Source organism: Nocardiopsis sp. NPDC058631 (assembly GCF_042716955.1).
Lineage (GTDB): Bacteria > Actinomycetota > Actinomycetes > Streptosporangiales > Streptosporangiaceae > Nocardiopsis.
Map to the genome: position 1 here is coordinate 17,107 of NZ_JBHXQY010000015.1, position 57,310 is coordinate 74,416.

The window sequence follows — 57,310 nt, forward strand, 5'->3', positions numbered from 1 at the left end:
GAGCACACAGGGAGGGCCCGTCGGAGAGATCCGGCGGGCCCTCCCTCGTGGGCCCCTCCCACGGGAGGGGACCTCTTCGTGTCCTGTCCGGATCGCACCTTCGGGACCGCCGCGACTGCGGTCCCCGGCCCTGGCCGCGCGGTGTCGGGGTCGACCAAACACACGGGTCCGTCGTCGGGCTTGAGCGCGTCCCGCCTCTGTGGGCGGAGCGGCCCCCTCCCGCTGCCGGGCCGTCGGCTCCAACGCGGGACAGGGGAACGGTGGTGGTCAGATCCTGCCGACGCCGCCGATGAGGAGCCTTCGGTTGCGCTGCGGCATCTGGTAGCAGCCCGCGACCGGCGGTGCCACGGGGAGCGTGCGCCACCGCTGCACCTCGATGAGGCCCGGTTCGGGGATCTCCCAGCCCTGGAAGAAGTCCTCGATGGTCTGGCGTGAGCGCCAGCGGCCGGATCCGAGCCGGTCCACGAACACCCGCTCCAGCTGCTCGGCCCGCGAGGCGTCCTTGGGGAAGGACGACCGGTCCGGACGGCAGTAGTGGCTGAGGACCATGTGGCTGCCGGGTGCGAGGGCGTCCCGCAGGGTCGCGATGTGCCGGGCCGGTGTGTCGGCGTCGGACGTGTGCGCGACCACCCCGGTGAGCAGCAGCCCCACGGGCCGTTCCAGGTCGATGAAGGCCCGGGTCTCGGGGTCGTCCAGGAGACGGCGGGGGTGGGCGAGACCGGCCTGGACAGCGGTGGTGGTGTGCCCGTCGCGGAGCAGCGCCAGGTGGTGGGTCAGCACCACGGGGTCGTCGGTGGCGTACAGGACACGCGCCCCGGGGGCGTGCTCCTGTGCGATCTGGTGGGGGTCGCCGGGCGCCGGCAGGCCCGCGCCGAACTGGATGAACTGCCGGATGCCGTGGCTCTCGGCCAGGTGGCGGACGGCCCGTTGGAGGAAGGCCCGTTCGCCCAGGACGATGTCCTGGAAGCCGGGGGCCGCACGCTCGGCCCTGCCGGCCAGGTCCCGGTCGACCTCGAAGTGGTCCTTGCCCTTGAGGTGGAACGAGCGGAGCCGTGCCAGGCTCGGCTGCGTCAGGTCGACAGCGGGTGGGGGGTTGGCCCGGACGTTTTTGCCCCCCGCCTGCCTCAGGAAATCGGGGGAAGTGAATCGAGACATCGCCGTCCTCTTGTCTGAGGTGGGGAAGTTTGGTCGACCCCTGGATTCTATTCCTGCCTGACGGGGTTGTTAACCGAGTCACGGACACAGGTGACAAAAATCGTGGGAACCCGCTCCTGGGGCCGTCTCACCGCGGACGCCGGGGCGCACGTGATTTGACTAGGGCATATATGCCTAATGTCCATTATGCGAGGAATTAAGGCCGGTGCTCTGGCTCCACAAGCCCGTGCCTGTCCGGCTTTCCGTGGGAAAGCTGAGCGCCCATGGTGCTCCAGGGGTGTGTGAGGCGGGCCGGGGAGAGGTTCCGGTGCAGGTCACCCCGGTCCTATTAGGTCCGGGCCGGGATAAGTGATTAGTGATACTAATCGACCGTCAATTTACCGTGCGCGCCCACTGCCTGCGAAAATCAACGACCAGGGTTGATAATACGGCGCGGGAGGCAACGTATTGCGCGGCCGAAAAGCGTAGACCTCGGGGCGGGAGCCGCTTCCCCCGGTCGGCGGATCGACACCACGGGCCGTCGCACGAGGTTCCCGGCAGTCAGGTCCTCCGCGCCCCGGGCCGGCCCGCGGCCTCACCCCGGCCGCGGTGCCCGTGCTCCGGCGCGTCGCTAGCCTGGGTGCATGGACCGTCCCTACACCATCCTGAGCTGCGCCATGTCGGTCGACGGGCGCATCGACGACACCGGCCCGGACCGGCTCCGCCTCTCCAACGAAGCCGACTTCGCGGAGGTGGACGAGCTCCGCGCGGAATGCGACGCCATCCTCGTCGGAGCGGGCACCCTGAGGGCGGACGACCCCCGGCTCCTCGTGCGCTCGGCGGAGCTGCGCGCACGCAGACGCGCCCGGGGACGCACCGAGAACCTGCTCAAGGCCCTGGTCACCCGTAGCGGGGAGTTCGACCCCGAGTCCCGGTTCTTCACCACCGGGGACGCCGGGGCGGTCGTCTACACCGGCGGCCCCGGGACGGACGCCGCCAGGCGCGGCCTGTCGGGCAGATCCTCCGCCGAGCCCTCGGCGGAGGTCGTCGACGCCGGAGACCCTCCCACCGCCGAAGCGGTTCTGGCGGACCTCGCGCGACGCGGGGTGCGCCGGCTGCTGGTGGAGGGAGGCGGCCACATCCACACCATGTTCCTCACGTCGGGCCTGGTGGACGAACTCAGGCTCGCGGTCGCCCCGTTCTTCGTGGGGGAGGAGGACGCACCCCGCTTCGTCATGCCGGGCACCTTTCCCCACAGTCCCGCCGCACCGATGCGGCTGGTGGAGGCCAGGGCGCTCGGGGAGGTCGCCGTCCTCCGCTACCGCCTCGACGGCCGGTGCCCGGGAGCGACGGCCAGCACGGGGGAGAGCGGGGGCAGGGGGGCGTCCGCGACGGAGGGACCCGTCCTGGACACGGCTACCCGCGGAACCGAGGGAGAGCGCCGATGACCATCGGTCCGCCCCCGGCCGAAGGCGCCGCCGACGCGTACTGGCTCCGCCGGACCGTCGAGCTGTCCCGCTCCTGCCCGCCCTCCACCACCGCGTTCTCGGTCGGCTGCGTCGTGGTCGCCGCGGACGGTGCGGTCCTGGGCGAGGGCTACTCGCGCCGGGACGACCCCCACGACCACGCCGAGGAGGTCGCACTGCGCGGGATCGACCCCGGCGACCCCCGGTCGCGCGGCGCCACCCTCTACTCGTCGCTGGAACCGTGCAGCTCGCGGGCCTCCCGCCCCCTGGCGTGCAGCGCGCTGATCATCAGCACGCCGGTCCCGCGCGTGGTGTTCGCCTGGCGCGAACCCGCCGTCTTCGTGGACTGCGACGGAGCCGAGCGCCTCCGTTCGGCGGGGCGGACCGTCATCGAACGCCCCGACCTGGCCGAGGGGGTCCGCGGGGTCAACGCCCACCTCCTGGGCTGACCGCGGTTCGTCCACAGGCGGGGCACGGGTATGGTGCGGAGGGGGGCGGTGCGGTTCCCTGGAACAAGGGGGCCCACCGGTTCGGCCGACCTCCGCGTGCCCGCGGTCCGACGCGGCCCCGCAGCGCCGTCCACCCGGCTACAGCCCGGCTACAGCCGGTCGACGTCCACGACGTGCACGACGGCGTAGCCCTCCGCGTCGGACGAGGCCAGGTCGACCTCCGCGCTGATACCCCAGTCGTGGTCACCGGCGGGGTCGGCGAAGATCTGGCGGACCCGCCACAGCTCCGCCTCCTCCTCGATGAGCAGCATCTTCGGCCCGCGCGCGTCCGGGCCGGTGCCGATCGCGTCGTGCTCCGCGAAGTACTCCTCCACGGCCTCGGCCCACTCCTCGCCGCTCCACTCGCCGTCCTGGGACAGTTTGCCCAGGTCCCCGTAGCGGCGGCGGGAGGCCAGTTCGACGCGGCGGAACATCTCGTTGCGCACCAGCACCCGGAAGGCCCGCGCGTTGGCCGTGACCGGCCGCACCTTCTCCTCGGCGGGCTCCTGGCCGGCCGGTCCCTCCTCCGCGGGGTTGGTCAGCTGCTCCCACTCGTCCAGCAGACTGGAGTCGACCTGCCGGACCAGCTCGCCCAGCCACTCGATGAGGTCGCGCAGCTCCTCGGTCTTGGCGTCGTCTGGCACCGTCTGGTTGAGCGCCTTGTACGCACTGGCCAGGTAGCGCAGCACCAGGCCCTCCGAGCGCGCCAGCTCGTAGTGGCCGACGTACTCGACGAAGTTCATCGCCCGCTCGTACATGTCGCGGGCCACGGTCTTGGGCTGGAGCGGATGGTCGCCCACCCACGGGTGGCCGCGCTGGTAGACGTCGTAGGCGTGGAGGAGGAGTTCCTCCAGGGGCTTGGGGTAGTCGACCTCCTCCAGCAGCTCCATGCGCTCGTCGTACTCGATGCCGTCCATCTTCATCTGCTGGACGGCTTCGCCACGGGCCTTGTTGAGCTGCGCGCCGAGGATCTGCCGGGGGTCGTCCAGGGTCGACTCCACGATGGTGAGCACGTCGAGCGGGTAGGTCGGCGACTCCTTGTCCAGCAGGTCCAGCGAGGCCAGCGCGAACGTGGACAGCGGCTGGTTGAGCGCGAAGTCCGCCTGGAGGTCCACGGTGAGCCGTGCGGTGCGCCCCTGCGGGTCGGGCGCGGGCAGGGCCTCCACGATGCCGCCGTCCAGCAGCGACCGGTAGATGGCGATCGCCTCGTGGATGTGGCGGCGCTGCGCGGGCCGGTCGTCGTGGTTCTCGGTGAGCAGGTGGCGCATCGCGGTGAAGCAGTTGCCCGGACGGGCGATCACGCTCAGCAGCATGGCGTTGCTCACCCGGAACCGCGAGGTCAGCGGCTCGGGGTCGGCTTCGATGAGCTTGTTGAAGGTCGCCTCGTCCCAGGAGACGAACCCCTCGGGCGCCTTCTTGCGCACCACCTTGCGGCGCTTCTTGGTGTCGTCCCCGACCTTGGCCAGGGCCTTCTCGTTCTCGACGACGTGCTCGGGCGCCTGCGCCACCACGTTGCCGACCGTGTCGAACCCCGCACGGCCGGCCCGCCCGGCGATCTGGTGGAACTCGCGGGCGCGCAGGCGGCGCACGCGCACCCCGTCGTACTTGCTGAGCGCGGTGAACAGCACCGTGCGGATGGGCACGTTCACCCCGACGCCCAGGGTGTCGGTGCCGCAGATGACCTTGAGCAGGCCCGCCTGGGCGAGCCGCTCGACCAGGCGCCGGTACTTGGGCAGCATGCCCGCGTGGTGCACGCCGATGCCGTGCCGTACGTACCGCGACAGGTTGCGGCCGAACTTGGTCGTGAAGCGGAAGTTGCCGATCTCCGCCGCGATCGCCGCCTTCTCCTCCTTGGTGGACATGTTGATGCTGGTCAGCGACTGCGCGCGTTCGACCGCCTGCGCCTGCGTGAAGTGCACGATGTACACGGGGGCGTTGCCGTCGCGGAGCAGCTCCTCCAGCGTCTCGTGCAGCGGGGTGACCCGGTAGTCGTAGTAGAGGGGGACGGGGCGCTCGGCGGAGGCCACCACGGCGGTGGTGCGTCCGGTGCGCTTCTCCAGGTCCTCCTCGAAGCGGCTGACGTCGCCCAGGGTGGCGGACATCAGCAGGAACTGCGCCTGCGGCATCTCCAGCAGGGGCACCTGCCAGGCCCACCCCCGGTCGGGCTCGGCGTAGAAGTGGAACTCGTCCATGACGACGGTGTTGATGTCCGCGTTCGCACCCTCCGCGAGCGCGATCTGGGCGAGGACCTCGGCGGTGCAGCACACGATGGGGGCGTCGGCGTTGACGCTGGCGTCGCCGGTCATCATGCCGACGTTCTCGGTGCCGAAGATCTTGCACAGGTCGAAGAACTTCTCCGACACCAGTGCCTTGATGGGCGCGGTGTAGAACGCGCACTCGTTACGGGCCAGGGCGGCGAAGAGGGCACCCGTGGCGACCATGCTCTTGCCGGAGCCGGTGGGGGTGTTGAGAATGACGTTCGACCCGGAGACGACCTCGATGAGGGCCTCCTCCTGGTGCGGGTAGAGGGTGAGGCCCCGCTCCTCGGCCCACAAAGCGAACGCCTCGAAGAGGGAGTCGGGTTCTGGTTCGGCCGGAAGCACATCGATGAGACTCACGGTCTCTATACTGCCTGCTCCCGAACCCCCTTCGGGACGGAGCCGGGCGCGGACCGCCCCGCCGCGGTGCTCCCGGGCCGGTGCGCGGGGTCGGCCCGGACGCGACGACGGGCACGCCCCCCGGGGGGACGTGCCCGTCAGCGGCCGGATGGGCCGTGTGCCCGGTCCTACACGAGGCCGAGCTGCTTGACGGTGTCGCGCTCCTCGACGAGCTCGTTGACCGAGGCGTCGATGCGGGAGCGGGAGAAGTCGTCGATCTCCAGGCCCTGGACGATCTCCCACTTGCCGTCGCGGGAGACGACCGGGAAGGAGGAGATGAGGCCCTCGGGCACGCCGTAGGAGCCGTCGGACGGGATGGCGGCGGAGGTCCAGTCGCCCTCCGGGGTGCCGTTGACCCAGTCGTGGACGTGGTCGATCGCGGCGTTGGCCGCGGAGGCGGCCGAGGAGGCGCCGCGGGCCTCGATGATCGCGGCACCGCGCTTGGCGACGGTCGGGATGAAGTCGTTCTCCAGCCAGGCCTGGTCGCCGACGGCCTTGGCGGCGTTGCCGCCGTTGACCTCGGCGTTGAACAGGTCCGGGTACTGGGTGGCGGAGTGGTTGCCCCAGATGGTGAGCTTCTTGATGTCGTTGATCGACACGCCGAGCTTCTTGGCGAGCTGGGTGAGCGCGCGGTTGTGGTCGAGGCGGGTCATCGCCGTGAAGCGCTCGGCCGGGACGTCCGGCGCGTGGCTCTGGGCGATGAGGGCGTTGGTGTTGGCCGGGTTGCCGACCACGAGTACGCGGATGTCGTCGGCGGCGCCCGCGTTGATCGCCTCGCCCTGGGGCTTGAAGATGCCGCCGTTGGCCTGGAGCAGGTCACCGCGCTCCATACCCTTGCCGCGCGGGCGGGCGCCGACCAGCAGGCCGACGTTGGCACCCTCGAAGGCCTTGGTGGCGTCATCGAAGATGTCGATGCCCTGGAGCAGGGGGAAGGCGCAGTCGTCGAGCTCCATCGCGGTGCCCTCGGCGGCCTTGACCGCCTGGGGGATCTCCAGCAGACGCAGCTTCACCGGGGTGTCGGCGCCGAGCAGCTGGCCGGACGCGATCCGGAACAGGAGGGCGTAGCCGATCTGGCCGGCTGCGCCGGTGACGGTGACGTTGACGGGTGCTTTGGACATGGCGTGAACTCTCCTGACGACGATGTGCGACCCGCGATGTTACCAACGGGTCATACGCGGCGTCGGTGCCGGGCGCTGGGGTCCGTCCAGTCGCGCGCCGCACTCCACCACCCTAGACCGAGCGCCCGCGCGGCCCGCGACCCAGGTGCGGTGTACACGCCGCCGGTCCGCACCCGCTCCCAACAGGGCCTGTGCGGTAACGGATTTACGGCGCGGAAACGTCGGACACACCCTGTTAGGATGACGTTTGCCGACGACGGCGGGCCGGTAGCTCAGTTGGTTAGAGCAGGGGACTCATAATCCCTGGGTCGCGGGTTCGAGTCCTGCCCGGCCTACCCCTTCCTGGTATGAAAAAAGCGCCGCCAACCTGCGGAAACAGGTCAGCGGCGCTTTCTTTGCTATCCGGCTGTGTACGGCCGGACACGGCCCCGTCCGGGGAGCTGCGGGGAATACACGTTGAAGTTCCGGGCCTCAGAAGTCAGCGAACCCGGCCTCCGCCCGTCGTCGGGATTCCGCTTCGCCGCCGTTCAGGCACCTCGCGTAAATCCGGAGTAGGACATCAAGGCCGTGTTCGGCCCATTCCGCCACTTGTGGGGGGTTAACTCCCTGATTCAGCCAGGTGGACACACAAGCGCTCCGAAGGCCATAGGGGCGTGTTCGTGACGCGGGCGTACAGGGAGCCCTGATCGCCGCGCGGAGCGGATCATCCCCGCGTGCGCGGGGAGCAGGCTGGTGAACCCAGGGAAGCGTGTTGCGCGACGGGACCATCCCCGCGTGCGCGGGGAGCAGTCCTCCACCCGGTTCACCGCCACGCTGTCGCGGGGACCATCCCCGCGTGCGCGGGGAGCAGTCTCGTTGACCTGCGGCTTTATCCGCCGAGACCCGTCGAATCTGCAAGTTGTTGAGAAACGGACAAACATCCCCATTTTGAAGCTGGCTTCACGGTGCCTTCCTACCGTATCGAGTTCTTCCTCCCCAGATGGCTCCGTCAGGAGAGGTAGCCATTGGGGGTGGAGGCTAGCCCGGAGGCTGCGGGGGCCGTCTCTTCTTCCTCTCTAGAAAGGTGAGAGGTACAGGAGGGGGAGCCCCCACTGGCTAGCCGGTCGGGTGGCGCGCTCCGGCCTGAAGCCGGCGGCCGGCCCCCGCCACGGGCCCGGCGAGGTGCCTCGCGGCGACGCCCCACGGGGAATACACGTTGAAGATCCCGGTATCCTCGGTGCTGACGTCGCTGAGGCGCAGGTCATGGCGGTCGTCGGTGTTGTATGGCCCGTGGACTCGTAACCCCTGGGTCGCGGGTTCGAGTCCTGCCCGGCCTACCCCCTCACCTGGTGGAACACCCTTTGTTCGCGGGTGATCAGGCGTACTTCCATGCCCGTATTCGTCCACTTCGTGGGCTTTTGGTGCGTACTTCGTACCCACGGGGGCTTCTCCGCGTGGCCTCCAGGGAATGGTCGTTCACGCGTTTCTTCGTCCGGACGTCGGATGAATCCGGGGGGTGACTTCTCCCCATCCGGGAGACGCCCGCGGTGTCTTCCGGCTCCGGGCCGACCGGAGCTGCCACCGGGTACAGGCCGGAACTGACTTCGCGCGACCGTGGGAACAGGGGCGGCCCATCCGGACTGGTGGCCGGTCGGGGCGGCGTGGTGTCCCACGTCTCACAACCACCGAGCGCCCGGCGGCGTCCGAATACGTCAGTGGAACTTCATCGGGAAAGGCCAGTGTTGGGCGCTGATGAGAACCGGGGGCGCGGCGCGCACCGTCGCGGACGCGACGACCTCTCCCCGCACCTGCTCCGCGGCGCGGCCGCGGCCCTCGTGGCGACGGTCCTGGTGATCGCCTTCTACGCAGTGGTCTCGCGCGAGGGGGAAGCCGGATCCTCGGAGCGGCAGGAGCAGATGGCGCCGCGGGCGGTCGGCACCCCCTTCGCCAGCCTCATGGACGAGATCGGCATCTCCCGGGACAACTCCGCGGCCAACGTCGACCTCGACGGGGCGGGCAACAGCCTGTCGTCACAGGCACTGGCCGCCGCCGGGTGGACCCCCGGCCGCGAGGTGGTCCTCCTCGGCACCGCACTCGAACTCCCCGACTACGCCCCCGGGCGCCCGGACCACGTGGTCGCGGACGGCCAGCTGCTCCGTCTTGAGGGGGACCGCTACGGTTCCCTCACCTTCCTGGCCACCGCCACGGGGACAGACGGGACCGGGGCCGACCCAGCCGTGCACGGGGCGGGCAGGGTGGTCTACGCGGACGGCGGGGAGCAGGAGTTCACCCTCTCCGTCCCCGACTGGGTCGAGGGGCCTGCGGGGGACGCGGCGCTCTCGCTGCCCTACGCCAACTCCGGCGCCGTCGGCGGGCCCAGCCCCACCCTCGGCTCCGTGCGCATGTACGCGCGCAGCGTGCCCGTGGACCCCGCCCGCGAGATCTCCCACGTGGTCCTGCCGCAGACCGCCGGGGACGGCGGCCGCCTGCACCTGTTCTCGGTGGACGGCCGTGACGCCTCCGGATGGACCGGGACCTGGGCACGGGCCACCTCCGGTTACCTTGAGGTCGGCCCCTGGCAGGACCAGACCCTGCGCCTGTCGGTACGCACCACCACCGGCGGCCACGTCGCCAGGATCCGCCTCGACAACACCTTCGCCACGGAACCCGTCACGGTGGGCGCGGCCTCGCTGGCACTGCGCGAGGACGCGGCGGGCACGCGCGGGTCCGCGCTCCCGCTCACCTTCGACGGGCGCGCCGACACCGTCATCCCGGCGGGTGGGCAGGTGTTCAGCGATCCGGTGGAGATGCTCCTGCCCCCGCACACCGACGTACTGGTGAGCTTCCACCTCCCCGAGCTGGTGACCGCGGCCCCGGTGCACTACGCCGCGGTGGACACCAACTACAGCAGCGAGCCCGGAAGCGGCGACCGGACACTCGACACCACCGGGGCCCCGTTCACCGGGCGCGTCGAGCAGTGGCCGTTCCTCACCGGTATCGAGGTGGCCGACGGGCCCGGCGCGATCGTCACCTTCGGGGACTCCCTCACCGACGGGGCGCGGTCCACACCCGACGCCCACACCCGTTGGCCCGACGTGCTGAGCACACGCCTCGCCGCGCAGCCCGGTGTGCTCAACCCCGGTGTGCTCAACGCCGGCGTGGCGGGCAACCACGTGGTCACCGACAGCTACCCGGGGGAGGGCGTCTCCACCAACCCCAGCGGGGTCGCCCTGGTCCACCGGGTCCAGCGGGACGTGTTCGCCCAGAGCGGGGTGGAGTCCGTGGTCGTCTTCGCGGGGATCAACGACCTGCGCTGGAGCACCTCGCCGGACGCTGTGATCAGCGGACTCGGGCAGATCGCCGGCCTGGCCGAGGAGCACGGTGCACGGGTGTTCGTGGCCACGATCGGGCCCTGTGCGGGTGAGCGGCGCTGCACCCCCGAGGTCGAGCAGGCGCGGCAGCAGGTCAACACCTACCTGCGCTCGCAGAGCGCCGACCCGGCATCGCCGTTCGACGGCGTGTGGGACTTCGACGCGGTCCTGCGCGACCCGGCCGACCCCAGCCGCCTTCTGCCCGCCTACGACTCCGGGGACCACATCCACCCCGGTGACGCCGGGCTCCGTGCGCTGGCCGAGTCCGTGGACCTCCAGCAGCTCGTCGGCGGATGACCGCGGGCGCCGCCCGTCAGCGCGGGCAGCCCAGGTGGTGGTGGACGACCAGGTCCACGTAGACGGCACCGAGGTCGTCCAGGCTCAGGCCCGCCTCCGGGTCGTACCAGTGCAGGAGGGAGTCGAAGGTCTCCAGCACGTCGTCGGTGGCCCGGTCGGGTTCGCTGACGGCGAAGACGCCCGCGGCCGCACCGTCCGCGATGATCCCGCGGATGTGCTCCCTGTAGACGCGGGTGAGGGAGCTGAGGTCCCGGTGGCGCGCGGGGTGGACGGCACGCAGGGCCGGCAGCAGTTCGTGCGCGAGAGCGGCCGCGGTCCGGTGCCGCCACCCCGTCTCCACATGGCGTCTGACCAGGGCTGCCATGCGATCGAGTGCGGGCAGGTGCGGTAGGTCCGCGGCCAGTTGCCCGTTGACCCGTTCGCGCGTGGCCCGGAGCACGACGGCGTAGGCCAGGTCGAGGCGGGTGGGGAAGGCCTCACGGAGGGAAGCCGCGTCCGTCCCGGTCCCGGCGGCGATGTGGCGGGTCAGCTCGGACATGGGCAGCCCGTGCGAGCCGTGCCGCGCGAAGAGGCGCGCGGCGCAGTCCAGGACGGGGGCGGTGGCGCGGAGCGCGCGAGGAGAATGAAAGGCCGTCATGTCGTGGTGTCTCATCGTTGGGAGTGCGCAGGAGAAAAAGGGGTGTGCGGTCTTCACCCGATGTCTCGTCGTTGTCGAGGGTGGCCGCGAAGTGGAGGGAAAGGCGTGGAACGGTGGAATCCGGGAAGGGGCGGGCGGTAGGGGGCCCAGGCGGGGGCGGTCCCGGATACGGGGACCGGCCCCCACACGCCTGCCCACGTGCCCCGACGCCCGGTGCTCAGGCCGGGTGGGCCGCCGCCGCCCCGCTCCGCGCCCGGCCGCTCGTCAACGACACGAGGTCGTGGATGCGTTCCGTGGCGAGGGCGTCGACGCCCATTCCGATCAGGCGGGCCATGTGCGGGAAATCGTTCACGGTCCAGGCGGTGACGAGATATCCGGACCGGTGCATTTCGCTGACCAGTTCGCGGGTCAAAAGCGCGTGGTGGTGGCAGAGGAACTCCGGTCCGAGCACGCGCGCGATCTCGTCGGGGGGCATGCCCGGCTCTTCCCAGGCCATCAGGATCCGCGTGCCGGGGCTGTGGGCGCGCAGCGCGCCGAGGATGTCGGCCGAACCGGTGAAGAGCACCCGGTCGCCGAACCCGCGTTCGTCCAGAAGGGCGTGAGCGGCCAGTGCGGCCTGCGCGGTGTCCGCCGAGACGAGCAGGGGCGGAGGCCCGTGGCCGCCGAACTCGGCCAGGACCTCCATCAGGGTGGGTATGCGCCGTTCCACGTCGTCGCGTGCGGCGGCCAGGTCGGCCAGGGTGAGACCGCCCACCGCCCTGGGCGGGGAACCGGGAGGGGCCACGAGTCGTTCGTCGACCAGGACCGGGTATCCGTCCGAGGTCAGGTGGACGTCGACCTTGACCAGGTCGGCCCCGGCGCGCAAGGCTGAACGCAGGGCCGGGAGCGTGTTGCCCGGGAAGTGTGCGGTGTCTCCGCGTAATGCGATGGACAGCGTCATGCGGTCAAGGGTGGCAAAGTCCACCGTCCCACGTGGTGCAAACAGGAAAAACGTCCACCCAGACGGCTCGCCGCGGCGGTCCGGGCCCGTACGGGCCGGAGTAGCCGGGCCCCGGCGCCGCGATTGCGAGCGGTCTCACGTCCAGAGAGCACCGAACCCGGTGCGATGAACTGGGAAACTTTGTTACATGGCGTCGTGAACGCACGGTGTCCCCACGGCCGGCCCCCGAGTGTGAGGCAAACGATGATCCCGGACCAGCGACGAGAGCACATCCTGAAGCTCCTCCAAGAGCGTCACGTGCTGAGTATCAACGAGCTCACGTCGATGTTGTCCGTGTCCCACATGACGGTTCGGCGCGACATCCAGGCGCTGGAGAACGACGGCAAGGTCCTGTCTGTCACCGGTGGGGTACGGCTCGCGGCACGACTCAAGAGCGAACCCTCCTACCTGGCCAAGGCCCAGCTGGAGGTCCCCGCCAAGCGCGCCATCGCGCGCGCCGCCGCGGAGCTGGTGAGGGAGAACTTCACCATCTACCTGGACGCGGGGACGACCACGCTCCAGATGGTGCCGCTGCTCACCGACAAGGTCGGTCTGACCGTCATCACCAGCGACTTCAACGTGGTCGGGCACCTGATGGAGTACCCGGGGATCGAGCTGATCCACACCGGGGGCGTGGTCTCGCACTCCGACCACTCCTCGGTCGGCCGGTTCACCGCGGACTTCCTGCGGCAGGTCAACGTCGATCTGGCCTTCATCGCCAGCAGCTCGTGGGACGTGGAGCGCGGCTCGACCACCCCCTCGGAGGCCAAGGTGGTCGCCAAGCAGGCACTCCTGCGGATCGCCTCCAAGAGCGTGCTCACCGTCGACAGCACCAAGTACGGCAAGTTCGGCACCTTCAGGGTGGCCAGCCTGGAGGAGTTCGACCTGATCATCACCGACGACCGGCTCGCGCGCTCGGCCGTGGACGAACTGGCCGAGCACGACGTGCGCCTCAAGCTCGTCGAGAGCGACTGACGGAGTCTCCCGGGCCCGGGCGTGACCCAGCGGGGGCGTCAGTCCTCGCCGGCGTCCAGCTCGGCGGGGCAGAACAGCCCCAGTTCGGTGCCGTCCGGGTCGTAGAACAGCAGGGTGGAGCCCTCCTCGCGGTGCATGACCGGGGAGTGCTCCACGTCCATGTCCGAGAACCGCTCCTCCCACGCCTCCAGTTCGCCGAGGTTCTCGACGCCCAGGGTGAGCCGGTCCAGGCCGCAGTGCCTGCGGTCGAACCGGTTCTTGAAGTTGTCGCGGTGTTGGATGAGGGCGATCATCAGGCCCGATGACGGATGCTGGCACTCGCTGCGACGGGTTCCGTCGTGGTCACGCCGTCCGAGGACCTTGAAGCCCAGGACGGAGCGGTAGAAGCGCACGCTCTCGTCCCGGTCGCGGACGGACAGGGTGACGCGGGCGAGCCCGTTGAGCTGGGGCACGGTCACCTCCCTGCGACGGGGATTGATGCTGGTCAGTAGTTCGAGCACGATCCACAAGCCTAGGTGCGTGTGTAGGGATTTTGGTGCCCCTTTAACGCGGGCTTAACGCCCGATGTTCCCGGGATCACTCGGTTCGTCAAGGGGCGCCGTCGAGGACGCCGCCGCGGCGTCGGCGAGGGAGCCCGTACCGCCTCCCTGCTCCTCGCCGGCGTCACCGGTCCGCGTGTACCAGCGGGCGCGCATCACCAGGGTGGCGGCGGTGAACGAGACCAGTCCGCCGAGCGTGGCCAGGGCGAAAGCCCCCTGGTGGCCGTGCGCGTCGGCGACGGCGCCCGAGATCGCGGACCCCAGGGCCTGGCCCAGGATCAGGCTGCTCAGGACGACGGCCATCGACTGGGAGAGGCGGCTGGGCGGAGCGGCACGCTCGATGAGCCCGAACAGGCTCACGATGTGCGGGCCGATCGCCGCGCCCAGCACGAAGACGGTCACCGCGAGCGTGGCCGCCCCGTGGTCCAGGTACAGCGGCAGGCTCAGCACGAACAGGGCGCCGGCCGCGACCCGCGTCCGGGCGGTCAGGGAGAACCCCGGGGGCACGGAGGCCATCAGCAGCCCGGTCGCGGCGCTGCTGGCGCCCATCACCGCGTACAGCGGCCCGGACAGGTCCCCGTACCCCGAGCCGGCCGCGAACGCGGTCACACCGGTGGACATGCCGCCGAAGAACATCCCCTGACAGAACATGGGGACGGTGAGGACGAGCAGGGCGGGCGTGGTGATCCGGCCGCCCGCACCGCGCACCGGCGGCGTTCCCTGCGGCGCGGTCGGGTGGAGGGCGAACACGGCTCCGAACACGCCGATGAGCGCGGCGGCCCCCACCACGCTCGCCGCCGGGGAGAGGGCGACGGTGAGCACTCCCACGAGGGCGGGGCCGAGGACGAACGCGGCCTCGTCGAGGACGCCCTCGACCGACATGGCGGCCGACACGGAACGCTCCCTCTCCGCGCCCCGGTCGGGGCCCCGGCGGATCAGCACCACCCACCGGGTCCGGGCCAGGGGCCCCATCTGGGGCATGCACGTGCCGGCGACCACCGCCAGCGCCGCGAGAGCGGGGGTGGGCGCCCCGGCCCGGACGGCGAGGACGAGGAGGACGATCAGGACGGCGTCGACCACGGCGGTGACGAGTACGGGGGTCCGGTGCCCGTGCCGGTCGGCGTGGCGGGCGATGACGGGGCCGCCGACGGCCCCGCCGAGGGCGAAGGCCCCGGACACGGCACCAGCGGCGGCGACGCTGCCGGTCGTGCCGGTGACGAACGTGAGGAGGCCGATGAGGGCCATGGAGATGGGGAGGCGGGCCAGGAAGCTGGTGAGGAGCAGCGGCCATCCGGCGATCCGGTGCATCCGCCGCAGCGTCTCCATGGGTGACATTCCAGCCCCGTTCCGGTCGTGGTTCCCACCTCTCGGATTCCAGCACGGCGGACCTGCGCGGGCCCTCGGAGGAGAGGACAAAATTCATCCCATGATATGGCCGAAGCTCGTCTCCGCACCCGCTTGCGCGTGCGGAGGACACGGTGCCCGTCAGGTGGGGACACCGACCAGGGCGGGCACGGGGAGGTCCTGACTTTCGATGGTGCCGTCCCGCCGTCCGACTCGGTAGGTTCGCCCCCATGACCTTCTCCGAGCCGCGCGAAGCCGCACGGCGGGCGCTGCGCCCGACGACGGGCTGGTCCACACGGGGCGACGTCCTGCGCGACGCGCTCCTCGGGGCCCTGATCGCCGCCCTGTGCGCGGCGGAGCTCCTGTTCCGCCTGGCCGCGGGGGACCTGTCCTCCTCCGGGGCGGCCGTCACGATGGCGGCCGCGGTCGTGGTGACCGTCCTGGTCGTCGTGCTCAGCCGCCTCTACCCGCTGCTCGCCGTGGTCGTCTCGCTGCTGGCCTCGTTCTGGGTGTACGGCTTCGGTGTCCTGCTGGTCTGCGCCTCCTACCTCGCGGGCCGCCGGTTGCCGGGCACGCGGTGGGCCCTGGTGTTCTTCGGAGCCGGTGCGGCGTCCGCCGCGGTGGCCGTCCCGCTGCTGTGGCCCGACGACAGGGTCGTCTGGGTGACAGCAGCCGTGACCGCGGCCCTCAACATCGCCCTGCCCTGGCTGGTGGGCGTCTACCGGCGCCAGCACCTCGCCCTGGCCGCCGCCGGCTGGGAGCACGCCCGGCAGCTCCAGCGCGAGCACGCGCTGACCGCCGACCGGGCCCGGCTGCGCGAGCGCTCCAGGATCGCCCAGGACATGCACGACTCCCTCGGCCACGAGCTGAGCCTCATCGCCCTGCGCGCGGGAGCCCTGGAGGTCGCTCCCGACCTGGACGGCGAGCACCGCCGCTCGGCGGCCGATCTGCGCTCCACCGCGGTCACGGCCACCCGGCACCTCGGGGAGGTCATCGGCGTGCTGCGCACCGACACGGGCCCTCCGCCGACGGCCCCCGCCGACGAGGGCGTCCCCGCCCTGGTGGAACGGGTCCGCGACTCCGGGATGCGTATCACGCTGGTCCGGGAGGACGGGACCGGTGACCTTCCGCCCATGGTCGACCGCGCGGTCCACAGGATCGTCCAGGAATCGCTGACCAACGCCGCCAAGTACGCCCCGGGCGCCGAGGTGAAGGTGTGGATCACCGCCGACGGGGCGCGCCTGGAGACGCGGGTGGTCAACTCCGCGCCCCCCGCCGGCCGCCGCACGTCCGCCGCGGGCGGCCGGCTCGGACTCATCGGCCTGCGCGAGCGCGTCCGCGTGGTCGGGGGCTCCTTCGCCGCCGGCCCCGTCGGCGGCGGGGGCTGGGAGGTGTGCGCGACCATGCCGCTGCACGGCAGTCCCGGCGCCGGAGCCGAGGAGCCCGACGGCCGGGCCGCCGGGATAGACCAGCTCCAGTCGGCCGCCCGGCGCCGGGTGCGCCGGTGGAACCTGGCCCTGGTCCTCCTGCCGGTCGCGGCGGTCGTCGTGTCGGTCCTCGCCCTGGGGTGGGTCGGGCTCGACGCGGTGGAGCAGGACGACCGGGCACAGGAGTCCTTCGACTCCCTGGACGTCGGGGACAGCCGCGGCGACGTCGAGGGGGCCCTGCCCCCCGTCCCCGGAGGGCCGGACGCGGCTCCGCAGGTGGAGGGCGAGGGCGTCTCGTGCTCCTACCACCGGGGCGCGGACGAACTCCCCACCGGCGGTACGGCCCCCTTCCGGCTGTGCTTCGCCGAGGACCGTCTGCTGACCAAGGAGGAGGTGCCGGTACATTGACCGGGCCCCCGGAAGGCCCCGTCACCGGCGGCCGGGCCGGTGCCGCCGGACCCGGCCGACCCCGCCCGCACGGGCACCGACAGGCGAGGAGGCCACCGACGTGATCAGAGTGCTGCTCGCCGACGACGAGGCGATGATCCGTGCCGGGGTGCGCGCGATCGTGGAAACCGATCCGCGCATCGAGGTGGTCGCGGAGGCCGCCGACGGGCGCGAGGCCGTGGACCTGGCGCTCGCGCACCGGCCCGACGTCGCGCTGCTGGACATCCGCATGCCCAGGATGGACGGGCTCGCCGCGACCGCCGAGATCCGCAGGGTCGCCCCCGCCACCGCCGTGGTCGTCCTCACGACCTTCGGCGAGGACGCCTACATCTCGCGGGCGCTCGGCGACGGCGCCAGCGGTTTCCTCCTCAAGGCGGGCGACCCGCGCGAGCTCATCACGGGGGTGCACGCGGTCGCCGACGGCGGCGCCTACCTGTCCCCGCAGGTGGCCAGACAGGTCATCGCCCGGTTCGGCGGGGGCAGGGCCGCCCGCGAGGCCGAGGCCGTCGCCCGGTTGGAGGGGCTCACCCAGCGGGAGCGCGAGGTCCTGGCCCTGGTGGGCGCGGGGCTCTCCAACGCAGACATCGCCGCACGCCTCTTTCTCGTGGAGGGCACCGTGAAGAGCTACGTGAGTGCCATCCTCGGCCGCCTGGGGATGCGCAACCGGGTCCAGGCGGCCGTCCTCGCCTACGAGGCGGGCATGGTGGACACCTCCGACACGTGAGCCGGACCGGGTGGGGACAGCCGCGGTGGGGAAGACTGGGAGCATCCGAGGGTTCCTAGGCGAACGGTGACGAGACCTTGCCACTGAACGAGGAGGAGGCGGTCCTGCTGGCCGCCTCCTGGCGGCGACTGGCAGGAGGCCGGCCCGAGGCCGTCGCGGTCGGGGCTGAGCTCCTGGACCGATGGAACGAGCCGCACCGCCGGTACCACACGCTCCTGCACCTGTGGGAGACGCTGCGGGCCGTCGACGTCCTCCAGGAGGAGGCGGACGACGCCGACCGGGTCCGCTACGCGGTCTGGTTCCACGACGCGGTGTACGAGGGGCGCCCGGGCCGGGACGAGGAGGACAGCGCGGAGCTCGCCCGGCGTCTGCTGGAGCTGGTCGGTGTGGAGCCCGGGCGGATCAGCGAGGTGGTCCGCCTCGTCGGTGTCACCGCGACGCACCGGCCGCAGGAGGGGGACGCGGACGGCAAGGTCCTCTCCGACGCCGACCTGTCGGTCCTGGCGTCGCCGACCGACGAGTACCTCGCCTACACGGCGGCGATCCGGGCCGAGTACCGCCACATCTGCGACCGGGTGTTCCGTGCGGGGCGGACCAGGGTGCTGCGGTCGCTCCTGGAGGGCCCCCGCGTGTTCCACACGTCGTTCGGCCGTGCGCACTGGGAGGCCAGGGCCCGGGTCAACATGCTCGCCGAACTCGACCGGCTGGCCTCGTCCGCCCCTCCGGGACCCCCGCCCCCCTGAACTGGTCGGCGCGTGCGGCCCCGGGCTGTGCGGCCCCGGCCCCCGGTGCGGGCGGGAGGCGCCCGGGGTCGGGGTGCCGCTCAGGCCGGTCGGCCGATCCGCGGGACCTTGCGCCGCCGCAGCCCCGCCGCGCGCAGCCGGGTGACCAGCTCGCGCCCCGTGACGTGCTCGGCGCCCAGTTCCAGCGCGCGTGCGTGGAGCGGGCCGGGGATGTCGTAGTGGTCGCGGTCGAACGCGCGGGGGTCCACCCCCATCTCGTGGGCGAAGGCGTGCAGTTCCTCGTAGGAGCTGTCGCTGACCATGTGCGCGAACAGCCAGCCGTGCGGTCCGGGCCAGACGGCCGAGTCGATGAGGACGCTCATGAGGTGCGGGGCGCGCTGACGGCCCGCCACGGGACCGGGCTGGACATGACCATGGTGCTGGAGGGGCGGCCGTGTGCGGCGAGTGTGTCGATGACCTCCTCGAAGTGCTCCATGGAGCGGACCGCGACGAGCAGGACGCAGCAGTCGTCGCCGGTCACCCGGTGCACCTGGAGGATCTCGGGCAGTTCGAGCGAGGACTGCTCGCGCAGCAGGCAGTGGGCCCCGAAGCACTCCATGCGGACCAGGGCGGTCACCGGCAGCCCCGCGGCGGCGGGGTCCACGTGCGCGTGGTAGCCGGTGATCACCCCGCGGTCGGTGAGGCGGCGGACGCGGTCGGCGACGGCGGGCGCCGACAGGTTGACCCTGCGGGAGAGCTCGTTGAAGGACAGGCGCCCGTCCCGTTGCAGCTCGGTCAGGATGCGCTGGTCGACGCCGTCCAGCGGAGTTGCCAGTCGTGAGGCCATACTTTGCGTTCCCAAAGTCGGAGATCGTTAACTATGACGAATGTTAGGTCAACGCCCGGCTTGCGTGCTCATCGGCCATTCCTTTCCCGGTGTATCTGTCCGATGATGTGACCTCACGTAGACGGCACCGCGGACCGGGGCGATCCCCTGTACGGCGCGGTGCCCGCGCAGTCGCTCACGCAGTACCGACAAGGGGTCGTCATGCTCTCCACCACCGCCCAGCAGTGTCCGTTCGTTCCGGGTGGGGACGACAGCGGGGCCGAGGCGGCCCGGGCGCGCCGAGCCGAGTCCAACGAGGGGCAGCCCACGCTCTCCTTCGAGAAGAACACCCCCTATGTCGACTACGCCGGGATCGACACCCTGCTCGGCCTCCAGAGGCCGCGTACCACCGAGCCCGCCGAGTCCGCGTTCATCATCGCCACCCAGGTGATGGAGCTGCTGTTCTCCCTCGTCCAGGAGCGGTGGGAGGCGGCCCGCGACGCGCTGGAGGCCGACGACGTGCCCGGCGCGCTGGCGTGGCTGCGCCGGGCGTGCAACGCTCAGGACGTGCTCAACGACTCCTGGGGCCTGCTCGGGGACATGACCCCCACCGAGTTCAACCGGTTCCGGGACTCCTTCGGGGAGGCCTCCGGATTCCAGTCCTACGGCTACCGCAAGCTGGAGTTCCTGATCGGCAACAAGTCGGCCGCGATGATCCGGCCGCACAAGGCCATGCCCGGAGTGGCGAACGAGCTCGCGGACGTGCTGGAGCGCCCCGGCCTCTACGACGCCGCGCTGCGCCTGCTCCACCGCCGCGGCCTCCCGGTTCCCGGCGACCGCGTCGAGCGGGACTGGACGCGGGACTACGAGCCCAGCGCCGGGGTCGAGGCGGCGTGGACGGCCGTCTACGCCGACGACAAGCCCGGAAACGACCTGTTCCTGCTGGCCGAGGCGCTGCTCGACGTCGCGGAGCGGGTGACGCGGTGGCGTCACCGCCACCTCGTCGCCGTCAAGCGCACGATGGGCGCCAAGCCCGGCAGTGGCGGCTCCAACGGCCTCACCTGGCTGTCCCGCAACGCCGAACAGGACGTCTTCCCCGAACTGTGGTCGCTCCGCAGTTCAGTCTGACCACTACGCCGCACCGACAGCACGACCAGGAAGCAGGGACCGATGACGCCCACCACCCGTGAGGACTGCGTCGCGCTCGACGCCGCCGATCCCCTCGCCGCGTTCCGTGAGGAGTTCGTCCTCCCCGAGGGCGTGATCTACCTGGACGGCAACTCCCTGGGGGCGCTGCCGCGCTCCACCCCGGGCCGGGTCGCCGACATGATCGAGCGCGAGTGGGGCCAGGACCTCATCCGCAGCTGGAACGACGCGGGCTGGTGGGACAAGCCGCGCACCCTGGGCGCCAAGATCGCCCCCCTGGTCGGCGCCGCCACCGACGAGGTCGTCGTCGGCGACGGCACCTCCGCCAACCTCTTCAAGGCCGTGATCGCGGCACTGCGGATGTCCGACCGCTCCGTCGTGCTGGGCGAGGCGGGCAACTTCCCCACCGACCTGTACGTGACCGAGGGCGCCGTCGCACTGGCCGGAGCCGTCCAGCGCCGCGTGGACCCCGACGGCCCCGGGCTGGCGCAGGCCCTGGCCGCGGGCGACGTCGCGGTCCTGCTGCTCAGCCACGTGGACTACCGCAGCGGGACCCTGCGCGACATGCCCGGTATCACCCGGCTCGCCCACGAGCACGGGGCCCTGGTGGTGTGGGACCTGTGCCACAGCGTCGGCGCGGTCCCGATGGACCTGTCCGGCAGCGGGGCGGACTTCGCGGTCGGGTGCACGTACAAGTACCTCAACGCCGGTCCGGGCGCCCCCGCGTTCCTGTACGCCGCGCGACGCCACCACGCGGTCGCCGACCAGCCCGTCAGCGGATGGCACGGCCACGCCCGACCGTTCGACTTCTCGGGTGACTACGAGCCCGCACCCGGGGTCTCGCGCTTCCTGAGCGGCTCGCAGCCCCTCGTCGCGGATGCGGCGCTGGAGGCCTCCCTGGACGTGTGGGCCAAGGCGGACCTGACCCAGGTGCGCACCAAGAGCCTGGCGATGACCGACCTCTTCCTCGCCCGCGCCGCGGAGGCGGGGATCTCCTCGATCACCCCGTCCGAGCACGCCCGCCGCGGCAGCCAGGTGGCCCTCGTGCAGCCGGAGGAGGGGGCCGGGTACCCCGTCGTGCAGGCGCTCATCGCGCGCGGCGTGATCGGCGACTTCCGGGCCCCCGACGTCATGCGGTTCGGGTTCACGCCGCTGTACCTGCGCTACACGGACGTGTGGGACGCCGCGACCGCCCTGGTCGAGGTCGTCGGGTCGGGGGAGTGGCGCCAGGAGCGCTTCACCCGGCGAGGCAAGGTCACGTGACCTGTTCCTGGTACTCCGGACGGGCAACCGTCCGGAGTTCTCTTTGCCCCGGGCAGGGATGCGCCCGCCGTCGCTGACCTCTCCACTGGGCCGGCATTGCGTGGCCTTGACCGCGCCGCGCCCGACCCGCGCCGAGCCGTGACACGCCCCGTGACCTGTCGGCCCGTGGGCGGCCCCAATCCCACCTATCCCGCTTCGTGTCAACTCTCGCGAAGATATGACGCGGGCCACGAAGGAGTCCGCCCGACGTCCTCGGAAAAATTCGAGAGCCCCTGTCACCAGGGGTTTTTCGTGTTTCAGGGGGCCTTTTCGAAGACACTGCCCACGGTGGCCGCCTAAACACGCAAAGTCATTTTACCTGGAAGGCTTGCGTGCTTTACTTAAACGTGGGTTAGTGTCCTCGTGATCGCTTCGTTATGAGTTTTTAGCGAGCCGATGCCGAGCCCTTGACCGGCCGCGTGCCGCAAGGGAGTCGAGACCCTCATCGGGAACAGGGCCGCGCGAATCCACGCGCACGTGCCAGCGGACCGCCGAATTCCATCGGCGCCTCCCGTTCCCGCCCGCCACTCGCCGCCAGCGACGCGGGAGATCCCTGACATGACGCCCTCGCGGGGGCGCACCGAGCGTGCCCGCTTGTTCTGGAGCGTCATGCCCACGGTCTTCTCGGCCCTGTCGTCAACCTGGCCCTTAAATTTATGAGCAACGAAACTCCCATTCAGCACGGCGAAGTCAACGCGACCTACTTCTGGGACGACGGTTCCGGCATCAACGGGGACACAGGTGCCCCCGCTGGCGGAGAACCCATGCAGAAGGGGCTGTTCTCCAGTCCCAGCTGGCCGCTCGGCACCGAGGGTTACATCGTCTACGAAGGCGAAGAGCACGAGTTCTTCATCGGTGACCGCGGTCCCGGAGAGCCCTCCACCGACTGCGACGTGCTGCTCGACATCGACGGCAAGACCTTTGCCGACATGATGGGTACGAGCTTCGACGAGAACAGCCTGACCGTCGGTGGCGGCAACGGCCACGCCGAGGTCGAGTACTACATCACCGAGTGGGGCGACGGCAACGGGACCGAGGGTGCCCCGCACCCGTTCCAGGAGCCCGGCAACAAGTGTGAGGACGCCGTCTCCCCCCTCCCCGAGGAGGAGCCCGAGGAAGAGCCCGAGGAGGAGTCCGCGAAGGAGACCTCCGACGACGACGCCGAGCAGGCTGCAGAGGAGGAGCAGGAGCAGGCCGAGGAGGCCGCGGCCGCTGAGGGGCAGGACGACGGTGGCGAGGGCGGCACGACCGCCGAGACCGCCGCGAACGACCTCTCCGGCGCCGAGCTCACCGGTGCGGACGGCGTCATGAGCGGCACGGGTCTGCTGACCCTGGCCATCATCCCGGCGATCCTGATCGCGCTGTTCTTCGCCTGGACCCGTCGCCCGGCCGGCCAGCACGCCGGTTCCGCCGACGGCGAGGGCAACGGCCTGATGGCCGAGAGCAACGGGCGCCACAGCCTGGGCTCCGGCATCAGCGCCCTGTTCGACAGGCTGCGCGGCAACAAGTAACACGCCGGGTGTCCTCCGGGTAGCCCCGGAGGACACCCCGCACATGCGGTTCCCGAAGGGCCGCGGCCGACAGGCCGCGGTCCTTCGCCGTGTCCGGGCCGCGCGTGGGGCGGAGTCCGCGCACCCGGGCCGGGGGTTCGTGTGAGGGGCCCGGAGACGGAAGACGCCCTTCAGACCTCCCGGATCTCGTCGGCCAACTCCCGGCGCCGGCGTTCCAGCAGCGGTGGGATCGTGGAGTAGACGTTCCCGAACAGCGTGTCCGGGCCGGGGCCGTCCTTCCGCGCCATGCGTTCGCGCACGGTGGAGGCGACCCCTTCCGCCTCGGCGGCGAAGGCGGCCAGGGCCCGCTCGGTCTCTCCGCGGTCCCCCAGCAGGCCCTCCTTCCGCAGAAGGGCCTCCGACCGGGCGATCGGGTCGCGCTCGCGCCAGTGCTCGGCCTCCGGCCCGTCCCGGCGGGGCCGGGGCGCGTCCGGGCCGGTGCCGGGATCCCCCGGGTACGCCACCGCCTCCACGACGGCCGGACCGCCCCCCTCCCTGGCCTCCGCCAGGGCCTGGGAGACGACCGCGTACACGGCGGCGGCGTCGTTGCCGTCGACGTGGTACCCCTTCATGCCGTGGCCGACGGACCTGTGCGCAGGCGCGGGGGCGGTCCGACGGTGCAGGGGCACGCTGATCGCCCAGTGGGTGTTCCGCACCAGGAAGACCACGGGGGCGTTCCACACGGCGGCGAAGTCGTAGGCCTCGTGGGCGTCGCCCTCGCTGGTGGCCCCGTCGCCCATCAGCGCGAGGGCGGCCACGTCCCGGCCCCTGCTCCGGGCGGCGTAGGTGAGGCCGACCGCGTGGGAGGCGTTCGTGGCCAGGGGCGTGCACTGCGGCGCGCACCGGTAGCGGTGCGGGTCGTACCCGGGGTGCCAGGCGCCCCGGAAGAGGGTGAGGGTCTCCACCGGGTCGACCCCGTGGGTGACCAGGGCGACGCTGTCGCGGTAGCTGGGGAAGAGCCAGTCCTGTTCCGACAGGGCCAGCACGCCGCCGACCTGGGAGGCCTCCTGCCCCGTCGACGACGGGTACACGGCGAGGCGGCCCTGGCGGGCGAGCGCGCTGGCCTGCTGGTTGAAGCGGCGGCCGATGACCATGGCGCGGTGGAGGTCGGCGAGCCGGGTGCTGCCGGGAGCGGTGAACAACGGGTGTTCCACACGGCGGCCCAGCCGGTCCACGAGACGCACGGGCTCCGCCGGCAGGGGCCGGGGAACCGGACGAGATCGCTCATCGGTGTGCTTCATGTCTTGAATATGCGGTGAATCACCCCATATTGTCGATGTCCCCGGGCTGATGCTGGACGAACTGTTCGGTAGGCCGTCAGAGCGGTACGGATGGTCTCGCGCGTGCTTCGTGTGAGCGCTATGAGGTGAGACACATGGCCGTGCGACTGGACGACACCGACCGCCGCATCATCGCCCTCCTGCGCGACGACGGGCGCATGTCCATCCGCGCGGTCGCGGAGCAGGCCCACATCTCGCGGGCCAACGCCTACTCCCGGCTCGAACGGCTCAGGGACGAGGGGGTCATCCGCGGGTTCACGGCCGTCATCGACCCCGAGAAGTACGGCACGGCCCTGTCCGCGTACGTGTCCGTGCGCATCGAGCAGCACTCCTGGGAGAGGTTCCGCGGCTACCTGCGCGACATCCCGGAGGTCGACCACGCGGCGCTCGTGTCCGGCGACGTCGACCTGCTCCTCCTCGTCCGCGTCACCGATGCGGCCGCGTTGCGCACCTTCGTCCTCGAACGCCTCCAGCGCCTCCCCGAGGTCAAGAGCACACAGACCATGTTCATCCTCGACGAGCCGCCCCTGTGACGCCGCCGTGCGGCCCCCGCCCCCGCCGCGGGGCCCGTTCGGCGGGCGGCCGTTCGCCCCCGACCGGACCCCGGAGCACGCCCTAGCCTGGTCCCATGCCCGAGTACCGCGTCGTCGACGCCTTCACCGACCGGCCCCTGGCCGGGAACCCCGCCGCCGTCCTGGTTCTGGACGACGCCTACCCCGATGCCTGGGCGCAGGGGGTCGCGGCCGAGTTCAACCTGTCCGAGACCGCCTTCGCACGTCCCGTCGACGACCCCGGGGCCGACTACGAACTGCGGTGGTTCACCCCGACCGTGGAGATCGACCTGTGCGGACACGCGACCCTGGCCACCGCGCACGCCCTCACCGAACTCGGTGAGCCCGGCCCCTTCCGCTTCACCACCCGCAGCGGCATCCTCACCGCCACCCGGGAGGAGGGCCTGATCTGGATGGACTTCCCGTCCAAGCCGCCGAGGCCGGTCGAGCCCCCGGCGGGCCTGGCCGAGGTCCTGGGGGCGCAGCCCCTGTGGGTGGGCCTGGGCGGTGCGGACGACCTCCTCGTCGAACTCGCCGACGAGGCCGCCGTCCGGGGACTGGCCCCCGACCTGGCGGCGATCGCCGCACTGCCCTTCCACCTGGTCATCGTCACCGCCAGGGCGGAGGAGGGTCCCGACTTCGTCTCCAGGGTCTTCGCCCCCGCCGTCGGGGTGCCCGAGGACCCGGTGACCGGCAGGGCCCACACGGTCCTCACCCCGTTCTGGGCCGAACGGCTGGGGAGGGCGGAGCTGTCCGCCCACCAGGCCTCCGCGCGCGGCGGCGACCTTCTGCTGAAGGACCGGGGCGACCGGGTGCTGATCGGCGGTGAGGCCGTGTCGGTCGCCACCGGTACCCTGCACCTTTAGAGCCCACCCGCCGAGGGGCGGTGACGGGGCTCGCCGGGCCCCGGGGACGGGCAGTCGGGAGGAGCGACCCATGGAGAAGTGGGCCACGAAGGAAGAGATCATCGCCGTCCGGGAACGGCTTGAGGCCGCCGACCCGCGTTGGCGGCGTCCCGCCGCCTACGCCGTCGGCGTCATCCGCGACGGCAGGACCGAGTTCACCCTGACCAACCGGGGCGGCAACTACCTTCCGGCGGTGATCCTGGCCAGGGTGGCCGGCCACTCCTCCGGCAGCGCCGCCTACCCCCTGTCCGTCGAGCAGCTGGAGACGGCGGAGGCCGAGCTGGCCCCGGCCGAGGCGTGCGCGGACTTCGACCACCCCAACCTGCGCCACTGGAGGGACCTCATCGCCGAGGTCACCGGGAAGGGCGGCCAACTGATCGCGGTGTTCCTGGGGGACCTGGCCGACGAGCCCGTCGACGAGCACGACCGGGCCCTGCGCTCTGCGCTGGACGCGTAGCTCCTGACCTGGAGCGACCCCGGGCCGCAGCGGCCGGGGGGCGCGCCGGCGAGTGCCGCCCGGGCGTGCGGGGCCGTCGAAGGGGAACTCGGGGCCGACGGAATCACGGTTTCCCCCGCGCGGCATCCGGACTTCCGGTAGAACTGAACGCGAGGCACCTCCCCACCCCTCCCGGGGAGGTGCCCGCCACACCCCGTCCCGGGACACCCCCTTGGTACCGGGAAGCCGTGTGGAGCCCCCCGAGAGATCGGTCCCGGCGCCCCCCGGGGCCGATCTCTCCAGGGAGAGGGCCCCTGCGAGCGGTCCGCGCGCAGACGCGGTTCGCCGCGTTCGCCCGGCGGTACACGGCCGACCCGGTCCGGGTCCGGGTCGTCACGGCGGTCATCGACGGAGTCCTGCCGCACAGCCCGCTCGGCGACGCCAAGCCCACCGCCGACGAGTTCGAGGCCCTCCCCACCGACGTGCCCCAGGCCCCCGGACGCGGCCCCGTAGCCGCTGGAGCCCCTCCGGACTGCGTGAACGCGGTTGTCCACAGGCCCTCTGCGAGGTTCTCCGGAAAGATCTAACCTGTCCCGGAGGATCATCCGAAACCAGGGGGACACTGATGGCGGAACGGTACGGGGGCGGCGGCCAGGGGCGCCGGTACGGCGGGGGCGGCGGCCGCGGGGGCGGGCGCGCACCCGAGCCCGAGCCCGTCCGGGGGGTGCGCGACGAGGCCAGGCTCTCGTCGGAGCTCCTCCGGATGGACGGCGCCTCCTACGGGCGCTACAAGTCCCTGCGGGGGGACTGGGACTTCGGCGACTTCACCCTGACCGTGCAGCGCGTCCAGTCCGACCCGTTCGCGCCGCCCTCGCGCGTGCGCGTGCTCGTACCGGACGCGGGCGTCCCCGAGAGCGCGTGGGGCGACCCGGTGCGCCGCCGCGCCACCGCCGACTACCTGGGGCGCCGCGCCCGCAGACTGCTCCGGGGGTCACTGCTCAAGATCGACACCGGGGGCCAGGAGGTCATCGAACGCTCCTCCTGCCGCCTCACCGACGGTGGCGTCGAGTTGGACATCGGCATCGACCTGCCGGGCCACGGCCGCCGTATCGACGGCCGCACCGCCGAACGTGAGCTGTGCCGGACCCTGCCCTCGCTGGTCGACGACCTCGACTGGGAGGAGGTCGACACCGCCGAGGCCGTGGCCTTCGCGGACAGCGTCGCCGACACGGTCGCGCTGCGCGACCAGCTGGAGGGCGGGGGACTGGTCGCCTTCGTCGCCGACGGTGCGGTCCTTCCGCGCCTCAGCGGCGTCAGCGACCAGCCCATGTCGGACGGCGCGGTGCCCTTCGAGTCCCCGCCGAGCCTGAGGGTCAGTGTCGACCTGCCGCACCGGGGCACCGTGAGCGGGATGGGAGTGCCGGAGGGCATCACGCTCATCGTCGGCGGAGGCTTCCACGGCAAGTCCACCCTGCTGCACGCGTTGGAGCGCGGGGTCTACGACCACCTACCCGGGGACGGCCGCGAGCTGGTGGTGACGCGGGACGACGCCGTCAAGATCCGTGCGGAGGAGGGACGGCGTGTCGAACGCGTCGACGTGAGCCCGTTCGTACGCAACCTCCCCACCGGTGCGGACACGAGCGACTTCCGCACCGAGAACGCCTCGGGCTCCACCTCCCAGGCCGCCAACATCTGCGAGGCCGTGGAGGCCGGGTCCCGCACGCTTTTGGTCGACGAGGACTCCACGGCCACCAACCTGATGATCCGTGACGAGCGCATGCAGGCGCTCGTCCACGGTGACCGCGAGCCGCTCGTGCCGTTCATCGACCTCGTCCGGCCCCTGCACCGGGACCACGGGGTGTCCACGGTCCTGGTCATGGGCGGCAGCGGCGACTACTTCGACGTCGCCGACCAGGTGATCCTGCTGGACGCCTACCACCCGCACGACGTCACCGAACGGGCGTCCGAGCTGGCCCGCGAGCGCACCGACGCCGACTTCGGGGCGCCGCGCGCCCGGGTGGTCGACCCCGGCTCGGTGGACGACAGCACCACGCGGGGCAGGGGCAGGATCAAGCGCCGCGACATGGACGTGCTGGTGTTCGGTGAGAGCGACGTCGACGTGCGGTCCGTGGAGCAGTTCGTCGACCCGGGCCAGATCGTCGGTGCGGGGCTCGCCCTGCGCCAACTCGTGGCCGGCCGCCACGTGGACGGAGCGCGCACCCTGGCCGAGGCGCTCGACTCCCTGGAGGAGGCCCTGGCCGTGAAGGGTGTCACCCTGCTCGGTGACGACTTCGGGGGAGACTACGTCCTGCCGCGCCGGTTCGAGGTCGCCGCCGTCCTCAACAGGCTGCGTACTCTCCGGGTCGCCGACCAGCGCCGGACCGGGTGAGGACGCCGGCGTCCCGGGCGGTTTCGGCGCGGTCGGACGGTGGTCTTCGGCTTCCGCACCGGCGCGGGCACCACGGGCAGGGTGGCAGGGTGGACGCGGGGCGTTCTCCCGAGGCAGGCCCGAGGGGCCGCCGCCACGGGCCGGTGCGGTGGGCGGGTGTGACAGGTGTCCCATGGCAGGCCTGAGGGGGGATCCGGTCGGTATTGTGGGAAAGCAGGGCACAGCCTCCCGAGAGGTGCGACGCCGGGCCCTCCCCGGTCGTGCCCCGGCGGTTGGACCGCCGTGAGGACCCAGCCCTGCGAATCCGACCATTTCTGGAGAAGAGAACCCGGTGCGTGATCCCGCAGACCTGTACGAACTCCATCCCGGCTTCGACGACATCGCCGGGCTGGCGATGCTGGTCTGTCTGGACGGCTTCGTGGACGCCGGACACGCCGGGCGCCAGGTGGCCGCGGCCCTGTTCGACCGCTTCGACGCCGAGGAGGTCGCGACGTTCGACACCGACCGGCTCGTGGACTACCGGTCCCGACGGCCGTCGATGACCTTCGTCGAGAACACCTGGACCGACTACGAGCCGCCCAAGCTCGCCCTGTACCGGATGCACGACGAGGAGAACGCGCCCTTCCTGGTCCTGCACGGCCTTGAGCCGGACCGCGAGTGGGAGGCCTTCGCCGCCGCCGTCGTCGAGCTGGTCGAGCGGTTCTCCGTGTCGCTGTCCATCAGCACGCACGGCGTGCCCATGGCGGTGCCGCACACCCGTCCGGTCACGGTCACCCCGCATGCCACCCGCCCGGAGCTGGTGGAGGGCCACACCCCGTGGATCGGCCGGATCGAGGTGCCCGCCAGCGCCACGGCGCTGCTGGAGTACCGCCTGGGGGAGGGCGGCCACGACTTCGTCGGCTACGCCGTCCACGTCCCCAGCTACCTGGCCCAGTCCCAGTACCCGCGGGCCGCCATCGCCGCCGCCGGGTACGTGGCGGGGGCGACCGGACTGGCGCTGCCCACCAGCGGGCTGGAGGAGGTCGCCGGGGCGACCGACGTCGACATCGCCGAGCAGATCGCGGCTTCTGAGGAGGTCCAGCGTGTCGTGGCCAACCTGGAGCGCCAGTACGACGACATCATGTCCTCACGGACCGACCCCGAGGAACGCCCCACCCTCCCGCTGGCCGACGACGAGGCCGAACTGCCCACCGCCGACGAGCTCGGCGCGGAACTCGAACGCTACCTCGCCGAGCGCGAGGGCGACGGAAACGGATGACCGTGTTCTACCAGATTGTCTTCCGCTCGGTCCTGCGCCACATGGACGCGGAGAAGGTGCACCGGATGAGCTTCGCCGCGCTGCGCGGCGTGACCGCGATCCCCGGAGTGGCCCCGGCCATGGAGAAGGTGCTCGGGCCGCGTGAGCCGGAGCTGACCGTGCGCGCCCTGGGACGGGAGTTTCCCGGGCCGCTGGGCATGGCCGCGGGCTTCGACAAGAACGCGGAGAGCCCGTCCGGGCTGGCCGCGCTCGGCTTCGGGTTCGTCGAGATCGGCACGGTCACCGCCCAGCCGCAGCCGGGCAACCCCGCCCCGCGCCTGTTCCGGCTCGTCGGGGACCGGGCGATCGTCAACAGGATGGGGTTCAACAACGAGGGCTCCGCCCTGGTCGCCGAACGCCTGCACCACCAGCGCGGCGGACGCCGCCCCGTGCTCGGCGTGAACATCGGCAAGACCAAGGTGACGGCCGAGGCGGACGCCCCCGCCGACTACGCCCTCAGCGCCCGGCGCCTGGCCCGGTACGCCGACTACCTGGTGGTCAACGTCAGCTCCCCCAACACCCCGGGGCTGCGCAACCTCCAGGGCGTGGAGCAGCTGCGGCCCCTGCTCGCCGCCGTCCGCGAGGCGCTCACCGAGGCCGGTCACCCGACCCTGCCCCTGCTGGTGAAGATCGCCCCCGACCTGGCCGACGCGGACGTCGACGCGGTCGCCGACCTCGCCCTTGCCGAGGGGCTGGACGGCATCATCGCCACCAACACCACCATCTCCCGCGAGGGGTTGGCCGCCTCCGCCGACGAGGTGGAGGCGGCCGGTGCGGGCGGTCTGTCCGGAGCCCCGCTCCGGGAGCGGTCGCTGGAGGTGCTGCGCCGCCTCCGCTCCCGCGTGGGCGACCGCGTCACCCTGGTCGCCGTCGGCGGTATCGAGACCCCCGAGGACGCGTGGGCGCGTATCCGCGCCGGGGCGACCCTCGTGCAGGGCTACACGGGCCTGATCTATGGAGGCCCCCTCTGGCCGCGCCGCATCCACCGCGGCCTGGCCAGGCTGGTCCGCCGGGCCGGGTACAACTCGGTCGGCGAGGCGGTCGGCGCCGACGTCCCCGACACCGGCCGGGCCCCGGAGACCGCCGCCGTCTGACGCCCGTCCCGCCCGGGGCCGGTGACCCTCCGGGCGGATTCCAGGGTTCCCGGCCCCGCGGCGTGCCTGGGGTGCCCAGGGCCCGCTCCCGGGGTGCCGCGGTCCGGGGTACCCCGCCGGGCACGGCCGGTACCGGCCGGTACCGGCCACCGTTCCTCCGCCGGCCGCCTACCGGTACTCGGGTACGGTGATGCCCTCGGCGGGGTAGGACTCGCCGGGCTCGGGGTCGCCGACCACCTGGCTGACGGTCGCGAACTCGTAGCCCTCCTCCCGCAGCCGATCGATGAGCTGCGGGGTCGCGGCGAGGGTCGGCGCGAGCGTGTCGTGCATGAGCACCACCGAACCGGGGCCGACGTCGCCCATGACGCCGTCGACGATCTCCTCCGGGGACAGGCCCGTCCAGTCCTGGCTGTCCAGGTTCCACAGGACCTGGGCCATGCCCTGGCGGCCGATCTCCTCGACCACCGGTCCCGAGGTGTCGCCGAAGGGCGGCCGGAACAGGTCGACGTCCTGGCCCGTCTGCCGTCGGACCATCGCGCTGACCGCCGCGACCTGCCCGGGGAGGTCGTCCTCGTCGAAGTACTTCGTCATGTGCTCGTGGAGGTCGTTGTGGCTGGCGATCTCGTGCCCCTCGGCGTAGGTGCGCCGCAGCACGCCCGGCCGGGTCAGCGTCGGGTCGCCGTTGAGGAAGAACGTCGCCGCCACCTCCTCCTCGGCCAACAGGTCCAGGAGCGCCGGGGTCCCCTCGGCGGGGCCGTCGTCGTAGGTCAGTGCGACGCACCTGACCTCCGGGGCCCGGCAGTCCAGGTCCGGGTCGCCGGCGGCGACCACCCCCGGGGCCGGCGGGACGGACTCCGCCTCGGTGGCGGGAGGGTCGACGGCCAGCACGGGCTCTTCCACCGCCGACGCCGCCCGGGCGCGCTCGCCCAGGTCGGACAGGAGCGGAGCCGCCTCCTCGGACGGCACCACCGCGACGATCCTGCCCGGCTCCGACGTGGGCGGGTGGCCGACCACGATCGGGGACAGGTGCCCGTCGTCGAACTCCACCAGCAGGTCGCCGTCGGCGTTGAACCCCATCGAGTCGTACGTGCGCATCACGGGGTGCAACCCCTCCGGGTCCACGTCCTCGTCGCCGGCCAGCTTCTCGCGCACGATCCCGTCGAGTGCCCCCAGGGCGGTGTGGTCGGCCAGCAGTTCCGTCGCGTACGCGGTGTGCCCGGTCTCCGAGTCATACCAGTACGTCCCGTATCCCCGGCGCTGACCGTGCAGGTCCTCCTCGGTGCGCACCAGGCGCACACCCAGGACCCCGTTCCCGGCGGCCACGACCTCCCAGCCGATCGCCAGGCGCACGGGGTCGCGGCTGGCCCCCCGGAAGTCCCGTACCTCGCGGTCGACCTGCTCGGCCAGACCCGCGGCGAACGCGTCGGCACCCTCGAAGGTGGGGTAGGCGATGTCGAGGTCCACGCCGTCGGGCTGGTGGGGGTGGTCCCCGAAGTCGCCGGCGTCACCTGTCCACTCGGAGACCTCCTCACCGGCCTCGTCCAGTAGCACGGTCATCAGCTCCGGGTCCGCACCCCCCGCGGCTCCGCCGGTGCCGCAGGCGGCCAACGGCAGGAACAGTGCCGCCACCGCCGAGCCCGTCCGACGCGGACCGCGCCGAGCGGTCACCCCGCGCACACGTGGCCAGAGGACCGGGCCAGGACCCCGGCGGGACTCGGCCTGGCCAGGACGAACTCGGCTCGACGACAACACCGGTCTCCCTCATCCCTGGGCGGGTGCTCACGTGGTTGATGGCAGCAACATAGGGGACGCCGTCCGTGCGCCTGTGGCGGTGACCACATGTGGTCACCGCCACAGGGCGGGTCGTGGTCCGTATTCGACCCGCACCCGCCCGAAGCGTCCCGGGACGCCCGTTCCCCACCGCCGTCCCGGGGCTCACAGGAGTTGCGGCGCGGGGTCAGACCGTCTCGTCGCCGGTGCCCGCCCCGCCCTCCCCGTCCGTCGGGGCGGGCGGTTCGGGGGCTCCGTCGACGTAGGTCTCGCCCGGCGTCGTCGTGCCGAGGAGCTGGGTGACGGTGACCATCGTGTAACCGCTCGCGTCGAGTTCGCGGATGATCGTGCGGGAGGCGTCGATCGTCGTGCCGTGGATGTCGTGCATGAGGATGATCGCCCCGGGGGAGGCACCGTCCACGGCCCGGTCGGCGACCACGGACGCCTTCCGGTCCTTCCAGTCGTTGGTGTCGATGCTCCACAGGATCTGGGCCAGGCCCAGATCCGCGGTCACCGACGCGACCTCCTCGTCGGTGGACCCGTAGGGGGGCCTCATGAGGTCCATGGTGTAGCCGGTCTCGCGGTACACCAGGGCCTGCACGATGTCGAGGTCCGAGCGGATCCCGCCCGCGCCCAGACCTGCCAGGTCGGGGTGGTTGAGGGTGTGGTTGGCCAGCTCGTGGCCCTCCGCGTAGGTACGCCTCACGGTCCGCGGATCCTCCATCACCGGGTGGCCGGTGACGAAGAACGTGGCACGGGCGTCGTACTCGGCGAGCATGTCCAGCAGTTCGGGGGTGCGCCCGCCGGGGCCGTCGTCGTAGGTCAGGGCCACGCACTTGGTGTCGGGATCGGAGCAGTCGACGTCTTCGTCCACGGCCGACACCGTCCCGGGCGGGGTCGGCTCCCGGCCGTCCTCGACCGCCTCGGGCGGATCGGCGACGGCGAAGTCGCGGACCCCCCGGGTCGCGGCGTGCGACGCGCGCTCACCGAGGTCGGATAGGAGGGGGCCGGACTCCGAGGCGTCGACGACCGCGTGGGTCCGGCCCTCGCCGACGGGGGAGACCTGTCCGGCGTCGAACTCCACGACGAGGTCGCCGTCGGGGTTGAACCCCACGGAGTCGTACAGCGAGCTGATCGGGTGGACGGCGTCCGGTGCGGCGGCCTCGGGGAGGGCGTCCCGCACCAGGCCGTTCAGCTCCTCCAGCTCCTCCTGCCCTGCGACCAGGGCTGTGGAGGGGTGGGTGGTGCCGGTCAGGGAGTCGTACCAGTAGGTGGTGTACCCCTCCCGGGTTCCCTCGGAGTCGGTCTCCTCACGGGTCACCCGTACCCCGACGATGTCGTCGTTGGCCGCCGTCAGGTTCCATGCGGACTCGAAGGAGACCGCGCCGGGGTTGGCCGTCTCGAAGGCGTCCACCTCGGCGGAGAGTTCGCGCTCCAGGAAGTCGCTCAGCGGGTCGGCGTTGGGGACGACCGGGTAGGCGACCTCCGTGGCCACGCCGCCCTCGCGGTCGAGGCCGGACTCGGTCAGGTCCACCACGTCGCCGGGATCCACCACGGTTAGCCCGTCTGGTTCGCCGGTCGCGGGCAGGTGTTCGTCGGGTTCGCCGTCATCGGCGGCGGGGAAGGCGTCGCCCACGTGTTCGGGGGCGAGGGCGCCGCGGGGGGCGGCGGCGGGCCAGACCAGCCCCGCGACGACCGCCAACGCGACCGCGATCGTGAACAGGGGGCGATCGGGGGCCATGGTCGGATGGGACTGCTTGTTCACCAGGGGTTCTCCACGTTCATCTACAGACGAACGTTCGCGGGGAGCACAGGGGAGGACTCGGCCGCGCAACGCTTCATTTCGGGTGTGACGTCGGCCGCGTAGCGGGGGTTCACGCTGTTTGCGGCCGGGGGCACAGGGCTGCACGCCGGGTACAGGGGCGGAGGGGGTGCTCCCTATACTTGCAGGCGTGGAAGGTACATGTTCCACCCCAGAGCCCGGGCCCCGCCCGGAAGGGGAGGGGCGTGTCGCAAGAGGGAACCCGGTGTGACTCCGGGACTGCCCCGCAGCGGTATGAGGGAACGAACGTCGCCATAAGCACTGGTAATCCGGTCGGTAATGTCGGAAACCGGGAAGCGGTGGCCAGTAGGAGGACGGTGTCGGCACCGTCCGCGCCCTCGAGTCCGAAGACCTGCCTCCGCCCGGCGGCGCACCCGTGCCGCCGGTGGTCCCGTGCCCCGAGGGAGGGCCGAGGAGCGGCAGCAGGTGCACACGCCCGCGGTGTGGCCTCCGGCATGCCCGCGTCCTCGCTCGCCTCGCGGCCGGTACCCGGCTTTCGACGAGGGAGAGAAGCTCATGTCCTACACCTCCGGGGCCTCCCGGCCCTCCGTGCGCTCCACCGTGCACGGATACCCGAGGATCGGCCCGAACCGCGAGCTCAAGCGCGCCAGTGAGTCGTACTGGAAGGGCGGGACGACCGCGGACGAGCTGGACGGCATCGCCGCCGACCTGCGCAGGGGCGTCTACGCCCAGCTGCGCGAGGCGGGTGTCGACGACATCCCGTCCAACACGTTCTCCTACTACGACCACGTCCTGGACACCGCTGTCCTGTTCGACCTGGTGCCCTCCCGGTTCACCTCTCCGGCCGCCGCCGGCGACCGCGACGAGGAGCTGCGCCGCTACTTCGCGCTCGCCCGCGGCGAGCAGGGCGCTCCGCCGCTGGAGATGACCAAGTGGTTCGACACCAACTACCACTACCTGGTCCCCGAGCTGTCGCCGAGCACCCGCCCCCGCCTGGTCGGCGACAAGCCCGTCGCCGAGTTCCGCGAGGCCTCCGAGGCCGGCTTTTCGACCCGTCCGGTCCTGGTCGGCCCGCTCACCTTCCTCCTGCTGGCCAAGGCCGCCGACGACGCCCCCGAGGGATGGAGGCCCATCGAGCTGCTCGACCAGCTCCTGGACGCCTACGCCCAGCTCCTCGCGGACCTCGCGTCCGCGGGCGCCACCGAGGTGCAGGTGGACGAGCCGATCCTGGCCACCGACGAGGGGCGCGCCGCCGTCGGCCTCCTGGAGCGCGCCTACCAGCGCCTGGGCTCCCTCACCGAGCGCCCCTCCCTCCTGGTCTCGACCTACTTCGGTTCCATCGGAGCCGCCGCCCTGCGCGTCCTGAAGGACTCTCCGGTCGAGGCCGTCGGCCTGGACCTGGTCACCGACGGCGAGGGCATCGACGACCTGGTGAAGGTCTCCGGGCTGGGCGGCACCCGTCTGGTCGCCGGGGTGGTGGAGGGCCGCAACGTCTGGCGCACCGACGTCCCCGCCGCCGTGGCCACGCTCGGTACCCTGCTCGCCCTCACGGACGAGCTCACCGTGAGCACGTCCTGCTCGCTCCTGCACGTGCCGATCGACCTGGACGCGGAGACCTCCCTCGCCCCCGAGCTGCGCGAGGCGCTGGCCTTCGCCAAGCAGAAGGCGCAGGAGACGGCACTCCTCGGCCGCGTCCTCTCCGAGGGGGCGGAGGCCGAGTACACGGGTGGCGGCGCCGGCGGCAACCCCGCCTTCACCGACGCGCGCGTGCGCGCCCGCCTGGCCGCCCTGGGCCCGGACGCCTACGAGCGCCCCCAGAACCGCGGCACCCCCGTGGACACCCCGCTGACGACGACCACCATCGGGTCGTTCCCGCAGACCGCGGAGCTGCGCCGTGCCCGCGCCGCGCACCGCCGCGGCGAGCTCGCGGAGGAGGCCTACAAGCAGATCCTCCGTGAGGAGATCGACCGGGTCGTCGCCCTCCAGGAGGAGATCGGCCTCGACGTGCTCGTGCACGGCGAGCCCGAGCGCAACGACATGGTCCAGTACTTCGCCGAGCAGCTGGAGGGTTACGCCACCACCGGGAACGGTTGGGTGCAGTCCTACGGTTCGCGGTGCGTGCGTCCGCCGATCCTGTTCGGCGACGTCTCGCGCCCCGAGCCGATGACCGTCGAGTGGATCACCTACGCCCAGTCGCGTACCGACAAGCCGGTGAAGGGCATGCTGACCGGCCCCGTGACCATGCTCGCCTGGTCGTTCGTGCGCACCGACCAGCCGCTCGGGGAGACCGCCCGCCAGGTGGGTCTGGCTCTGCGCGACGAGGTCGCCGACCTGGAGCGCGCCGGTATCCGCCACATCCAGGTGGACGAGGCGGCCCTGCGCGAGCTCCTGCCGCTGCGGGAGGAGCGACGCGGGGCGTACCTGGACTGGGCGGTGAACTCCTTCCGCCTGGCCACGTCCGGTGTGTCCCCGTCCACGACGATCCACACGCACATGTGCTACTCGGAGTTCGGTCTGATCGTCGGGGGGATCGAGGCGCTGGACGCCGACGTGACCAGTGTCGAGGCCGCCCGTTCCCGTATGGAGCTGGTGGAGGACCTGGGCCGCCGCGGCTACAAGCGGGGGATCGGACCCGGCGTGTACGACATCCACTCCCCGCGTGTGCCGTCGGTGGAGGAGATCGAGGGCTCGCTGCGGCTGGCCGTCGCGCACATCGACGCCGGGAACCTGTGGGTCAACCCCGACTGCGGTCTGAAGACGCGCGGTTACGCCGAGGCGGAGCAGGCCCTGCGCAACATGGTGGAGGCGGCCCGCCGGGTGCGCGCCGACCTGCCGGGCGCCCGCTAGAGGAGCCCTCCGGGGCCTTCCGCCTCCGCGCCGGGGCGCGGTAAGCGGAGAGGGGCCGCGGCGAAAGCCGCGACCCCTCTCCGCCTGCGGTGGACGGTCAGGTGCCGACCACGGCCAGCGCGTCGGCGCCGGCGTTGAGCATGAGCTCCTCGACGTTGTCGGGGAGGACCAGGTCCTCTGCGGAGTCCTCACCGGTGAAGGACGGGTGCAGCTGGTACGTGATCTGGACGGTCATGTTCGAGGTCCGCACCAGCAGGACGGCCTGCGGGATGAGGTCGCCGACGAAGTCGTACTTGGTGAGGATGAAGTGGGCCTCGTCCCCGAGCTCCACCTCCTTGCTCTCCTCCACGTCGTCGGCGTCGTACAGGGTGCTGTACTCGCTCTCGCCGGTGATCTGTTCGACCGTGTCCTGGAACTGGGTCGTGGCGGCCTCGACGGAGTCGGCGGCGGAGTACGGGGTCTGGTACACGACCTCGAAGGAGGCGTAGCCGTCGGAGGCGTTGCCCTCCGGGGGCGTGGCGTCGAGGGTGTCGCAGTACGAGTTCTCGTCGCGGACGGACTTGTTGCCGCCGTCGGTGATGAGGAAGTCGGACGTGACCTGCTCGGTGAAGGCGTCGCAGGGCTCGGTGGGGACGGAGTAGGGGGGCTCCCCCGCGGGGGCCGCGTCGGTGTCCGGCTCCGGGGCCGGCTCGTCGTCGCCTCCGGCCGTCTCCTCCGCGCTCGCCGAGGGCTCGCCCCCGCCCGGTGTGGCGACGGTCGTCCCGTTGTTGCCGTTGGTGACCAGCATGACCACGACCGCGATCACGAGGACGATGATGATCGCGCCGCCGCCGATGACGACCCACAGGCCGGCCTTGCCGCCGCCCTGGGGCTGCGGGGGCTGTTGGGGCTGGGGGTATCCGGGGCCACCGCCGTAGGGGGGCTGGCCGCCGCCGTACATCTGCTGGTCCTGGCCGGGAAAGCCCTGGCCGGGACCAGTGGGGGCACCGTATCCGGGCTGGCCGCCCGTGTTCGGGGCACCGTAGGGGGGCTGGCCCCCGCTGTTGTCCCCGCCACCGTAGGGGTTCTGCGGTGGTTGGTTGTAAGGTCCGTTTTCGCTCATGGCTCCCCTCGCCCGTGATGTGCTGGCCGTGTTGTCTGGGACGCGTGTGAGCGCCTGTGGGTTCTCACGACTTCCCGGACCGCGCGATCGTGCCGGAGCACGCTCGCAGTGACCCGGGGCCGTGTGAGGGGAGGCGCACCTACCGCTACTGCCTTCCCGCGGGCGAGGGCGGAGGAGTGGGGCGGGGCGTTCCCCGTCTCTGTGAGGAGGGTCCCGGGGGCCGGGGGTGCCGATCACAGGTGGTCGGTGCCGGAGGATTCCTTCGGACCGAGGTCGGGACGTGTGCATCCTAACCGCGGGGTGTGTCCTCGCGGCAGCCCGGACCAGGGGTAACAGGGTGAATCGTCATTGTTTCGTGTCGATTGCGTGCGAGGTCATGGTTCGCGTGACTCAATCGTGACGCCGGTTCCTGGACTCCGGGGTCGGGTCCGGGGTATTGGGGGTGTCTGTCCGGTACGGAACCTCCGGCGCCGAGGGTCACCCGAGGCCCCTCCCGTCGTCACCGCGCGTGGGTGCGTGGGTGCGTGGGGGCCGGGGGTGGGGCGCGGCGCCGCCGCTGACCGGAACCGGCCACCGGCGACACCGCGTCGGCCTGGTGGTGGAGGGTCTTTCCCAAGGAGTGCGAATGCGCACTGCTCCCGGGGTTGCCAGCCCTGGTGGTCCCCCTCGCAGCACTCCTCCACGGAGGACCAGGCCGTCCTCGTCCGTGTCTGGCGGGTCAGGTCTCCGTGACGGCCTTGGCAGTGGCGGGTGGGGCGCCGACAGCCTCAACGGGGATGTCGAGCGCGGGTTCGGTGGTGAGGTGCGCGGCGGTCACGCGGTCGAGGCGCAGCCAGCGGATCGCCTCGCGGGTGCGGCAGTGCCCGATGAGATACCAGTGTCCTTGGGTTCGGGCGAGGAGGACGGGGTCGATGCGGCGGACGGTCTGCCTGCCGTGCCGGTCGCGGTAGTGCACGACGAGCACGCGCTGTTCGTGGCATGCCTGCTCGATGGTGTGGCGGGTGCGGGCATCGCCGGGGGTGTCGGTGCGGTCGATCCATACGCGGTTGTTGAGCGCGGTGGCGCGCTCTCGGGCGTTGGCGTCCATGACGCTGAGTGCTTTGACCAACGCGGCGCGGGCGTGGCTGTCGAAGGGCTGTCCGCGGTGGGCGGCCACGGCGGCGGCGAGCCCGGAGACCTCGGCGTCGGTGAAGTTCACCGGCGGCAGGGTGGCGGCGTCGTCGACCACGTAGCCGCCGCCCGGTCCGGGGCGTGCCCAGACGGGGAAGCCGCCGTGTTGCAGGGCCGAGATGTCCCGTTTGATCGTGCGGACGCTGACCTCGAAGATCTCGGCGAGGCGTTCGGCGGTGCGCCCGGCCGGTCCGGCGCGCCGCAGCTCCTCACGTAGGGCGTAGAGGCGTTCGGTGCGATTCACATAAAAATAGTGCCATACAGGTGACATGTTCGGCCGTGAGGATGGTGTTATGAGTAATTCACGTGAGCCGGTCTTGTTCCTCAGCGGCGCGGGGCTTCCCGCCTGGATCTGGGATGAGGTCCGACGCGACCTGGGCGACGGACGAGAGACCAGGGTCGCCTCGCGGCCTGAGAGCACCAAGGCGCGGCTGGACGACCATGTCCAGGCCGCGCTCGCCTCGGTGCCGGAAGGCAAGTTCGCCCTTGTCGCGCATTCGGGTGGCGGTGTGATCGGTGCGCAGATCACTCGGTGTGTGCCTGAGCGCGTCACCGCGCTCCTGGGAGTGAGTGCGGTGATCCCACCGACGGGTGGATCGTTCATCTCGGCGATGCCGGTGCCGAACCGGTGGGTGCTCGGTGCCGTGATGCGGTTCGCCGGGACCCGGCCACCGGACTCCGTGCTCCGGCGGGGTCTGGCCCACGGCCTCGACGACCAGGTCATCGACCGCATCATCGCCGACTTCACCCCCGAGTCGCCCGGCTACTACCGCGACCGGGTCGGTCGCGGGGCGTGGGACGGCCGGCGGGGCTATGTGCGCACTACCGGTGACCGCGAGCTGCCGCCGGCGCTGCAACGACGGTGCGCGCAACGCCTCGGCGCCGACTGGCATCACGACCTGGGCACCGGACACCTTCCGATGATCGAGGAGCCCCGGGCCGTGGCGGGGTTGATCGCTCGGTTCCTCGACGCGCGGGTGTGACACCGACGGACGCAGATCGACGTGATACCTCGCCTGAGCAGGGAAGACGCGTGGTTTCGGCTTGCAGGTCCCACGTCTGACGCAATGACTGCGTAGTGGCGGAGGTTCTTTTTCAAGGCGTGCGAACGCTCACGGGTTGACATCTGCTGGAAGCGGGCCGTCGCCGGGATGGCTACGGCTTTCCCATGATGCGTTCGTCGGCCGCGATGGCCGCACTGGTTGTGGTTGCAGGATGCTCCTCTGAGCCCCCTTCGGCTCCTGCGGTGGAGCCCGTGGAGAAGGAGCTGCCCACTGGGCTGTCCAGGGGTTCGATGGATCGTTGGGCGTTCTCGCGTTGCTTGCACTCGTCGGCCCGACCGTAGCGGGGGCCGGTGAGCATGGCCTCGAACATGGCCTCCGCTGGGTGCGGCGGCACCACCCCGTCAGCGGGGATCAGGTGCGCGGCACCCTCGATAGCCACTCGTTCCAACCCGAGGCGCCCTCTGCATCCGATGCGTGAATCGTGCATCAGATGCAGAGGGCGCGTGGTGGAAACGCCAAAATCGCAGGTGGGCAGATCGGAGGTGGAGTGTCTGTACACCTGAGTCGATGGTCTTCTTCTAGGCGTTTCACCTGCAGGAACGACTTCACGGGGCGTGCGAATGGTGCATCGGATGCAATACGCGCGGTTATCAGAACATCGAGATGTGCACGTGGTCGAAGTGGTTCTCGGTGATGTTGCCCCGGTCCGACATCGCACGCCAGTCGGTGTCGCCGCGGCGCACGTCCCAGATCTGCTGCCGGTAGATGATGTACATGATCCCGTAGTCGTCGGCGTGCTCCATCGCCCACTCGGAGATCGCCCAGCCGCGGTCGACCTCCTCCTGCGAGGGCATCCCGCCGTTCGGGTCCAGCATGAAGTCGCAGGCCCGCCCCAGGGGGTGTTCGCCGACGACCCATCCCCCGACCGCCCGGTAGCAGCCCACGCCGCCCACGTCCTGGCCCTCGCCGAACTCGTCGATGACCCGCTGGCGCATCAGCTCGGTGCGCGGGGTGATGTTGTACGGGCCGCCCATCGGCTGCTCGGGGTGGTCGGCGATCAGCCGGTCCACCTCGGTGCGGCGTTCCTCCAGTTCGTCCAGGTCCGACTCGACCTCGGCCAGCTGCTCCTCGGCGGCCTCCTGCGCGGTCTCGTCGCGGGTGAGGGCCTGGTCGAGCTGGTCGATCTTGTCCTGGTTGCTGGTGGCCAGGTAGTCGACGACCACGGCCCGGTCGATGACCGTGTCGGGGTCGGCCTCCACGAACAGCGACATCGACGGGTCGATGCCGCCACTGGTGTAGGTGGCGACCGCCAGCGCGCGCACCTGTTCGCGTGCCTCGTCGACGTCGCCCCGGGTGCCCTCGGCGCGCGTCTCGGCGCGCTCGGCCTCCTCGATCACGCCCTCCATGTCGCGGAGCTCACCGTTGTAGTCCTCACTGAGGCTGTCGGCGCGCTCCCTCAGGGAGCTCATGCTCTCGGGGTCCATGGGTGCCGCCGCGACGGCGGCCTGGGGAAGGACCAGGAACGTTCCGATCAGGCCTGCCACGAGGGCGGCCGCGCGTGCGCGACCGGGCCCCGCGATCGCCGGAAGCAGCCGCAAGAGGGTTTCGCCCCGCGCGTGGTCGGTGGGGTCGGGAGCCCAGAAGTCGGCGAAATCGTCCACTCGGCTCAGGTCGTCGGACTGCACTGTGTGGTCGCTCCTCGGGCCCGCGCACACCCCCGTCGGACACGGGAGGGGTGCGGGCGCTGCGTCTCGTCTTTATCCCGAACGGGGCCTGTGGCCGCCGTCGCGGCCTCGCCCCGGCCTCCTCGCGCGTGCCTGCGGCAGAGGGTGAGAGTCACGGGATGCTCTTGAGTGTAGGCACTCGCGCGAGGATTCGGGAGAGACGGGACGATTCCACCACCAGACAAACACATCAATGTGGTCTAAATAACCTGATCTAGGGTGGAAATTCAGGTGAAGCCGCTGGTCCGCCATGGTTGGCTTGTGACCGTGAAGGCTCCTGCGCGCGACCTAGCGACCACCATCCCCGCTCCGGTGGACGGCACCACGGAGTGTCCGACCCCTCCTCGGGGCTGCTGTCGCGCCCGCACGGGCCCCCAGGCCCGCCCGTAGGGTCCCCCGCCGGCCGGTCCGGGCCCGGCCACGTCGCCGTGAGGCGGCGTCGGACCTTCCGAAGCACCCGGGGGCGCCAACCGCCCCCGACGACCCGCCGTGCGCAACCGCACCGGCGCGTCGCCACCGCCCGCCCGCGGAGTGCTCCGTACGCTCGGACGTGGGCGTTCCCACGCCGAGTCAGCCCCCGCGTTCCCTGACAGGGCGCCGTGAGACCACCGCTGAGACGTCGATGGGATAACCGTGATTGACGCAGTGGGCCTGCACAAGGCCTACAGGTTGAAGAAACACCAGGTGACCGCTCTGGACGGGGTCGACCTGCACGTCGAACCCGGCGAGATCTTCGGAGTCGTGGGCCAGAGCGGCGCGGGCAAGAGCACGCTCCTGCGCTCGGTGAACCTCCTGGAGCGCCCCGACGCCGGAACGGTCGCGGTCGCGGGCGAGGAACTCACCTCGCTGCGCGGAGCCCGGCTGCGTGCGGCGAGGCGCAACATCGGCATGGTGCACCAGCACTTCGCCCTGTTGTCCTCGCGCACCGTCGCCGGGAACGTCGGATTCCCCCTGGAGGTCTCCGGTGTCGACCGGGCGGGCAGGCGGGCCCGCGTGGGGGAACTCCTCGAACTCGTGGGACTCGGGGACAAGGCGCGCGCCTACCCCGCCCAGCTCTCCGGCGGCCAGAAGCAGAGGGTCGGTATCGCCCGCGCGCTCGCCTCGGCCCCCCAGGTGCTGCTCAGCGACGAGGCGACCTCCGCACTCGACCCCGCCACCACCGACTCGATCCTCGCCCTGCTGCGACGCCTGCGCGACGAGCTGGGCCTCACCATCCTCCTCATCACGCACGAGATGGACGTGATCAAGCGGATCTGCGACTCCGCGGCGATCATGGAGAAGGGCGTCTTCCTGGAGTCGGGCAGGGTCCTCGACCTGATCGGCACCCCGGGGTCGCTGCTCGCGCGCTCCCTCTTCCCGCTGCCCGCCAACGGCGGCCCGGAGACGGTGTTCATCACCTACCCGCGCTCCTTCGACGAGCCGTTCATGTCCGAGCTGACCCGGCGCTTCGACGTCGACGTCAACATCCTGGGCGGTGGTGTGGAGCAGGTGGCCGGGCAGTCGGTCGGCCGCCTGAGCGTCGACATGCGCGGAGCGCGCCGGACCGAGGCGCTCACCTACCTGTCCGAGCACGGCCTACTGGTCGAGGAGGCCGGAAAGTGATGACCAACCCCGTCGACGTCCTCACCCTCGCCTCGGCCGCGGCCGACGGCGGCAACGCCTGGGACGCGATCGTCGCGTTCGTCCAGGACTGGCCGAACATGTGGCCCAACCTGTGGTTGAGCACCCAGGACACCCTCTACATGGTCGTGTGGTCGACCCTCGTCAGCGTGCTGGTCGGGCTGCCGCTGGGGGTACTGCTGGTGGCCACGGACAGGGGAGGGCTGACCCCGGCCCCGGCCGTGCGCGCCGTCCTCAGCGCCGTCGTCAACATCGGCCGCTCGCTCCCCTTCATCGTCCTGATGGTGGCGGTGCTGTCCCTGACCCGGTTCCTGGTGGGCACCACCCTGGGGCCCACGGCGGCGATCGTGCCCCTGAGTATCGGTGCGATCCCGTTCTTCGCCCGGCTGGTGGAGACCTCCCTGAGGGAGGTGGACCGCGGGGTCGTCGAGGCCGCGCACGCGATGGGCACCCGCCGGTCGACGATCGTCGGCAAGGTGATGCTGCCCGAGGCGCTGCCCGGCCTGATCGCGGGCCTGGTGATGACGGTGGTCGCCCTGATCTCCTACTCGGCGATGGCGGGCGCCATCGGCGGCGGGGGGTTGGGGGACCTGGCCATCCGGGAGGGCTACCAGCGGTTCAACGACCACTACCTGTGGGCCACCGTCATCTTGCTGATCGTGATCGTCCAGGTGGCCCAGAGCGTCGGCGACCTGTTGGTGCGCCGCCTGTCCCGGCGCTGACCGGCGCTGACCGGCGCTGACCGGCGGTCGGCCGAACCGCCGGGAGGACCCGAGGGGGCGGGCCGCGCGCCCGCCCCGGCCGTACCCCCCGCCCCCCGACGATTTTTCTGACCGACGAGGAAGGGGACAGCGATGACGGGGAGTACCACGGCACGAGTGGCGCGCGGGGTCGCCGCCGCGGGGTTGGCGGCGGCGCTGGCGGCCTGCGGCAGCCCCAGCGAGCGGGCCGAGGAGGGCACCGACGCCGAGGGCCTGACGACGCTGCGGATCGGCGCCACGCCGATGCCGCACGCGCAGATCCTGGAGTTCGTCAACGAGAACCTGGCCGAGGACGCGGGCCTGAACCTGGACATCGTGGTCTACACCGACTACAACCAGCCCAACGCCGCCCTCGCCGAGGGCGAGCTGGACGCGAACTACTACCAGACGGCCCCGTTCCTGGACGAGTACCTGGAGGGCAACCCCGACGCGGACCTGAGCTACGTGTCGGATGTGCACCTGGAGGCCTTCGGTGTCTACTCCCAGGAGCTCACGGACCTGGCCGACCTGCCCGAGGGCGGTGAGGTCGGGGTGCCCAACGACACCTCGAACATGGGCCGCGCCCTGGAGCTGCTCGCCGCGGAGGACGTGATCACGCTCGCCGACACCGGTGGGAGCGCCCCGTCGGTCGACGACATCGAGGAGAACCCCCTCGACCTCGTCCTCACGCCGGTGGAGGCCGCGCAGCTGCCGCGCTCGCTCCAGGACCTGGACGCGGCCGTGGTGAACGGCAACTACGCCCTGGAGGCGGACCTGCTCTCGACGGCCGACGTTCTGGCCTGGGAGGGGACCGAGGACAGCGAGTACGCCAACGGCCTGGTGGTGCGGTCCGAGGACGCCGCCGCCGAGGACATGGTCAGGCTCGACGAGCTGCTGCACAGCGACGAGGTGCGCCAGTTCATGGAGGAGCGCTGGGAGGGCATCGTGATCCCCTTCGGCGGAGGATCCTCCGAGGACTGAGCCCCGGGCGCCGGGGCCGCGGCCTCGGCGCCCGCGTAACGGTTGGGTTTCGGCCTGGGTCAGGTCGATTGACATCGAGGTACTACTCTGTTTGTTTTGTGGGAGCGCTCCCATAACGATGTCCCCTCGTCAAGGAAGGTGCGTACCGAAGAAGTGAGCAACCGCAACGATTTCCCCGAGGGCTTCCTCTGGGGGGCGGCGACCGCCTCGTTCCAGATCGAAGGCGCCACCACCGCTGACGGCCGGGGCCGCAGTATCTGGGACACCTTCGCCGAGACACCCGGCAAGGTCCTGGGCGGCGACACCGGTGACCCCGCCGACGACCACTACCACCGCTACGCCGACGACGTCGAGCTCATGCGCGAGCTGAACCTCGGTGCGTACCGCTTCTCCGTCGCCTGGCCCCGGATCGTCCCCGAGGGCTCCGGCGCCGTCAACCAGGCCGGGATCGACTTCTACGACCGCCTCGTCGACACCCTCCTGGACGCCGGGATCCAGCCCTGGGCGACCCTGTACCACTGGGACCTGCCCCAGCCGCTGGAGGACGCCGGGGGCTGGCCCGCGCGCGACACCGCCTACCGCTTCCGCGACTACGCCCAGATCGTGGCGGAGGCCCTCGGCGACCGCGTCAGCCACTGGATGACCATCAACGAGCCCTGGTGCTCGGCCTTCCTCGGCTACCACAACGGCCACCACGCCCCCGGCCACAAGGACGCGGCCCAGGCCCTGGCCGCCACCCACCACCTGCTGCTCGGCCACGGCCTGGCGACGGAGGCCATCCGCTCGACGGGTCACCCCTCCAAGGTGGGCCTGGCCCACAACCAGGCGGTCATCCGCCCCCACGGCCCCACCGCGGCCGACGCCCGCGCGGCACGCCGCGCGGACGGGGTGCGCAACAGGCTCTTCACCGACCCGATCCTCAAGGGCCGCTACCCGGCGGACGTCCTGGAGGACCTCGCCGACATCAGCGACTTCTCCTTCGTCTCCGCCGGGGACCTGGAGACCATCTCCGCGCCGCTGGACTTCCTCGGTGTGAACTACTACTCGCCCGAGTTCGTCGCGGCCTCCGCCAAGGGTCTGGACCCGGCGCTGGTCAGCGGCGAGGGGGGCGCCTGGCTCGGTGCCGACCCGGAGGAGGTGCACGTCTCCCAGGGCCTGCCCGTCACCCACATGGGCTGGGAGATCGACCCCACCGGTCTGTACGACGTGCTCCAGCGCCTGGCCGGGGAGAGCGGCGGGATCGACCTCTACGTCACCGAGAACGGCTGCGCCTTCGAGGACACCGTGACCGAGGACGGCCGGGTCCACGACACCGACCGCACCGACTACTACGAGGGCCACCTGAGGGCGGCCAAGGAGGCGGTCCGCGCCGGGGTGCCCCTGCGCGGGTACTTCGCCTGGTCGCTCCTGGACAACTTCGAGTGGGCGTGGGGGTACTCCCGCCGCTTCGGGATCGTGCACGTCGACTACGAGACCCAGCGAAGGACCGTCAAGGACAGCGGGCGCTGGTACGCCACACTGGCGGGGACGGGTCGGTTCCCCACACGCTAGACGCGGGCGCGCAGGCGCCGGCGGCCCGGTGGGCCGCGGACGACAGTGGGGTGCCCTCCGGGGCACCCCACACGGTCGTTCCCGGAGGGGTAACACCATGGAATCGCCCGTCGAACACACCACCGCCCCGGAAACGATCCCGGGTCGGTGGAACACGAACCCCAGAGGGAGCCTCGAAGTGGCCAAGAGCGGTGGCGGTCGGCAGCGTCCGACCCTGGAGATGGTGGCGGAGCGGGCCGGAGTCGGCCGCGGAACCGTCTCCCGGGTGATCAACGGTTCAGCCCAGGTGAGCCCGCACACCCGGGAGGCCGTGCACAACGCGATCGCCGAACTGGGCTACAGCCCCAACCAGGCCGCGCGCACCCTGGTCACCCGTCGGACGGACACGATCGCGCTGGTCGTCTCCGAACCGCGCGACCGGCTGTTCGCCGACCCGTTCTTCGCCGACATCATCCGAGGCGTCAGCTCGGTCCTGCACGAGCGCGACCTCCAGCTGATGCTGACCACGGCCCGTACCGAGGCCGAGCACAAGCGGGTGGGGGACTACCTCAGCGGCTTCCACGTGGACGGGGCGCTCCTGGTCTCCCAGCACCGTGACGACCCGCTCTCCACACGCCTGGCCGAGGCGGGTGTGCCGGTCGTGCACGGCGGCCGTCCCCACTCCCCGGACCAGCCCGCCCCCTACTGCGTCGACATCGACAACTACGGCGGCGCCCACGCGGCCACCCGGTACCTGTTGGACCGCGGGCACCGCCGTGTGGCCACCATCACCGGCTCGATGGACATGAACGCCGGTCAGGAACGCCTGCGCGGCTACCGCGAGGTCATGGCCTCCGCCGGGTTCGAGGTGGACGAGCGGCTCGTGGTCCGGGGGGACTTCAGCGTGGAGGGGGGCGCCGAGGCGATGACACGGCTCCTGGACACCGGGCTGAAGCCCGACGCGGTGTTCGCCGGTTCCGACATGATGGCCATCGGCGGTCTGCGCGTGCTGCGCGAGCGGGGGCTGCGCGTACCCGACGACGTCGCCCTGGTCGGCTACGACGACACCGTCATGGCCCAGCACAGCGACCCGCCGCTCACCACCATCCACCAGCCCACGGTCCAGATGGGCCGGGAGATGGCCGGCCTGCTCGTCGACGTGGCGATCCCCCGGACGGTCGAGGCGGAGACGGTCATCCTCGACACGCACCTGGTGGTGCGCGAGTCCGGCTGACCCCCGCGCAGGCGGAGGGGAGGCCCGGAAAACGCCTGTGACCCGCCTGTTCGCCGCAGCCCGGCTGGACTCGCACACGGCCGTTGTGCGAGGCTGGTCGCGATTTCGCGGGAGACGGTGGGAGCGCATGGAGCCGATGCGGGGACCGACACACGCCCGGTGCGCGATTTCGTCGTGCGGGTGGTGCGACCAGGAAGGCGTCGAGTGCCGGTTCTGTTCCGGAACGGGGTGGTGGCGGCCCGAGCGGCCGCACCGGGACGGGAGCGGCGTGATCGTCTGGCTCAGGATCGACGAACCCTGCCGGGGGTGCGCCGGGACGGGCAAGGAGCACAGCCCGACCGCCGCCCTCTGAGGACTCCCGCCCCCGCCTGGAAAAGGAGAAGCACATGCGCTGGGTGACCTATCTCTCGCCGAGTGGCGGGGGCGAGCGCGTCGGGGTCCTGGACGACGGGGACGTGCTGGGCAGCCCCGACCCCGGCAGTCTGGCCGACCTGCTCGGCGCGGGCGGCGACGCCCTGGCCGCGGCCGGCCTGCGGGCCGTCGCCGCACCGGTCGAGATCATCGTCGAACCGGAGGCGCGCATGTGTGCCCCGGTGAGGCCGACGGTCCTGGTTCCCGCGCTGGTCGACCGCGAGGTGTGGGAGATCCATCCCGAACTCGTGCGGGGCGCCGACGACGCGGTCCTGCCCGCCGCGCGTTCGGCGCTGGTGGGCGTGGCGGCCGTCGCCGGTGGCGACGGTCCGGCGAGCGCCTATACGCCCGCCTGCCTGTGGCTGGACGCGGAGGGGGCGGCGGTGCAGCTGAGCCTGGGACCCGTCCTGACCACCGCCGACGAGATGCCGGGGGCGCCGTTGGAGCTGAGCGCCTCGGTGGACGACAGGGAGGTCGGTCGGGGGATCGCCGATCCGGCCCATGAGTGGCTGGTCTCGGGACCCTCCGGCGCGGGCGGCGTGCGCGTCCTGCTGCCGGTCTCCACCCCGCGCCTGGACGAGAACGACGAGCTGTTCGTGGACGCGGGCGTCCTGGGGACCTTCGAGGTCCGGGTCGGCTCGCAGGTCTGACCGGCTGCCCCGGGCCGGGCGGTCCGGAGCGCGGACGGAGTCAGGGAGCGAACTCCCAGTGCCAGGGCTCGAACCCGCCGCGTGCCCAGAGCGGGTTGTCCCAGCCGTGCCCGGGGGCGTGGGCCAGCATCCACTCGTGTTCGGGTGAGCCGACCTCGTTCACGCCACCGCACAGGTCCACGGCCACTCCCAGCCCGTGCTGGCTGGTGCCGGGCTCGGCGGCCATACCGGGCAGCATCTCCCGGAACAGGCTCACCTGCTCGTGGTAGGGGCGGTAGGAGTCGGTCACGCACATGGGCCGGCCGAACTCCCCGCGGTAGGCGCCGTCGAGTTCGATGAAGGCCTCGGCGGCGTCGGCCCGCAGCCGTTCTCCCGGTTGGGGGAGGGGGCACAGCACCGACTCCGGTACCCGGCCGTTGGCGTGGGTGATGGTGTCACCCGCCGTGCATCCCGTCTCCGCATTCGACGCGGAGGATTTCCGTCCCTCCCCGTTTTCTTCGTCTTTGTCATTGTTTCGTTCGCCGTTGTTGTCATCGTTGGATGACAAGGCCGCGCGCGCGTTGCGCAGGGTCTCCTCGCGGCGCCGCTCCTGTCCGCCCGGATCGCGGACCCCGGTGAGCCGCGACTCCAGGCGGGTCTGCTCGGCCAGGAGCCATCCCGTGCGCTCCTCCTGCTCGGCGACGGCCTCCTCCGCCTCCTCCCGGGCGGCGGCAGCGGCCTCGGTCGCCTCGGCCTGTTCCCGCTCGGCGGTGTCGGCCAGTCCGCGGACGGTCTCCGCCGCGACCCGCGCCGCCCCGGCCCGGTCGAGGTCGGCGGCGCGGTGCTCTCCCAGCAGGTGCAGGAGGGCGCCGCGTTCGAGCATCCCGGAGGGGCCCTCGGATCCGCCCCAGGCGTGTACCGGTCCCACGTCGGCGCCCATGTAGACCGCCGCCGCCTGCCGGGCGGCGGAGAGCCGGGACTCCTCTCCTCGTTCCCCCGCGGTCCCCGCGCGCTCGGCGGCCTGGTCGCTCCGCTCGGTCAACTCCTCCAGACGTTCTCTCTCCTCGTCATAGCGCTCGATCTTGCCGAGGGCCTCCTGTCGTAGGACCTCCGTGTCCGCGCGCAGCTCGGCCAACTGGACGCGCACGTCCCCGAGGGCGGACTCCCCGGCGGTGTCGTCGGCTGCGGCTCCCGGGGCGGAGGCCAGGGTGAGGAGCACCGCGAGGCTCAGCGGCAGCGCATCGGTGACCGAAATGGGCAAGTTTCGGGGTGCGGAAGCCCTCCCGGCAGAAGAACGCTTCGACCGCAATTCATTACGCACGGTAGTCGAATATGGGCAGGACGGGGCACGCATCTCCGCTTCCTCCTCAGGACCTGCGTCTACGTCGTGTCACGATGTCATGTCGGGGTGGTCTTGGTGGGTAAGCAGATGGTGTGTCCAAAAAGTTACCCAACCCCCTGGGCGGGTTTCGGTCCCTGTGCCTGACCTGGTGGATTAGCCATAATGCCGACATTGGGGGCATTATGCTGTCAGGTGGACGAAGATGATCTTGTCGATCGCCGCCAATCGGCGGAAGCGATACCTTCGCACGCATTGGTACGCTATCCACCGCACGCGCACCCACTGAAGCTTTTGGGTGTGCGGAGCCTCTCCTCCCAGGCGAGTCCGGCGGACAGTCTTCACATCTCCCCACATTCCCCACCGCTCCTGGTTCGGTGGCCCACGTGGTCTCCACCGTTTTTCCCGAAGAGTCTTCGGCCGGAGCGGTCGGCCCCTGGGGTCCAACCAACCGCTCGAGGCGGTGACACGAAAGGTTGCGAGGGTCCGTGTCGACACGAGCGACAAAAGACGGGGCCAGCGCTCAGAGCGCGGCGGCGCAGGCCGAACACGCCGGCGCCGAGCCCCAGCGCAGAGCCAAATGGTGGCGGCCACGCAACTGGCGGGTGCGCTCCCGACTGGTGGCCCTCATCGTCATCCCCACCGCCGTGGCGCTCGCGCTCGGCGGGCTGAGGGTCTACGAGGCCGCGGTCTCCACCGTCACCCACGCGCACATCGAGGACCGCGCCGAAGTCGGCGTCCTCATCGTGCAGCTGGCCAACCAGCTGGGTCGTGAGCGCACCGCCAGCGCGGTGTACATCTCCGACAACGCCGACCCCGTGCGGCGGTCCGACGAGCTCAGGCAGGAGATGGAGGAAGAGCGCGACGCCACCCGCAACCTCCAGCAGAGCCTCACCGCCCGGCTCGACGACATCGGCGAGGTCGAGGGCTCCATCGCCAACACCCGCCTCACCGGTATGCGGAGCCAGATCTCGACCCTGGACGCCCTGCGCACCGAGGTCGACGAGACCCGCATCACGGTCCTTCCCGTCGTCACCAAGTACCGCACCGTCTCCCGGGCTCTGACCGAGTTCAACCAGACGATCGCGGACGACACCGGGGACACCGACCTCCGCGAGAGCGTCCGGACGCTCACCGCGCTCTCCAACGCGCGTGACCAGCTCTCGTACGAGACCGCGCTGATGAGCCACTCGCTGGCCCGCGACTCGATGACCGGCGGTATCTCCGAGGCCATCGACTCCAGCCGCGCCCGCTACGAGAACGAGATCTCCAACTTCGTCCAGGCCGCGTCCACCGAACAGCGCGCCGTCTTCGACGAGTACTTCACCGGTCTGGAGGTCAGCCAGGTCTCCACGATGCGCATGCGCGTCATGTACCGCGCCGAGCGCGACGACCAGCTGACCGGCGTGACCGCCAACGACGGCCCGGACGCGTACAAGGACATCGCCGACATCGCCCTGGAGCGCCTCCAGACGGTCGAGGAGGAGATCGCCGAGGGCATCGCCGGCGAGGCCAACGACCTGCGGGCCGACGCCATGACGCGCGCCCTCACCGACCTCGTCCTCGTCGCCCTGGTGCTTCTCGCGGTCTTCATCCTCACCTCCGTGGTGGTCCGCTCCCTGGTGCGCCCGCTGCGCACCCTGGAGGACGGCGCGCGCAGGGTCGCCGAGCGCGACCTGCCCGACGCGATCAACCGGATGCAGGAGGCCGGTTCGGTTCCCGAGACGGTCAAGGTCACCCCGATCGAGGTCGAGAGCAACGACGAGATCGGCGAGGTGGCCCGCGCCTTCGACGACGTCCACCGCGTGGCCCTGACCCTGGCCTCCGACGAGGCGGCCCTGCGCAGCAACGTCAACGCGATGTTCGTCAACCTGTCCCGCCGCAGCCAGACCCTGGTGGAACGGCAGCTGCGCCTGATCGACGGCCTGGAGCAGTCCGAGCAGGACTCCGACCGGCTGTCCGACCTGTTCCAGCTGGACCACCTCGCCACGCGCATGCGCCGCAACAACGAGAACCTGCTGGTCCTGTCCGGCCAGGACAACACCCGCAAGTGGGCCCAGCCCGTCCCGCTGGTCGACGTCCTCCGTGGCGCGGTCTCCGAGGTCGAGCAGTACGAGCGCGTCAACGTGCGCGCCCCCTCCCACATCTCGGTGCTCGGCCGCCCGGTCAACGACGTCATCCACCTCGTCGCCGAGCTCGTGGAGAACGCCACCTCGTTCTCCCCGCACGACACCGAGGTCCTGGTCAGCGCCAAGTCCCTCGACAACGGCGCCGTCCAGGTCGACGTCACCGACAGCGGCATCGGCATGGCCCCCGAGGACCGGGCGGCGATCAACGCCCGCCTGGCCGCCCCGCCGGTCATCGACGTCGCCGTCTCGCGCCGCATGGGCCTGTTCGTGGTCTCCCGCCTGGCCCACCGCCACGGCGTCACGCTCCGCATCGAGGAGGCGCACGGGGGCGGCACCACCGCCCACGTCACCTTCCCGCCGGACCTGCTGATCACCCCCGTGGAGGGGCAGCACGCCCTCGGCGGGGCGAACAGCCGGCCCGAGCTCACCTCCGGGGCCCCGGACACCTTCGCCGACGCCCAGGCGGCCTTCGCCTCCAGCCCGGCGGCGACCGAGCCCGGCGACCCCTGGCAGACCCAGGAGACCGGGGCGGGAGCCGGTGACCTCAGCGGACTGCCCAAGCGCCAGCCCACCACCGCCCGGAGCGACGAGCACCCGCCCAGCGGCCAGGACCTCTGGCGCAAGCCCGACTCCGACGCCGACTCGGTCTGGGGCACCTCCAGGGGTTCCGGAGCCACCAGCGCGAACACCGGAGCCAACGGCCGACCGGTCGTCGACCCCTACGACGCGCCCGAGGAGGACGAGCAGCCTCCGAAGCCCGAGACCGGCGGCCGCAGCCTCTTCGACCCGGCACCCCGCTCCGACGCGGGGAGTGACTCGCCCTTCCGCGACAGCGGGTCCGTGGGCCGCTCCTCCGACACCGGATCGTTCAGCCGTCCCGCCGACACCGGGTCCTTCCGGCGCCCCGTCACCGACACCAGCGCCTTCCGGCGCCCGGCCGGGGCGACCGAATCCTACGACGGCTTCGGCAACGCGGGGTCGTCGTCGCAGAGCGGCGGACACGCCGACCGGAACGGGTTCGGCAGGGACGACAACGCGGGCCGCGACGCGACCGGCGCCCACGAGCGCCCGGCCGCCCCGGCACGGAGCGACGACACCGAAACCTTCCCGGCCGTCACCTCCGACTGGAGCACCGGTACCCAGCAGCCCCAGGCCCCGTCGTCCAACGACACCGGGAACTGGCGCTCGGGCGGCGGCGACACGCGTGAGGGGTACGGCTCGACCGCCTACCTCTCCCGCCGCTACGGAGGTACCCAGGGGCCGAACAACACCGTCGTGCCGCCGAGCCCCTCGGGCGAGGACAACGACTCGCTGCCGATCTTCGACGCGATCGAGTCCAACTGGTTCAAGCGCCGTACGGGCGGACCCACGGTGGACACCACCGAGACCGGTCCGATCCCGCAGGTCGACCCGGACCAGGGCCGACAGGCGCAGCCGACCCGGCCCGCCCCCCGCTCCCAGACCGCCTCAACCGACCAGGACACCCGTTCCGAGCAGGAGTGGAACTCCGCCGCCGACCGCGGATGGAAGGCCGCGCGCACCGCTGCCGAGCCGCTCGCCGGCGGTCTGACGACCTCGGGCTTGCCAAAACGGGTTCCCAAGGCAAACCTTGTCCCAGGAACAGCCCCCAAGCCGGAGAACTTCAAGCAGATGCCCACTCGTAGTGCGGACCGTGTCCGAAACCGCTTCTCTGGTTTCCAGAAGGGTGTCCGTGACGGCCGCAGCCAGCTCGGCGAAGGTGCGGAGGAGTGACCCCAGTGGAACCTGGCGGGACGGGGTCCCCCTTATTCGGGGAAGCTGGATGCAATAGCATCTACCGAGCTTCTCGGATGCGCCGGACCCATCGCTCGACCAGAGCAGAACACCAGACTCCCGGCCACCCCCACGGGAGGGGCCGGGCAGTGCCTAGAGGCAGTGCTGTCACATGCCGTGCCGGCGGTAGCAGTGCCGAGAGACCAAACCGGCGAATTGGACAGGAGATCAGATGAGTCGACAGGTGAATGAACTCAACTGGTTGATCACTGACTTTGCCGACCGGGTCCCTGACGTCGCCCACGCGATCGTCGTCTCCTCAGACGGCCTTCCGCTGGCCTCGTCGGCGGGGTTCCCGGCTGACAGGGCCGACCAGCTGGCGGCGATCGCCTCCGGCCTGTCGAGCCTGACGCAGGGTGCGGCCCGGGTGTTCGAAGGTGGGGCGGTCGCCCAGACCGTGGTGGAGATGGAGCGGGGGCTGATGCTCATCATGGCCATCAGCGACGGCTCCTGCCTCGCGGTCCTGGCTGCCGCGGAAAGCGACCTCGGCTTGGTCGCGTACGAGATGACCCTGCTCGTCGAGCGGGCGGGGCGGGCGCTGACACCAACGGCGCGCACCTCGGGAATCCACTGATCCACCACCGACAGGAGGAAGTGGTGGCACCTCACAGTAGAGATGCCGGGAGCGCCTCGTGGTTCGGGCAGCAGCCGGGCGGACCCCCTCACGGGGGAATGCCGGCTGCGCCGGGCGGCGGAGATGTTCCTCGACCAATCCAACAACAGTATGAACAACGACCCGCTGCGGGGAGCGCGCCCAGTTCGCTGGTCCGCCCCTACGCGGTCACCAAGGGACGCACCAAGCCGAAGTCGCAGCTTCCCCTGGAAGCTCTGATCTCGGCGACCGCCGCGGCCCGTAACGAGTCTGGGACGCTGACGCCCGAATGGCAGGCGATCAGCGACCTGTGCCGGGAATGGCGTTCCGTGGCGGAGATCTCCGCGCTGTTGCGGATGCCGCTCGGTGTGGCGCGGGTGCTTGTGGCGGACATGTCCGAGCAGGGACTGGTCCAGATCAGGTCCTCGCTCAACAACGAAGCCCGTCCCAACACCAACCTGCTTGAAAGGGTGCTCAGTGGACTTCGCAAGCTCTAGCCCAGCCGAGGAAGGCGGTGCTGGGGGGAACGCGATGACGTCGGTCAAGATCGTCGTCGCCGGGGGCTTCGGTGTCGGGAAGACGACATTCGTTGGCTCTGTCTCCGAGATCGTGCCGCTGACCACCGAGGCGGTCATGACCAGCGCCAGCGTCGGGGTGGACGACCTCGCCAAGACGCCGGACAAGCAGACCACCACCGTGGCGATGGACTTCGGCCGCGTCTCCCTCGACTCCGACCTGATCCTGTACCTGTTCGGAACACCCGGACAGCACCGGTTCTGGTTCATGTGGGACGACCTGGTCAAGGGCGCGATCGGTGCCGTCGTGCTGGTGGACACCCGCCGTCTGGCGGACTGCTTCCCGGCGATCGACTACTTCGAGGAGGCGCGCCTGCCGTTCATCGTGGGGATCAACGGCTTCGACGGCTACTACCCCCACGCCGCGGACGAGGTCCGGGACGCTCTGACGCTCAGCCCGGAGATCCCCATCGTCCAGGTGGACGCCCGTGACAAGGCCTCCACCAAGTCGACGCTCATCACCCTCGTCGAGCACGCCATCACGGTGGGGGACCCCGAGGGCGCCGCCGGACAGCCCACCTCCACGGGCGGTCAGAACTCCTGGCGTTAGCCCGCAGGCTTCTGGGCCAACCCGGGCCGGGGTCCCGCACAGAGCACGGCCCGGTTCCCGCGACGCGGGAACCGGGCGTTCGTGCTGGCATCATGGCGGGATGAGCTCTTCCTCCCAGCCCGACGCAGAGGCGATGACCCGGCGGTTCCGCGATGTGGCCGAGCGGGTGCTCGACTTCCTCCTCGACGAAGCCCCCGAGTGGGCGCTGGACCTGGGCGACACCAGGGGTGCGGCCCGCCTGTCCGACCTGTCGGTGCAGGCCGACACCCGCCGCGTCGCGGTGCTCACCGACGCCCTCGGATCCCTCGACGAGATCGACGGCGACCTGATCCCCGCGGGCGACCTGGTCGACCTGGAGGTCCTGCGGTCGAGGATCAGCGCCGACCTGTGGCACACCGCGGAACTTCGCCCCCACACGTGGGATCCGCTCATGCACTCTCCCGGAGAGGCCGTCCACGCCCTCCTGGAACGCGACACCCTCCCGCTCCCCGAGCGCCTGGCCGCGCTGGCCGCCCGCTGTGCCGCCCTGCCCGACTACCTCGCCACCGCGCGCGCCCGCCTGTCAGAAGGGCCGGGCATGCCCCGTGTGCACGTCGAGACGGCTCTGGCGCAGCTCGACGGCGCCCGGTCCATGCTCACCTCGGCCGTGCCCGCGCTGGCCGCGCGGGAGGAGGCGTCGGCGGCGCCC

General features: G+C 71.5%; 47 protein-coding genes, 1 tRNA gene and 1 riboswitch (1 of these 49 cut by a window edge). Of the genes, 31 read left to right on the top strand and 17 right to left on the bottom strand.

Annotated elements, in window-relative coordinates:
* Positions 1–267: 267 nt before the first annotated feature.
* A complete protein-coding gene (locus ACFWTE_RS07790) occupies positions 268–1,155 on the bottom strand; it encodes an SAM-dependent methyltransferase (RefSeq protein WP_378778535.1) in 888 nt (295 codons plus the stop codon).
* Positions 1,156–1,778: 623 nt separating this feature from the next.
* On the opposite strand from ACFWTE_RS07790, the gene ACFWTE_RS07795 reads away from it, so the two are divergent.
* On the top strand, positions 1,779–2,582 hold the full coding sequence (locus ACFWTE_RS07795; protein ID WP_378778536.1) for a RibD family protein: 804 nt from the start codon (positions 1,779–1,781) through the stop codon (positions 2,580–2,582).
* Positions 2,579–3,049 (top strand): dCMP deaminase, encoded by a 471-nt coding sequence (locus ACFWTE_RS07800; RefSeq protein WP_378778537.1) that lies wholly within the window; start codon positions 2,579–2,581, stop codon positions 3,047–3,049. Before ACFWTE_RS07795 ends, ACFWTE_RS07800 begins: the two co-directional genes overlap by 4 nt.
* Before the next feature lie 149 nt (positions 3,050–3,198).
* Here the strand turns inward: ACFWTE_RS07800 and ACFWTE_RS07805 are convergent, their stop codons facing one another.
* Positions 3,199–5,691: a DEAD/DEAH box helicase gene (locus ACFWTE_RS07805; protein ID WP_378778581.1), complete on the bottom strand. Its 2,493-nt coding sequence runs from the start codon at positions 5,689–5,691 to the stop codon at positions 3,199–3,201.
* 182 nt (positions 5,692–5,873) lie between these two features.
* On the bottom strand, positions 5,874–6,863 hold the full coding sequence (locus ACFWTE_RS07810) for a malate dehydrogenase (protein WP_378778538.1): 990 nt from the start codon (positions 6,861–6,863) through the stop codon (positions 5,874–5,876).
* Positions 6,864–7,124: 261 nt separating this feature from the next.
* On the opposite strand from ACFWTE_RS07810, the gene ACFWTE_RS07815 reads away from it, so the two are divergent.
* Together ACFWTE_RS07815 and ACFWTE_RS07820 are read left to right on the top strand one after the other, a co-directional pair.
* Positions 7,125–7,198 (top strand) — tRNA-Ile (locus tag ACFWTE_RS07815).
* A 1,386-nt stretch (positions 7,199–8,584) separates the two neighbouring features.
* Complete coding sequence (locus tag ACFWTE_RS07820; protein ID WP_378778582.1) at positions 8,585–10,510, top strand: GDSL-type esterase/lipase family protein; 1,926 nt, start codon at positions 8,585–8,587, stop codon at positions 10,508–10,510.
* Between the two features lie 16 nt (positions 10,511–10,526).
* On the opposite strand, the gene ACFWTE_RS07825 is transcribed toward ACFWTE_RS07820, so the two are convergent.
* Together ACFWTE_RS07825 and ACFWTE_RS07830 are read right to left on the bottom strand one after the other, a co-directional pair.
* Positions 10,527–11,147, bottom strand: coding sequence for a TetR/AcrR family transcriptional regulator (locus ACFWTE_RS07825; protein ID WP_378778539.1), 621 nt, complete (start codon positions 11,145–11,147; stop codon positions 10,527–10,529).
* Positions 11,148–11,364: 217 nt separating this feature from the next.
* Positions 11,365–12,087 (bottom strand): glycerophosphodiester phosphodiesterase, encoded by a 723-nt coding sequence (locus ACFWTE_RS07830; RefSeq protein ID WP_378778540.1) that lies wholly within the window; start codon positions 12,085–12,087, stop codon positions 11,365–11,367.
* 243 nt (positions 12,088–12,330) lie between these two features.
* On the opposite strand from ACFWTE_RS07830, the gene ACFWTE_RS07835 reads away from it, so the two are divergent.
* Positions 12,331–13,101 (top strand): DeoR/GlpR family DNA-binding transcription regulator, encoded by a 771-nt coding sequence (locus ACFWTE_RS07835; protein WP_378778541.1) that lies wholly within the window; start codon positions 12,331–12,333, stop codon positions 13,099–13,101.
* Positions 13,102–13,139: 38 nt separating this feature from the next.
* Here ACFWTE_RS07835 and ACFWTE_RS07840 read toward each other — a convergent pair whose 3' ends face one another.
* Together ACFWTE_RS07840 and ACFWTE_RS07845 are read right to left on the bottom strand one after the other, a co-directional pair.
* Positions 13,140–13,610 carry a VOC family protein gene (locus ACFWTE_RS07840; RefSeq protein WP_378778542.1) on the bottom strand — a complete coding sequence of 157 codons (471 nt, stop codon included), beginning with the start codon at positions 13,608–13,610 and terminating at the stop codon, positions 13,140–13,142.
* Positions 13,611–13,655: 45 nt separating this feature from the next.
* Positions 13,656–14,975 carry an MFS transporter gene (locus ACFWTE_RS07845; protein WP_378778543.1) on the bottom strand — a complete coding sequence of 440 codons (1,320 nt, stop codon included), beginning with the start codon at positions 14,973–14,975 and terminating at the stop codon, positions 13,656–13,658.
* A gap of 239 nt (positions 14,976–15,214) precedes the next feature.
* Between ACFWTE_RS07845 and ACFWTE_RS07850 the strand changes: the two genes are divergently transcribed.
* From ACFWTE_RS07850 to ACFWTE_RS07860, 3 genes are all read left to right on the top strand, one after another.
* Positions 15,215–16,819, top strand: a complete 1,605-nt coding sequence (locus tag ACFWTE_RS07850; protein ID WP_378778544.1) for a sensor histidine kinase — start codon at positions 15,215–15,217, stop codon at positions 16,817–16,819.
* Positions 16,820–16,919: 100 nt separating this feature from the next.
* Complete coding sequence (locus tag ACFWTE_RS07855) at positions 16,920–17,582, top strand: response regulator (RefSeq protein ID WP_378778545.1); 663 nt, start codon at positions 16,920–16,922, stop codon at positions 17,580–17,582.
* Between the two features lie 77 nt (positions 17,583–17,659).
* Positions 17,660–18,325 carry a metal-dependent phosphohydrolase gene (locus tag ACFWTE_RS07860; RefSeq protein WP_378778546.1) on the top strand — a complete coding sequence of 222 codons (666 nt, stop codon included), beginning with the start codon at positions 17,660–17,662 and terminating at the stop codon, positions 18,323–18,325.
* An 80-nt stretch (positions 18,326–18,405) separates the two neighbouring features.
* Here the strand turns inward: ACFWTE_RS07860 and ACFWTE_RS07865 are convergent, their stop codons facing one another.
* Together ACFWTE_RS07865 and ACFWTE_RS07870 are read right to left on the bottom strand one after the other, a co-directional pair.
* Complete coding sequence (locus tag ACFWTE_RS07865; protein ID WP_378778547.1) at positions 18,406–18,687, bottom strand: DUF4031 domain-containing protein; 282 nt, start codon at positions 18,685–18,687, stop codon at positions 18,406–18,408.
* Positions 18,684–19,151: an Lrp/AsnC family transcriptional regulator gene (locus ACFWTE_RS07870; protein ID WP_378778548.1), complete on the bottom strand. Its 468-nt coding sequence runs from the start codon at positions 19,149–19,151 to the stop codon at positions 18,684–18,686. Before ACFWTE_RS07870 ends, ACFWTE_RS07865 begins: the two co-directional genes overlap by 4 nt.
* Positions 19,152–19,352: 201 nt before the next feature.
* Between ACFWTE_RS07870 and ACFWTE_RS07875 the strand changes: the two genes are divergently transcribed.
* The 3 genes from ACFWTE_RS07875 to ACFWTE_RS07885 all read left to right on the top strand — a co-directional run bounded on the left by ACFWTE_RS07875 (position 19,353) and on the right by ACFWTE_RS07885 (position 23,089).
* Positions 19,353–20,258, top strand: coding sequence for a tryptophan 2,3-dioxygenase (locus tag ACFWTE_RS07875; RefSeq protein WP_378778549.1), 906 nt, complete (start codon positions 19,353–19,355; stop codon positions 20,256–20,258).
* 42 nt (positions 20,259–20,300) lie between these two features.
* Positions 20,301–21,539, top strand: a complete 1,239-nt coding sequence (gene kynU / locus ACFWTE_RS07880; RefSeq protein ID WP_378778550.1) for a kynureninase — start codon at positions 20,301–20,303, stop codon at positions 21,537–21,539.
* A gap of 695 nt (positions 21,540–22,234) precedes the next feature.
* Entirely contained in the window at positions 22,235–23,089 is an 855-nt protein-coding gene (locus tag ACFWTE_RS07885) for a hypothetical protein (RefSeq protein ID WP_378778551.1), read from the top strand.
* A gap of 170 nt (positions 23,090–23,259) precedes the next feature.
* On the opposite strand, the gene ACFWTE_RS07890 is transcribed toward ACFWTE_RS07885, so the two are convergent.
* Positions 23,260–24,369: a thiamine pyrophosphate-dependent enzyme gene (locus tag ACFWTE_RS07890; protein WP_378778552.1), complete on the bottom strand. Its 1,110-nt coding sequence runs from the start codon at positions 24,367–24,369 to the stop codon at positions 23,260–23,262.
* 134 nt (positions 24,370–24,503) lie between these two features.
* On the opposite strand from ACFWTE_RS07890, the gene ACFWTE_RS07895 reads away from it, so the two are divergent.
* The 6 genes from ACFWTE_RS07895 to ACFWTE_RS07920 all read left to right on the top strand — a co-directional run bounded on the left by ACFWTE_RS07895 (position 24,504) and on the right by ACFWTE_RS07920 (position 31,080).
* Positions 24,504–24,941, top strand: a complete 438-nt coding sequence (locus ACFWTE_RS07895; protein WP_378778553.1) for an Lrp/AsnC family transcriptional regulator — start codon at positions 24,504–24,506, stop codon at positions 24,939–24,941.
* Positions 24,942–25,036: 95 nt separating this feature from the next.
* On the top strand, positions 25,037–25,825 hold the full coding sequence (locus ACFWTE_RS07900; protein ID WP_378778554.1) for a PhzF family phenazine biosynthesis protein: 789 nt from the start codon (positions 25,037–25,039) through the stop codon (positions 25,823–25,825).
* A 70-nt stretch (positions 25,826–25,895) separates the two neighbouring features.
* Positions 25,896–26,321, top strand: a complete 426-nt coding sequence (locus ACFWTE_RS07905) for a hypothetical protein (RefSeq protein ID WP_378778555.1) — start codon at positions 25,896–25,898, stop codon at positions 26,319–26,321.
* A 604-nt stretch (positions 26,322–26,925) separates the two neighbouring features.
* Complete coding sequence (locus ACFWTE_RS07910) at positions 26,926–28,689, top strand: ABC-ATPase domain-containing protein (protein ID WP_378778556.1); 1,764 nt, start codon at positions 26,926–26,928, stop codon at positions 28,687–28,689.
* A gap of 331 nt (positions 28,690–29,020) precedes the next feature.
* Positions 29,021–29,947, top strand: a complete 927-nt coding sequence (locus ACFWTE_RS07915) for a proteasome assembly chaperone family protein (RefSeq protein ID WP_378778557.1) — start codon at positions 29,021–29,023, stop codon at positions 29,945–29,947.
* A complete protein-coding gene (locus ACFWTE_RS07920) occupies positions 29,944–31,080 on the top strand; it encodes a quinone-dependent dihydroorotate dehydrogenase (protein ID WP_378778558.1) in 1,137 nt (378 codons plus the stop codon). Before ACFWTE_RS07915 ends, ACFWTE_RS07920 begins: the two co-directional genes overlap by 4 nt.
* Before the next feature lie 168 nt (positions 31,081–31,248).
* Here ACFWTE_RS07920 and ACFWTE_RS07925 read toward each other — a convergent pair whose 3' ends face one another.
* Together ACFWTE_RS07925 and ACFWTE_RS07930 are read right to left on the bottom strand one after the other, a co-directional pair.
* A complete protein-coding gene (locus ACFWTE_RS07925; RefSeq protein WP_378778559.1) occupies positions 31,249–32,709 on the bottom strand; it encodes a polysaccharide deacetylase family protein in 1,461 nt (486 codons plus the stop codon).
* Positions 32,710–33,037: 328 nt separating this feature from the next.
* Positions 33,038–34,591 carry a polysaccharide deacetylase family protein gene (locus ACFWTE_RS07930; RefSeq protein WP_378778583.1) on the bottom strand — a complete coding sequence of 518 codons (1,554 nt, stop codon included), beginning with the start codon at positions 34,589–34,591 and terminating at the stop codon, positions 33,038–33,040.
* Between the two features lie 258 nt (positions 34,592–34,849).
* A riboswitch (cobalamin riboswitch) is annotated at positions 34,850–35,032 on the top strand.
* A 156-nt stretch (positions 35,033–35,188) separates the two neighbouring features.
* Here ACFWTE_RS07930 and metE point away from each other — a divergent pair.
* Positions 35,189–37,480, top strand: coding sequence for a 5-methyltetrahydropteroyltriglutamate--homocysteine S-methyltransferase (gene metE, locus ACFWTE_RS07935; RefSeq protein WP_378778560.1), 2,292 nt, complete (start codon positions 35,189–35,191; stop codon positions 37,478–37,480).
* A gap of 97 nt (positions 37,481–37,577) precedes the next feature.
* On the opposite strand, the gene ACFWTE_RS07940 is transcribed toward metE, so the two are convergent.
* The gene (locus tag ACFWTE_RS07940) at positions 37,578–38,582 is read right to left on the bottom strand and encodes a DUF3558 domain-containing protein (RefSeq protein WP_378778561.1); all 1,005 of its coding nucleotides are present in this window, start codon (positions 38,580–38,582) and stop codon (positions 37,578–37,580) included.
* Between the two features lie 718 nt (positions 38,583–39,300).
* Entirely contained in the window at positions 39,301–39,996 is a 696-nt protein-coding gene (locus tag ACFWTE_RS07945; protein ID WP_378778562.1) for a helix-turn-helix transcriptional regulator, read from the bottom strand.
* 49 nt (positions 39,997–40,045) lie between these two features.
* On the opposite strand from ACFWTE_RS07945, the gene ACFWTE_RS07950 reads away from it, so the two are divergent.
* The gene (locus ACFWTE_RS07950) at positions 40,046–40,735 is read left to right on the top strand and encodes an alpha/beta fold hydrolase (RefSeq protein WP_378778563.1); all 690 of its coding nucleotides are present in this window, start codon (positions 40,046–40,048) and stop codon (positions 40,733–40,735) included.
* A 172-nt stretch (positions 40,736–40,907) separates the two neighbouring features.
* Here ACFWTE_RS07950 and ACFWTE_RS07955 read toward each other — a convergent pair whose 3' ends face one another.
* Positions 40,908–41,195 (bottom strand): hypothetical protein, encoded by a 288-nt coding sequence (locus ACFWTE_RS07955; protein ID WP_378778564.1) that lies wholly within the window; start codon positions 41,193–41,195, stop codon positions 40,908–40,910.
* Positions 41,196–41,406: 211 nt separating this feature from the next.
* Entirely contained in the window at positions 41,407–42,441 is a 1,035-nt protein-coding gene (locus ACFWTE_RS07960) for a coiled-coil domain-containing protein (protein WP_378778565.1), read from the bottom strand.
* Between the two features lie 684 nt (positions 42,442–43,125).
* On the opposite strand from ACFWTE_RS07960, the gene ACFWTE_RS07965 reads away from it, so the two are divergent.
* The 7 genes from ACFWTE_RS07965 (at position 43,126) to ACFWTE_RS07995 (ending at position 49,646) form a co-directional block, all read left to right on the top strand.
* Positions 43,126–44,082 carry a methionine ABC transporter ATP-binding protein gene (locus tag ACFWTE_RS07965; RefSeq protein WP_378778584.1) on the top strand — a complete coding sequence of 319 codons (957 nt, stop codon included), beginning with the start codon at positions 43,126–43,128 and terminating at the stop codon, positions 44,080–44,082.
* Positions 44,082–44,822 (top strand): methionine ABC transporter permease, encoded by a 741-nt coding sequence (locus ACFWTE_RS07970; RefSeq protein WP_378778566.1) that lies wholly within the window; start codon positions 44,082–44,084, stop codon positions 44,820–44,822. The genes ACFWTE_RS07965 and ACFWTE_RS07970 overlap by 1 nt, the downstream gene beginning before the upstream one ends.
* A 132-nt stretch (positions 44,823–44,954) precedes the next feature.
* Positions 44,955–45,821, top strand: a complete 867-nt coding sequence (locus ACFWTE_RS07975) for a MetQ/NlpA family ABC transporter substrate-binding protein (protein WP_378778567.1) — start codon at positions 44,955–44,957, stop codon at positions 45,819–45,821.
* Between the two features lie 153 nt (positions 45,822–45,974).
* Positions 45,975–47,372 carry a GH1 family beta-glucosidase gene (locus tag ACFWTE_RS07980; RefSeq protein WP_378778585.1) on the top strand — a complete coding sequence of 466 codons (1,398 nt, stop codon included), beginning with the start codon at positions 45,975–45,977 and terminating at the stop codon, positions 47,370–47,372.
* 178 nt (positions 47,373–47,550) lie between these two features.
* Positions 47,551–48,585 carry a LacI family DNA-binding transcriptional regulator gene (locus tag ACFWTE_RS07985; protein WP_378778568.1) on the top strand — a complete coding sequence of 345 codons (1,035 nt, stop codon included), beginning with the start codon at positions 47,551–47,553 and terminating at the stop codon, positions 48,583–48,585.
* Between the two features lie 127 nt (positions 48,586–48,712).
* Positions 48,713–48,937, top strand: a complete 225-nt coding sequence (locus ACFWTE_RS07990; protein ID WP_378778569.1) for a hypothetical protein — start codon at positions 48,713–48,715, stop codon at positions 48,935–48,937.
* A gap of 34 nt (positions 48,938–48,971) precedes the next feature.
* Entirely contained in the window at positions 48,972–49,646 is a 675-nt protein-coding gene (locus tag ACFWTE_RS07995) for a hypothetical protein (RefSeq protein WP_378778570.1), read from the top strand.
* Between the two features lie 40 nt (positions 49,647–49,686).
* On the opposite strand, the gene ACFWTE_RS08000 is transcribed toward ACFWTE_RS07995, so the two are convergent.
* Positions 49,687–50,886, bottom strand: coding sequence for a D-alanyl-D-alanine carboxypeptidase family protein (locus ACFWTE_RS08000; RefSeq protein ID WP_378778571.1), 1,200 nt, complete (start codon positions 50,884–50,886; stop codon positions 49,687–49,689).
* A 683-nt stretch (positions 50,887–51,569) separates the two neighbouring features.
* Here ACFWTE_RS08000 and ACFWTE_RS08005 point away from each other — a divergent pair.
* From ACFWTE_RS08005 to ACFWTE_RS08025, 5 genes are all read left to right on the top strand, one after another.
* A complete protein-coding gene (locus ACFWTE_RS08005; protein ID WP_378778586.1) occupies positions 51,570–54,845 on the top strand; it encodes a nitrate- and nitrite sensing domain-containing protein in 3,276 nt (1,091 codons plus the stop codon).
* A gap of 232 nt (positions 54,846–55,077) precedes the next feature.
* Entirely contained in the window at positions 55,078–55,479 is a 402-nt protein-coding gene (locus ACFWTE_RS08010; RefSeq protein WP_014909276.1) for a roadblock/LC7 domain-containing protein, read from the top strand.
* Between the two features lie 98 nt (positions 55,480–55,577).
* Positions 55,578–55,994 carry a DUF742 domain-containing protein gene (locus ACFWTE_RS08015; RefSeq protein ID WP_378778572.1) on the top strand — a complete coding sequence of 139 codons (417 nt, stop codon included), beginning with the start codon at positions 55,578–55,580 and terminating at the stop codon, positions 55,992–55,994.
* Positions 55,995–56,028: 34 nt separating this feature from the next.
* Complete coding sequence (locus tag ACFWTE_RS08020) at positions 56,029–56,622, top strand: ATP/GTP-binding protein (RefSeq protein WP_017565656.1); 594 nt, start codon at positions 56,029–56,031, stop codon at positions 56,620–56,622.
* A 100-nt stretch (positions 56,623–56,722) separates the two neighbouring features.
* A protein-coding gene (locus ACFWTE_RS08025; protein WP_378778573.1) for a DUF885 domain-containing protein crosses the window boundary here: on the top strand, positions 56,723–57,310 show its 5' portion. 1,104 nt of this gene lie beyond the right edge of the window; 588 of the gene's 1,692 nt are visible here — the first part of the coding sequence; the start codon lies at positions 56,723–56,725; its stop codon lies off the right edge, out of view.

What these genes read in the sequence shown, in the direction of transcription:
- ACFWTE_RS07790 (WP_378778535.1), bottom strand. Translation starts at nt 1,155, where the DNA reads ATGTCTCGATTCACTTCCCCCGATTTCCTGAGGCAGGCGGGGGGCAAA.
- ACFWTE_RS07795 (WP_378778536.1), top strand. Translation starts at nt 1,779, where the DNA reads ATGGACCGTCCCTACACCATCCTGAGCTGCGCCATGTCGGTCGACGGG.
- ACFWTE_RS07800 (WP_378778537.1), top strand. Translation starts at nt 2,579, where the DNA reads ATGACCATCGGTCCGCCCCCGGCCGAAGGCGCCGCCGACGCGTACTGG.
- ACFWTE_RS07810 (WP_378778538.1), bottom strand. Translation starts at nt 6,863, where the DNA reads ATGTCCAAAGCACCCGTCAACGTCACCGTCACCGGCGCAGCCGGCCAG.
- ACFWTE_RS07825 (WP_378778539.1), bottom strand. Translation starts at nt 11,147, where the DNA reads ATGACGGCCTTTCATTCTCCTCGCGCGCTCCGCGCCACCGCCCCCGTC.
- ACFWTE_RS07830 (WP_378778540.1), bottom strand. Translation starts at nt 12,087, where the DNA reads ATGACGCTGTCCATCGCATTACGCGGAGACACCGCACACTTCCCGGGC.
- ACFWTE_RS07835 (WP_378778541.1), top strand. Translation starts at nt 12,331, where the DNA reads ATGATCCCGGACCAGCGACGAGAGCACATCCTGAAGCTCCTCCAAGAG.
- ACFWTE_RS07845 (WP_378778543.1), bottom strand. Translation starts at nt 14,975, where the DNA reads ATGTCACCCATGGAGACGCTGCGGCGGATGCACCGGATCGCCGGATGG.
- ACFWTE_RS07850 (WP_378778544.1), top strand. Translation starts at nt 15,215, where the DNA reads ATGACCTTCTCCGAGCCGCGCGAAGCCGCACGGCGGGCGCTGCGCCCG.
- ACFWTE_RS07865 (WP_378778547.1), bottom strand. Translation starts at nt 18,687, where the DNA reads ATGAGCGTCCTCATCGACTCGGCCGTCTGGCCCGGACCGCACGGCTGG.
- ACFWTE_RS07870 (WP_378778548.1), bottom strand. Translation starts at nt 19,151, where the DNA reads ATGGCCTCACGACTGGCAACTCCGCTGGACGGCGTCGACCAGCGCATC.
- ACFWTE_RS07875 (WP_378778549.1), top strand. Translation starts at nt 19,353, where the DNA reads ATGCTCTCCACCACCGCCCAGCAGTGTCCGTTCGTTCCGGGTGGGGAC.
- kynU (WP_378778550.1), top strand. Translation starts at nt 20,301, where the DNA reads ATGACGCCCACCACCCGTGAGGACTGCGTCGCGCTCGACGCCGCCGAT.
- ACFWTE_RS07885 (WP_378778551.1), top strand. Translation starts at nt 22,235, where the DNA reads ATGAGCAACGAAACTCCCATTCAGCACGGCGAAGTCAACGCGACCTAC.
- ACFWTE_RS07890 (WP_378778552.1), bottom strand. Translation starts at nt 24,369, where the DNA reads ATGAAGCACACCGATGAGCGATCTCGTCCGGTTCCCCGGCCCCTGCCG.
- ACFWTE_RS07895 (WP_378778553.1), top strand. Translation starts at nt 24,504, where the DNA reads ATGGCCGTGCGACTGGACGACACCGACCGCCGCATCATCGCCCTCCTG.
- ACFWTE_RS07900 (WP_378778554.1), top strand. Translation starts at nt 25,037, where the DNA reads ATGCCCGAGTACCGCGTCGTCGACGCCTTCACCGACCGGCCCCTGGCC.
- ACFWTE_RS07905 (WP_378778555.1), top strand. Translation starts at nt 25,896, where the DNA reads ATGGAGAAGTGGGCCACGAAGGAAGAGATCATCGCCGTCCGGGAACGG.
- ACFWTE_RS07910 (WP_378778556.1), top strand. Translation starts at nt 26,926, where the DNA reads ATGGCGGAACGGTACGGGGGCGGCGGCCAGGGGCGCCGGTACGGCGGG.
- ACFWTE_RS07920 (WP_378778558.1), top strand. Translation starts at nt 29,944, where the DNA reads ATGACCGTGTTCTACCAGATTGTCTTCCGCTCGGTCCTGCGCCACATG.
- ACFWTE_RS07930 (WP_378778583.1), bottom strand. Translation starts at nt 34,591, where the DNA reads ATGGCCCCCGATCGCCCCCTGTTCACGATCGCGGTCGCGTTGGCGGTC.
- metE (WP_378778560.1), top strand. Translation starts at nt 35,189, where the DNA reads ATGTCCTACACCTCCGGGGCCTCCCGGCCCTCCGTGCGCTCCACCGTG.
- ACFWTE_RS07940 (WP_378778561.1), bottom strand. Translation starts at nt 38,582, where the DNA reads ATGAGCGAAAACGGACCTTACAACCAACCACCGCAGAACCCCTACGGT.
- ACFWTE_RS07950 (WP_378778563.1), top strand. Translation starts at nt 40,046, where the DNA reads ATGAGTAATTCACGTGAGCCGGTCTTGTTCCTCAGCGGCGCGGGGCTT.
- ACFWTE_RS07970 (WP_378778566.1), top strand. Translation starts at nt 44,082, where the DNA reads ATGACCAACCCCGTCGACGTCCTCACCCTCGCCTCGGCCGCGGCCGAC.
- ACFWTE_RS07975 (WP_378778567.1), top strand. Translation starts at nt 44,955, where the DNA reads ATGACGGGGAGTACCACGGCACGAGTGGCGCGCGGGGTCGCCGCCGCG.
- ACFWTE_RS07990 (WP_378778569.1), top strand. Translation starts at nt 48,713, where the DNA reads ATGGAGCCGATGCGGGGACCGACACACGCCCGGTGCGCGATTTCGTCG.
- ACFWTE_RS07995 (WP_378778570.1), top strand. Translation starts at nt 48,972, where the DNA reads ATGCGCTGGGTGACCTATCTCTCGCCGAGTGGCGGGGGCGAGCGCGTC.
- ACFWTE_RS08010 (WP_014909276.1), top strand. Translation starts at nt 55,078, where the DNA reads ATGAGTCGACAGGTGAATGAACTCAACTGGTTGATCACTGACTTTGCC.
- ACFWTE_RS08015 (WP_378778572.1), top strand. Translation starts at nt 55,578, where the DNA reads ATGCCGGCTGCGCCGGGCGGCGGAGATGTTCCTCGACCAATCCAACAA.
- ACFWTE_RS08020 (WP_017565656.1), top strand. Translation starts at nt 56,029, where the DNA reads ATGACGTCGGTCAAGATCGTCGTCGCCGGGGGCTTCGGTGTCGGGAAG.